Source organism: Mycobacterium saskatchewanense, from assembly GCF_010729105.1.
Lineage (GTDB): Bacteria > Actinomycetota > Actinomycetes > Mycobacteriales > Mycobacteriaceae > Mycobacterium > Mycobacterium saskatchewanense.
Genome location: NZ_AP022573.1, coordinates 964376 through 1020109, shown reverse-complemented (window position 1 = coordinate 1020109; position 55734 = coordinate 964376). Strand labels below are relative to the sequence as shown.

General features: G+C 65.3%; 60 protein-coding genes and 1 pseudogene (2 of these 61 only partly in view). 24 read left to right on the top strand and 37 right to left on the bottom strand.

The features are described 5' to 3' along the window. From G6N56_RS04730 to G6N56_RS04695, 8 genes are all read right to left on the bottom strand, one after another. Positions 1-215, bottom strand: partial view of a virulence factor Mce family protein gene (locus G6N56_RS04730; protein ID WP_085257332.1) — the start only. 1345 nt of this gene lie to the left of the window's left edge; the window shows 215 of its 1560 coding nt (coding positions 1-215); its start codon is at positions 213-215; its stop codon lies off the left edge, out of view. Further along, complete coding sequence (locus G6N56_RS04725) at positions 212-1252, bottom strand: virulence factor Mce family protein (RefSeq protein ID WP_085257331.1); 1041 nt, start codon at positions 1250-1252, stop codon at positions 212-214. Before G6N56_RS04725 ends, G6N56_RS04730 begins: the two co-directional genes overlap by 4 nt. Beyond that, positions 1249-2568: an MCE family protein gene (locus G6N56_RS04720; RefSeq protein WP_085257330.1), complete on the bottom strand. Its 1320-nt coding sequence runs from the start codon at positions 2566-2568 to the stop codon at positions 1249-1251. Before G6N56_RS04720 ends, G6N56_RS04725 begins: the two co-directional genes overlap by 4 nt. Before the next feature lie 6 nt (positions 2569-2574). Beyond that, a complete protein-coding gene (locus tag G6N56_RS04715) occupies positions 2575-3444 on the bottom strand; it encodes an ABC transporter permease (RefSeq protein ID WP_085257400.1) in 870 nt (289 codons plus the stop codon). A 10-nt stretch (positions 3445-3454) separates the two neighbouring features. Continuing rightward, on the bottom strand, positions 3455-4234 hold the full coding sequence (locus G6N56_RS04710) for an MlaE family ABC transporter permease (protein WP_408632689.1): 780 nt from the start codon (positions 4232-4234) through the stop codon (positions 3455-3457). A gap of 568 nt (positions 4235-4802) precedes the next feature. After that, positions 4803-5483 (bottom strand): TetR/AcrR family transcriptional regulator, encoded by a 681-nt coding sequence (locus G6N56_RS04705; RefSeq protein ID WP_085257328.1) that lies wholly within the window; start codon positions 5481-5483, stop codon positions 4803-4805. A gap of 341 nt (positions 5484-5824) precedes the next feature. After that, complete coding sequence (locus tag G6N56_RS04700; protein WP_085257327.1) at positions 5825-6139, bottom strand: hypothetical protein; 315 nt, start codon at positions 6137-6139, stop codon at positions 5825-5827. A 274-nt stretch (positions 6140-6413) separates the two neighbouring features. Continuing rightward, positions 6414-7742, bottom strand: a complete 1329-nt coding sequence (locus G6N56_RS04695) for an acyltransferase family protein (RefSeq protein WP_085257326.1) — start codon at positions 7740-7742, stop codon at positions 6414-6416. Between the two features lie 54 nt (positions 7743-7796). On the opposite strand from G6N56_RS04695, the gene G6N56_RS04690 reads away from it, so the two are divergent. Beyond that, the gene (locus G6N56_RS04690) at positions 7797-8768 is read left to right on the top strand and encodes an aldo/keto reductase (RefSeq protein ID WP_085257325.1); all 972 of its coding nucleotides are present in this window, start codon (positions 7797-7799) and stop codon (positions 8766-8768) included. After that, the gene (locus G6N56_RS04685; RefSeq protein WP_085257324.1) at positions 8753-9748 is read left to right on the top strand and encodes an NAD-dependent epimerase/dehydratase family protein; all 996 of its coding nucleotides are present in this window, start codon (positions 8753-8755) and stop codon (positions 9746-9748) included. The genes G6N56_RS04690 and G6N56_RS04685 overlap by 16 nt, the downstream gene beginning before the upstream one ends. Positions 9749-9924: 176 nt before the next feature. On the opposite strand, the gene G6N56_RS04680 is transcribed toward G6N56_RS04685, so the two are convergent. Further along, a complete protein-coding gene (locus G6N56_RS04680) occupies positions 9925-10725 on the bottom strand; it encodes an acyl-CoA thioesterase (protein WP_085257323.1) in 801 nt (266 codons plus the stop codon). A gap of 111 nt (positions 10726-10836) precedes the next feature. Here G6N56_RS04680 and G6N56_RS04675 point away from each other — a divergent pair, with 111 nt between their 5' ends. Beyond that, positions 10837-11226, top strand: coding sequence for a DUF1801 domain-containing protein (locus G6N56_RS04675; protein ID WP_085257322.1), 390 nt, complete (start codon positions 10837-10839; stop codon positions 11224-11226). A gap of 53 nt (positions 11227-11279) precedes the next feature. Here the strand turns inward: G6N56_RS04675 and mmaA4 are convergent, their stop codons facing one another. Further along, positions 11280-12185, bottom strand: coding sequence for a hydroxymycolate synthase MmaA4 (gene mmaA4 / locus G6N56_RS04670; protein ID WP_142280742.1), 906 nt, complete (start codon positions 12183-12185; stop codon positions 11280-11282). Positions 12186-12749: 564 nt separating this feature from the next. Between mmaA4 and G6N56_RS04665 the strand changes: the two genes are divergently transcribed. Further along, the gene (locus G6N56_RS04665) at positions 12750-13532 is read left to right on the top strand and encodes an SDR family oxidoreductase (RefSeq protein WP_085257397.1); all 783 of its coding nucleotides are present in this window, start codon (positions 12750-12752) and stop codon (positions 13530-13532) included. Between the two features lie 135 nt (positions 13533-13667). Here the strand turns inward: G6N56_RS04665 and G6N56_RS04660 are convergent, their stop codons facing one another. From G6N56_RS04660 to G6N56_RS04640, 5 genes are all read right to left on the bottom strand, one after another. Next, complete coding sequence (locus tag G6N56_RS04660; protein ID WP_085257321.1) at positions 13668-16574, bottom strand: MMPL/RND family transporter; 2907 nt, start codon at positions 16572-16574, stop codon at positions 13668-13670. Continuing rightward, a complete protein-coding gene (locus G6N56_RS04655; RefSeq protein ID WP_269473813.1) occupies positions 16571-17005 on the bottom strand; it encodes an MmpS family transport accessory protein in 435 nt (144 codons plus the stop codon). The genes G6N56_RS04660 and G6N56_RS04655 overlap by 4 nt, the downstream gene beginning before the upstream one ends. A gap of 201 nt (positions 17006-17206) precedes the next feature. Then, positions 17207-17815, bottom strand: a complete 609-nt coding sequence (locus tag G6N56_RS04650) for a TetR/AcrR family transcriptional regulator (protein ID WP_085257319.1) — start codon at positions 17813-17815, stop codon at positions 17207-17209. A gap of 56 nt (positions 17816-17871) precedes the next feature. After that, complete coding sequence (locus tag G6N56_RS04645; protein WP_085257318.1) at positions 17872-18795, bottom strand: alpha/beta hydrolase; 924 nt, start codon at positions 18793-18795, stop codon at positions 17872-17874. Between the two features lie 159 nt (positions 18796-18954). Then, positions 18955-20541: a GMC family oxidoreductase gene (locus tag G6N56_RS04640; protein ID WP_163645196.1), complete on the bottom strand. Its 1587-nt coding sequence runs from the start codon at positions 20539-20541 to the stop codon at positions 18955-18957. Positions 20542-20685: 144 nt separating this feature from the next. Here G6N56_RS04640 and G6N56_RS04635 point away from each other — a divergent pair, with 144 nt between their 5' ends. The 3 genes from G6N56_RS04635 to G6N56_RS04630 all read left to right on the top strand — a co-directional run bounded on the left by G6N56_RS04635 (position 20686) and on the right by G6N56_RS04630 (position 22502). Then, positions 20686-21393 (top strand): TetR/AcrR family transcriptional regulator, encoded by a 708-nt coding sequence (locus tag G6N56_RS04635; protein ID WP_085257316.1) that lies wholly within the window; start codon positions 20686-20688, stop codon positions 21391-21393. A 133-nt stretch (positions 21394-21526) separates the two neighbouring features. Further along, on the top strand, positions 21527-21706 hold the full coding sequence (locus tag G6N56_RS29710) for an aldehyde dehydrogenase family protein (RefSeq protein WP_232069213.1): 180 nt from the start codon (positions 21527-21529) through the stop codon (positions 21704-21706). Further along, on the top strand, positions 21687-22502 hold the full coding sequence (locus tag G6N56_RS04630) for an aldehyde dehydrogenase family protein (protein ID WP_408632688.1): 816 nt from the start codon (positions 21687-21689) through the stop codon (positions 22500-22502). Before G6N56_RS29710 ends, G6N56_RS04630 begins: the two co-directional genes overlap by 20 nt. Positions 22503-22516: 14 nt before the next feature. On the opposite strand, the gene G6N56_RS04625 is transcribed toward G6N56_RS04630, so the two are convergent. The 4 genes from G6N56_RS04625 to G6N56_RS04610 form a co-directional block, all read right to left on the bottom strand. Beyond that, positions 22517-23350, bottom strand: coding sequence for an alpha/beta fold hydrolase (locus tag G6N56_RS04625; protein WP_085257315.1), 834 nt, complete (start codon positions 23348-23350; stop codon positions 22517-22519). A 33-nt stretch (positions 23351-23383) separates the two neighbouring features. Beyond that, positions 23384-24646 carry a formyl-CoA transferase gene (gene frc / locus G6N56_RS04620; protein WP_085257314.1) on the bottom strand — a complete coding sequence of 421 codons (1263 nt, stop codon included), beginning with the start codon at positions 24644-24646 and terminating at the stop codon, positions 23384-23386. A gap of 25 nt (positions 24647-24671) precedes the next feature. After that, a complete protein-coding gene (gene oxc, locus G6N56_RS04615) occupies positions 24672-26414 on the bottom strand; it encodes an oxalyl-CoA decarboxylase (RefSeq protein WP_085257313.1) in 1743 nt (580 codons plus the stop codon). 86 nt (positions 26415-26500) lie between these two features. Beyond that, positions 26501-27067, bottom strand: a complete 567-nt coding sequence (locus G6N56_RS04610) for a hypothetical protein (RefSeq protein WP_085257312.1) — start codon at positions 27065-27067, stop codon at positions 26501-26503. 316 nt (positions 27068-27383) lie between these two features. Here G6N56_RS04610 and G6N56_RS04605 point away from each other — a divergent pair, with 316 nt between their 5' ends. Continuing rightward, on the top strand, positions 27384-27731 hold the full coding sequence (locus tag G6N56_RS04605; RefSeq protein ID WP_163645084.1) for an alcohol dehydrogenase catalytic domain-containing protein: 348 nt from the start codon (positions 27384-27386) through the stop codon (positions 27729-27731). Between the two features lie 23 nt (positions 27732-27754). On the opposite strand, the gene G6N56_RS28830 is transcribed toward G6N56_RS04605, so the two are convergent. Together G6N56_RS28830 and G6N56_RS28820 are read right to left on the bottom strand one after the other, a co-directional pair. Continuing rightward, the gene (locus tag G6N56_RS28830; protein WP_232069103.1) at positions 27755-28417 is read right to left on the bottom strand and encodes an IS3 family transposase; all 663 of its coding nucleotides are present in this window, start codon (positions 28415-28417) and stop codon (positions 27755-27757) included. 294 nt (positions 28418-28711) lie between these two features. Beyond that, positions 28712-29035: a transposase gene (locus G6N56_RS28820; RefSeq protein ID WP_042791966.1), complete on the bottom strand. Its 324-nt coding sequence runs from the start codon at positions 29033-29035 to the stop codon at positions 28712-28714. Between the two features lie 134 nt (positions 29036-29169). On the opposite strand from G6N56_RS28820, the gene G6N56_RS04595 reads away from it, so the two are divergent. Together G6N56_RS04595 and G6N56_RS04590 are read left to right on the top strand one after the other, a co-directional pair. Continuing rightward, positions 29170-29811 carry a zinc-binding dehydrogenase gene (locus G6N56_RS04595; protein ID WP_163645083.1) on the top strand — a complete coding sequence of 214 codons (642 nt, stop codon included), beginning with the start codon at positions 29170-29172 and terminating at the stop codon, positions 29809-29811. Positions 29812-29835: 24 nt separating this feature from the next. Further along, the gene (locus tag G6N56_RS04590) at positions 29836-30849 is read left to right on the top strand and encodes an LLM class flavin-dependent oxidoreductase (RefSeq protein WP_085257310.1); all 1014 of its coding nucleotides are present in this window, start codon (positions 29836-29838) and stop codon (positions 30847-30849) included. A gap of 155 nt (positions 30850-31004) precedes the next feature. On the opposite strand, the gene G6N56_RS04585 is transcribed toward G6N56_RS04590, so the two are convergent. Next, the gene (locus G6N56_RS04585; RefSeq protein WP_158090749.1) at positions 31005-33776 is read right to left on the bottom strand and encodes a helix-turn-helix transcriptional regulator; all 2772 of its coding nucleotides are present in this window, start codon (positions 33774-33776) and stop codon (positions 31005-31007) included. Between the two features lie 161 nt (positions 33777-33937). Here G6N56_RS04585 and G6N56_RS29405 point away from each other — a divergent pair, with 161 nt between their 5' ends. Next, positions 33938-34063 (top strand): hypothetical protein, encoded by a 126-nt coding sequence (locus tag G6N56_RS29405; protein WP_264019418.1) that lies wholly within the window; start codon positions 33938-33940, stop codon positions 34061-34063. Between the two features lie 64 nt (positions 34064-34127). On the opposite strand, the pseudogene G6N56_RS29400 reads toward G6N56_RS29405, so the two are convergent. Then, a pseudogene (locus G6N56_RS29400) lies at positions 34128-35781 on the bottom strand (PPE domain-containing protein). Between the two features lie 344 nt (positions 35782-36125). Between G6N56_RS29400 and G6N56_RS04575 the strand changes: the two are divergent. Then, positions 36126-37538, top strand: coding sequence for a phosphoribosyltransferase (locus G6N56_RS04575; protein WP_085257308.1), 1413 nt, complete (start codon positions 36126-36128; stop codon positions 37536-37538). 26 nt (positions 37539-37564) lie between these two features. Here G6N56_RS04575 and G6N56_RS04570 read toward each other — a convergent pair whose 3' ends face one another. Continuing rightward, complete coding sequence (locus tag G6N56_RS04570) at positions 37565-37861, bottom strand: hypothetical protein (RefSeq protein ID WP_085257307.1); 297 nt, start codon at positions 37859-37861, stop codon at positions 37565-37567. A 235-nt stretch (positions 37862-38096) separates the two neighbouring features. Here G6N56_RS04570 and G6N56_RS04565 point away from each other — a divergent pair, with 235 nt between their 5' ends. The 6 genes from G6N56_RS04565 (at position 38097) to G6N56_RS04540 (ending at position 42071) form a co-directional block, all read left to right on the top strand. After that, positions 38097-38555: a DUF5709 domain-containing protein gene (locus tag G6N56_RS04565; RefSeq protein ID WP_085257306.1), complete on the top strand. Its 459-nt coding sequence runs from the start codon at positions 38097-38099 to the stop codon at positions 38553-38555. An 89-nt stretch (positions 38556-38644) separates the two neighbouring features. Further along, a complete protein-coding gene (locus G6N56_RS04560) occupies positions 38645-38866 on the top strand; it encodes a hypothetical protein (protein ID WP_142280741.1) in 222 nt (73 codons plus the stop codon). 600 nt (positions 38867-39466) lie between these two features. Then, positions 39467-40741 carry a DEAD/DEAH box helicase gene (locus tag G6N56_RS04555; RefSeq protein WP_085257304.1) on the top strand — a complete coding sequence of 425 codons (1275 nt, stop codon included), beginning with the start codon at positions 39467-39469 and terminating at the stop codon, positions 40739-40741. Positions 40742-40845: 104 nt separating this feature from the next. After that, entirely contained in the window at positions 40846-41049 is a 204-nt protein-coding gene (gene cspE, locus G6N56_RS04550) for a transcription antiterminator/RNA stability regulator CspE (protein WP_085257303.1), read from the top strand. Positions 41050-41164: 115 nt separating this feature from the next. Continuing rightward, positions 41165-41770 carry a class I SAM-dependent methyltransferase gene (locus G6N56_RS04545; RefSeq protein WP_085257396.1) on the top strand — a complete coding sequence of 202 codons (606 nt, stop codon included), beginning with the start codon at positions 41165-41167 and terminating at the stop codon, positions 41768-41770. Between the two features lie 106 nt (positions 41771-41876). After that, positions 41877-42071, top strand: coding sequence for a hypothetical protein (locus G6N56_RS04540; protein WP_142280740.1), 195 nt, complete (start codon positions 41877-41879; stop codon positions 42069-42071). Between the two features lie 563 nt (positions 42072-42634). On the opposite strand, the gene G6N56_RS04535 is transcribed toward G6N56_RS04540, so the two are convergent. The 4 genes from G6N56_RS04535 to G6N56_RS04520 all read right to left on the bottom strand — a co-directional run bounded on the left by G6N56_RS04535 (position 42635) and on the right by G6N56_RS04520 (position 44637). Further along, positions 42635-42946 (bottom strand): type II toxin-antitoxin system PemK/MazF family toxin, encoded by a 312-nt coding sequence (locus G6N56_RS04535; protein ID WP_036446035.1) that lies wholly within the window; start codon positions 42944-42946, stop codon positions 42635-42637. Further along, a complete protein-coding gene (locus tag G6N56_RS04530) occupies positions 42936-43169 on the bottom strand; it encodes a hypothetical protein (RefSeq protein WP_019971094.1) in 234 nt (77 codons plus the stop codon). The genes G6N56_RS04535 and G6N56_RS04530 overlap by 11 nt, the downstream gene beginning before the upstream one ends. Positions 43170-43520: 351 nt before the next feature. Continuing rightward, a complete protein-coding gene (locus tag G6N56_RS04525; protein ID WP_085257302.1) occupies positions 43521-44213 on the bottom strand; it encodes a helix-turn-helix transcriptional regulator in 693 nt (230 codons plus the stop codon). Positions 44214-44232: 19 nt separating this feature from the next. Beyond that, the gene (locus tag G6N56_RS04520; RefSeq protein WP_085257301.1) at positions 44233-44637 is read right to left on the bottom strand and encodes a nuclear transport factor 2 family protein; all 405 of its coding nucleotides are present in this window, start codon (positions 44635-44637) and stop codon (positions 44233-44235) included. A 555-nt stretch (positions 44638-45192) separates the two neighbouring features. Between G6N56_RS04520 and G6N56_RS04515 the strand changes: the two genes are divergently transcribed. Beyond that, positions 45193-46020: a DUF1906 domain-containing protein gene (locus tag G6N56_RS04515; protein ID WP_085257299.1), complete on the top strand. Its 828-nt coding sequence runs from the start codon at positions 45193-45195 to the stop codon at positions 46018-46020. Between the two features lie 108 nt (positions 46021-46128). Here the strand turns inward: G6N56_RS04515 and G6N56_RS04510 are convergent, their stop codons facing one another. From G6N56_RS04510 to G6N56_RS28805, 3 genes are all read right to left on the bottom strand, one after another. Further along, entirely contained in the window at positions 46129-47061 is a 933-nt protein-coding gene (locus tag G6N56_RS04510) for a cytochrome P450 (RefSeq protein ID WP_158090748.1), read from the bottom strand. Between the two features lie 401 nt (positions 47062-47462). Further along, positions 47463-47693, bottom strand: a complete 231-nt coding sequence (locus G6N56_RS04505; RefSeq protein ID WP_085257297.1) for a DUF167 domain-containing protein — start codon at positions 47691-47693, stop codon at positions 47463-47465. A gap of 282 nt (positions 47694-47975) precedes the next feature. Continuing rightward, positions 47976-48506 carry a sensor domain-containing protein gene (locus tag G6N56_RS28805; protein WP_232069303.1) on the bottom strand — a complete coding sequence of 177 codons (531 nt, stop codon included), beginning with the start codon at positions 48504-48506 and terminating at the stop codon, positions 47976-47978. On the opposite strand from G6N56_RS28805, the gene G6N56_RS28800 reads away from it, so the two are divergent. Then, positions 48394-48816 carry a hypothetical protein gene (locus G6N56_RS28800; protein WP_232069430.1) on the top strand — a complete coding sequence of 141 codons (423 nt, stop codon included), beginning with the start codon at positions 48394-48396 and terminating at the stop codon, positions 48814-48816. The genes G6N56_RS28805 and G6N56_RS28800 overlap by 113 nt on opposite strands. Positions 48817-49224: 408 nt before the next feature. On the opposite strand, the gene G6N56_RS04495 is transcribed toward G6N56_RS28800, so the two are convergent. The 5 genes from G6N56_RS04495 to G6N56_RS04475 are packed head-to-tail and all read right to left on the bottom strand — an operon-like array spanning position 49225 to position 51084. Next, positions 49225-49404, bottom strand: a complete 180-nt coding sequence (locus G6N56_RS04495) for a hypothetical protein (RefSeq protein ID WP_142280737.1) — start codon at positions 49402-49404, stop codon at positions 49225-49227. Then, entirely contained in the window at positions 49401-49811 is a 411-nt protein-coding gene (locus G6N56_RS04490) for an FAD-binding protein (protein WP_158090747.1), read from the bottom strand. Before G6N56_RS04490 ends, G6N56_RS04495 begins: the two co-directional genes overlap by 4 nt. A 28-nt stretch (positions 49812-49839) precedes the next feature. Beyond that, on the bottom strand, positions 49840-50217 hold the full coding sequence (locus G6N56_RS04485; RefSeq protein WP_085257395.1) for a DUF4267 domain-containing protein: 378 nt from the start codon (positions 50215-50217) through the stop codon (positions 49840-49842). Between the two features lie 21 nt (positions 50218-50238). Next, a complete protein-coding gene (locus G6N56_RS04480) occupies positions 50239-50556 on the bottom strand; it encodes an NIPSNAP family protein (protein WP_085257294.1) in 318 nt (105 codons plus the stop codon). 51 nt (positions 50557-50607) lie between these two features. Continuing rightward, positions 50608-51084, bottom strand: a complete 477-nt coding sequence (locus tag G6N56_RS04475) for a DUF1772 domain-containing protein (RefSeq protein ID WP_085257293.1) — start codon at positions 51082-51084, stop codon at positions 50608-50610. A 97-nt stretch (positions 51085-51181) separates the two neighbouring features. Between G6N56_RS04475 and G6N56_RS04470 the strand changes: the two genes are divergently transcribed. The 4 genes from G6N56_RS04470 (at position 51182) to G6N56_RS04455 (ending at position 55220) form a co-directional block, all read left to right on the top strand. Continuing rightward, positions 51182-51784: a TetR-like C-terminal domain-containing protein gene (locus tag G6N56_RS04470; protein ID WP_085257292.1), complete on the top strand. Its 603-nt coding sequence runs from the start codon at positions 51182-51184 to the stop codon at positions 51782-51784. 233 nt (positions 51785-52017) lie between these two features. Continuing rightward, positions 52018-52374 (top strand): TetR-like C-terminal domain-containing protein, encoded by a 357-nt coding sequence (locus tag G6N56_RS04465; protein WP_085257291.1) that lies wholly within the window; start codon positions 52018-52020, stop codon positions 52372-52374. Positions 52375-52554: 180 nt separating this feature from the next. Next, positions 52555-54015, top strand: coding sequence for a biotin carboxylase (locus G6N56_RS04460; protein ID WP_085257290.1), 1461 nt, complete (start codon positions 52555-52557; stop codon positions 54013-54015). A 14-nt stretch (positions 54016-54029) separates the two neighbouring features. After that, entirely contained in the window at positions 54030-55220 is a 1191-nt protein-coding gene (locus tag G6N56_RS04455) for a serine hydrolase domain-containing protein (protein ID WP_232069302.1), read from the top strand. A gap of 30 nt (positions 55221-55250) precedes the next feature. Here the strand turns inward: G6N56_RS04455 and G6N56_RS04450 are convergent, their stop codons facing one another. Then, positions 55251-55734: the 3' portion of a hypothetical protein gene (locus tag G6N56_RS04450; RefSeq protein ID WP_085257289.1), read on the bottom strand. 65 nt of this gene lie beyond the right edge of the window; 484 of the gene's 549 nt are visible here — the last part of the coding sequence; its start codon lies off the right edge, out of view; the stop codon is at positions 55251-55253.

Sequence of the window (55734 nt, the reverse complement as noted above, 5' to 3'; positions counted from 1 at the left end):
TCGAAACCTTGCACCGTGCCCACATTCACGCCCGAGATGCGCACTTTGTCGCTTTTGTTGAGTTGACCGGTGTCGGTGAACTGCCCGTAGTAGCTCGGTGTCGCGAACATCATGGGGACGCTGGTGAAGCTTTGGCCGACGGCGACGACGAGCCCCAGCACCGTGACACCCATCAGCCCGCCGCGAAGGCGGTTGAATTCCGTCAGTGTTCTCATTGCGGCGTGCACCTGCCCGTGGGCTGCTGCCAGATCCGCACCGTACGCACCGGGCCGCCGGACTGCAGCCCGTTCCACCTGATCGAAAGGTCGCAGAGGTAGAAGTTCACCCAGTCTCCGTACAGACCGATGCTGCGACCGATCAGATTGAGCGCCGTCGGCGTCTTGTGGATGAGATCGCCGAGTTGGTCGCGCTGGTCGACGAGCGGTTGCTGGAGCGCCTGCAGGTAATTGATCTCCTTGTGCAGCAGGGCCCGATCCTCCGCCAGGAGGTCGGCGACCGTACCGGCGGCATTGCTGATGTTCGCGACGCCGGCGGCGAGCGGGTCGGCGTGGTTTTGCAGTCCGGTGATCAATCGCTCAAAGTTGTCGATCGTCTCGTCGAACTCCTTGCGATGCCGAACGGTGGTGTCCAGCACGATGTTGAGGTTCTTGACCACCTCGCCGATCGCCTGGTCGCGCTCGGCGATGTGTGCGGTCACCTGTGCGGTCTGGTCGAGAATGTCGTTGATCGTGCCGCCCTGCCCCTGAAACACGGTGATGATGGCCGACGCGATGGAATTCACTTTTTCCGGATCCAGCGCCCGGAACAGCGGTTTGAAGCCGCCGATCAGGGCGTCGAGATCGAGCGCCGGCGACGTTCGGGACAGCGGGATGAATCCGCCCGGCGGCAGGATCCTGTCGGCGCCCTCGCCCTCGCCGCGCTTGAGCTCCAGGTAACGGTCAGCGAACAGGTTGAGATACCGGATCTGGGCGGTCGTCGACTCATAGAGCGTTATCGAGCGGTCGACGACGAAGTCCACCAGCACCTTTCTGCCACCGTCGATCAGCCGCATCTTCTTGACCTTGCCGACCTCGACGCCGGAAGCGCGGACGAACTGGCCGTTTTTCAGCCCGCTGCCATTGCTGAACTCCGCGCTGTAGCTGTTGGTGCGGTTGAAGCGCATCTGGGCGAACACCACGACGATCGAGACGGTGATCAGCGTCAGCACCAACGAGACGATGCCGAGCTTGATGGCGGAGCCGGTGGTCTTCATGGGTTGATCGTGTTGTCCCCGACTTGGCGGCCCCACACGTACTCGATCGCGTACGGTGAGCCGGTATCCAGATGGTTGTACGGTGCGAGGCTCGCGCCGGTGTCGAGCACCAATTCGGGTGCGGGCCAAAGGTCGTGGGTGACGGCCTGCCAGCAGCCCGGGGCGCCTCCCGGCCCGCCACGGGCGTTCACCCGCGGCAGATTGTCCGGAAACACGTACGGATTCGGCGCCCCACCCACGAGACCGGCCAGCCCGAGGAGCCCCCCTGTGGCCACGGTGCCGGCCAGCCCCGGGAGGGTGAGTATCCCGCCCAGTCCCGACGTCAGCTCGGTCATGGTTCTCAGCGCATAGCCGTTGCCGCCGCCCGTCGTCGCATAGGCCGCGGGTTCCTCGTCGTAGTAATTGCGGATGGTGCAGAAGATTTCGGGGCTGTAGGTGTCGAGTAGCTGCGCGGTGGGCAGTAGATCGGCGGTTCCGCGCTGCAGGTATGGCCCGCCGCGCCGGAAGATGTCGGCCCCGGTGTTACCCAACCCGGTCGCGGCCAGTAGCGCGCCGTCCAGTTCGGCTTCCTGCCGGTGCAGCGTGCGCGCCGTGATGACCGCTTTGTCGAGCGCGTCCAGCAGGTCCGGCGCGGCCTTGGCGTAGGTGTCACCCAGGACCGCCAGCCGTGCGATGTCATGGCGGACCTGAGGCATCCGCGGATTGACGTCGTCGAGGATGGCGTTGCCATTGACGATCGACTGACCGAACTTGTCGCCCAAGCCGGTCAGCGCCTGCGCGGCCGCGGCCAGCGTCAGGTTCAGCTTGACCGGGTCCACCTTCTCCACGATCGAGTTGAGCGTGTCGAACAACGTGTTGAACTCCGTGGTCACCGAACTCGCGACAATCAGGTGCTGCGTGCTGATACGTTGCGGAGTAGGGTTTTTCGGCGAGGTCAGCGACACGTACTTGTTGCCGAAAACCGTAGTCGCCTTGATCTTGGCGTCCACGTTGGCCGGAATCAGCGCGATGTACTTCGGTTTCACGTCCATGACGAACTTGGCCGCCGGCGAGCCGTCGCGCTGAATCTCGGAGATGCTTGATACCCGGCCTATTTCCACGCCGTTGTAGGTGACTTTCGATCCGGGGTCCATGACCAGACCGGAGCGGGCAGCGACCATCGTCAGGGTCGTCTTCGGCGTCAACTCGCCGCGGAACTGCAACCATACGAAACCCAACACCACCGCGGCGATCACCAGGAACACCGCGGCCGTCGTCTTGTACGGCGGGATGCGAGGCGGGTTCTCCTTGGCGATGCTCGGGGCCGGTGTGGTCATGTGCGGCTACACCGTGAGATTGAAGTTCGGACTCTTGCCGTAGACCGCCATAGCGGTCAGCACGACCACCAGGACGATGGTGATCAGCGACAGCCGCATGGAGCGTCCGACCGCTTCACCGACGCCGACCGGGCCGCCGGTCGCGGTGTACCCGTAGTAGCAATGGGTGGTCATGACGACCACCGCAACCAGGATCACTTCCACGAATGACCAGCCCACGTCGTTGAGCCGCAGGAAGGTGTGGAAGTAGTGGTTGTAGGTGCCGGCGGACTGCCCGTAGAAGAAGACGGTGGTGACCTGCTGCGACACGAAAGCCAGGGTGACCGCCAGCCCGTAGAGCGGGATGATGACGACGAGACCCGCCACCACCCGGGTGGACGCCAGGAACGCGACCGACCGGATGCTCATCACCTCCAGCGCGTCGATCTCCTCGCTGATGCGCATGGCGCCCAGTTCGGCGGTGGCGCCGGCGCCGACCGTGGCGGCCAACGCCTGACCGGCGGCCACCGGCGCCACAAAACGAACATTCACCAGTGCGGCCAGAAACCCGGTGAATGCCTCGACACCGATGTTGCCCAGCGTCGCGTAGCCCTGGATGGCGACCAGCGAGCCCGCGGACAGGGTGATGAAACCGACGATGGCGGCGGTGCCCCCGACCACGGCCATCGCACCGGTACCCATGCCCATCTGGGCAACCATCCGCAGCAGCTCTTTCGGGTAGCGACGCACGGCGAAGGGGATCTGTCCGACCGCGGTCAGCGCGAACCAGACCATCTGCCCGATTTCGACCATTACCCGTGCCGGGGCGTCCCCGTAGCGATGCAGGGTGGCGGCCGTCGCGGGAAAGCGCACTCGAAGTGCTGCGGCCGTAGAGATCCCGGCCATGTCAGCGCCCCGTTCCGAACCGGACGCCGATGGTGGTCAGTGCCGCATTGACGGCGAAGAGCGCGATGAAGCAGAGCACCACCGTTTCGTTGACTGCGGTGCCCAACCCTTTGGACCCACCGCGGACGATCAGCCCGCGGTAACAGCCGACCAGGCCCGCGATCAGTCCGAACGTCGCGGCCTTGACGAACGCGATCACCACCTCGGGAAGCCCCGTCAGCGCCGTCAATGTGGAGAGGTAGGCACCGCTCGAGACGTTCTGCAGGTAGACGCTGAAGAGATAGCCGCCGCCTAAGCCGACTGCGACCACGAGGCCGTTGAGCAGCACCGCGACGATCGTCGAGGCGACCACACGCGGCACCACCAGCCGGTGGATCGGGTCGATGCCTAGCACCTCGAGCGCATCGATTTCCTCGCGGATCGTGCGCGCGCCGAGATCGGCACAGATGGCTGTGCCCCCGGCGCCGGCGACAACCAGCACCGTCACGATCGGCCCGAGCTGGGTCACCGCACCGATCGCGGCACCGGCGCCTGAGACGTCGGCGGCGCCGATCTCGGCCAGCAGCAGGTTGAGCGTGAAGATGAGCAGCACGGTTTCCGGGATCGACACGGCGATGGTGGGCAGCAGCGACACCCGCATCAGGAACCAGCCGTTCACGACGAACTCGCGCCATTCGAAAGGCAGCAGCAACGCTTTGCCGGTCAGGACGCACATGCGGAAGAAGCCACCAGCCACCTCCGCCCCGGGTCGAATCCGTTCGCCGAGTTTGCCGGCAAACATGGGTGAGGTCGTCATCGACGCGACCCCTGACCGTGCCCGCCACCGAATCCCGAGGTTCGGGCCGACAGCTCGAGGGATACGGGTGCGGCATGCCCACGGCGGGATCCGACACCGTATGCCTCCGCGGCCGGGAGGTGGTGTCCTATCGACAAGCATTGCGAGACAGCGCTATTAGCGCGCAGTGCGGTCAACCGACGCTTACGGCTGCCCTGACCCGCGTTCCGGTGAAGAGGCCCTCGTTGTGCCGCTGCGGGTAGCGGATCGCCGCGGAAGTGACTTTGATCCACGGATTCCTCCCCGCCGACGGCCCGCGCCCACGTCGTCGAGCGCCGGCCCGCCTCCGTTTGCACCACGCAGCAACTATGGCACTAGACCGTACGGTCAGTCAATCAATTGGTTACGGTCCGGTCATATTTAGGGCTTGCAGCCCGGCCAGCGCTACCGCGGCAGCCAATCTGGTGTTTCGGGCCGTCAGTCAATTGACCGGTCGTACAGTCCTGGGGTTGGTGTTTGGCGTCGGCCAACCGTACGAAGAGGCGAATCTGATTCCGGCAGAGGGCGTTAGCCGCTATGCGTTCTGTTCTGCCGCGCCGGTGACCGCGGCAAGGCATTCGCGCACGACCGAGACGACGTGCGCTTCAGGGTTGGCCCACTTGACGAGCCCGAGGCGGTCGAGCAGCAGGCCACCGAGGAACACGTCGACGAAGGCCGCCCCGACCTGTTCGGGTGTTCGGAGGTCGGCGGGATCGAACCAAACCCACATCCACTGCAGCGCCCCCCACAACTGCAGTGCCGCCAATTCGACGTCCACGCGTCGGAATACGCCGATTTCGACGCCGCTGCGGATCTCGTCAACGGCAAGCGCCTGCAATCGGTCGCGCAGCACACGCACATGCTGCATGGCGGGGTCGTCGAACAATTGGACGACCTCTCGCTGGCTTGCCACGGTCGCGTTGCGAGAGATCACCTGCAGTAGGGCGGAGGTGTAGATGATCGCGGCAATGCGCTCGTGCGGGGCGGCCAATCGGTCCCACACCATCCGCAGCACGTCGAGCTGGTGGGCCAGGTGGGTTTCTTCGAGCTCCCGCAGCATCTGCGCCTTGGTCCCGAAGTGATGCACGATGGTGCCCTTGGACATCCCGAGCTCATCTGCGATGTCGCCGATATTCGTTCTCTCGTAACCGCGTTCGGCGACGTAACGGACGAACGCATCGAGGATCTCGCCACGCCTACCCGGCGACCTGGGCATCTCAAAACCTTCGGAGAGGGAACTAACCGTACGAACGGTCTATCATAACGTCGACTCCCAGCGTTAGTCCCTATCGGTTGTGTCGCTGATTCGTTGGGCACTCGTTGCTTTCACCCCGGCGTTCATCGAGACTGCGGCTATCGCGTCGAGACTGCGGTCATTGCGAGGAAATCGCTGGGAGAGTACGCGCTGTGCGCGGGCGCGGCGCTCTGAACGCAGTCTCGCTGCGGCGGGCATCGCCCCGCGGGCGGCGTTCGTCGAGACTGCGGCTATCGCGTCGAGACTGCGCCGGGAAACCCCGGGGTGCCTCCCCGAACGGAGCTAGTGACCGAAGCAGTAGGTCAGCAGGGGCGGCATCGCCCGCCGCGGACGCGGTCCGGCGCGGTGACGACGAACATGTTGGTCCCGGGCGCCGACGTGATCTCACCCGCGGTGTAGACCGTCATGAGTTCTCGGCCATCGCTATCGGCAATGCACACGTAGGTGTCCGTCTCAGCGTCGTAGTCGAAGCTGTCCCAGGCCAATACGAACGCCAAGCAGTTGCCGTCGCGGTCTGCGACGACGAGCTTGTGCACGCCGGAGTCCTTCAGAAGCTCGGCATCCTGCGCACGCTGCGCAGGGATACCGTCGGGCTGGACTTTAACGCTGTTCAACATCGGTGTACTCCCTTGGCGACGTCAGCGAGGTGGTATCCGTCTGGCCCGGTCCCTCACAGGCGTCGGACCTGCAGAAATTGTCCCCCCGGAGACGCGCCAGGGCCAGGGCATTACGGCCTCTGTCAAGGAGGCGTAAGTCGCTCGCGGGTGAACAATCGGCGACCGGGTGATTATGTCGGCATCCAGACTGCCGCGGTGGTCGTCATCAAGCGGCTAAGCACGACCCTGACGGCAATTTCGGCGGTTCTCGGCGAAGGGCGACCAGCGACGGGGGTCAGCCTTCTCGGCCTGCCGACCCAATCGCCTGCCGGCTCATCTCCTTGGGCCGCAGGGCCACCAGGCCCACCCCGGCGGCGAAGACGAGCGCGGTCGGCCACGAGAAGCGGCCGTCCGATGCGAAGCCTGCCTGAGCCAGCCAGTGCAGGCCGGCCGCCGCCAGAAGGGCGCCGATCAGCATGACCGCCTCGGCCCAGCGCTCCCGGAGCGGGATGCCGAGCATGGGCAACGGCGCCGCAACTACGCATCGCAGCCACCACAGCACGACCATCTCGACCGCCGTGACCACGCCGAGAACGGTGATCCATTCCAGCCGGACCAGCCACCAGGCCACCGTTCCCTCGGGGGGCTGGGGTATCAGGCCGGCCGGGTACGCGGTGATCGCGACGATCACGACCGGGACCATGTGCCACAGGTAAAGAGCCATCACGTTCGCGTTGGCCGTCGACAACGCACGACGGACCAGGCGAGGCCGCAGCGCGCGGTTCAGCGCCGGGGCGATTGCCACCGCGAGGCCGGCCTGAGCGCACGCATAGGCCAGCATCGCCACCGTCGGCGGCGTGGTGTTCTCGATCGCCTCGCCGGGAACGCCGATCATGCTGACCGGGTAGGGCCCGATTCGGACGAGCAGCGCCAGCGCGACCGCCGATACGGCGGCGAGCAATATCGGCCTGCGCCCCGCCAACAGCCCGCCCTGCCAGGCGATCCCGAGTTGGTAGAGCAGCCCCCAGCACAGCAGGTAGTTCAGCCACCCGATGTAAGGCACGTGTCCGGCCAGCGAGGCGGCGTCGACCAGCACCACCCCGAAGGCGAGCGCCGCCGGCGCCTTGAGGCCCCAACGGGATTGTGCCGCAACGGCAATCGGCGTCAGGGACACCACCAGCACGTAGACGGCCAGGAACCACAGGTGCATGGCCACCGCCCACCCCGCGTACTCCAGCACGTCACCGGCGACGCCCCGGGCCTGCAGCACCACCACGACGATCGACAGCAGCCCGACGTAGACGGTGGTCGGTCCCAGCACCCGGGCGAGCCGGTGCCGAATCCAGGCCTGGCGTGAGAAGCCGTCGGTACCGCGCCGATGGGCCCACGAAACCGCCCCGGCGTAGCCGGCCACGAAGAAGAACACCGGGACGGCCTGGAAGATCCAGGTGAGCCACTGCGTCCACGGCATGTCGAGGAGCGGGTTCTCCCGACCGAACTGCCCGTTGTGGTAGGTCACGGAACCGGCCAACCAGTGGCCCAGCACGATCAGGACCACGCCCGACACGCGGTAGAAGTCCACCGCCAGGTTGCGGACCGGACGCGCGGTGTCTTGCTCGCCCACCCGCGCAACGGTACCCGCCCCGTGGCGTGAAGTCGCTCGGCGCACAATGGCCCCATGAAACCCGCTCACCTCGCCGACCTGGAGGTCGGCCGCCTCGGCCTGGGCGCCATGGGCATGTCCGTGGCCTACGCCGGCGCCGGCAGTGACGACGCCGAATCGATCCGCACCATCCACCGCGCCATCGACCTCGGTGTCACGCTGATCGATACCGCCGAGGTGTACGGCCCCTACGTCAACGAGGAGCTCGTCGGCCGGGCGCTGCGCGGCCGACGGGACGAGGTGGTGCTGGCCACCAAGTTCGGCATGATCTCTCACACCGGCCGTGACGGCCTCGACAGCAGCCCGGCCAGTATTCGCGCCGCCGTGGAAGGTTCTCTGCGACGGCTGGGCACCGATCGCATCGACCTCTACTACCAACACCGGCTCGACCGCGAGACGCCGATCGAGGACACCGTCGGAGCCCTAGCAGAACTGGTCGCCGCGGGAAAGGTCCGGCACATCGGACTTTCGGAAGTGGGCGTGAATACCATCCGGCGCGCCCAGGCCGTGCATCCGATCACCGCCGTCCAATCCGAGTACTCGCTGTGGACCCGCGATCCCGAGGATGGCGTGCTGGCCGCGCTGCGGGAACTCGGCATCGGTTTCGTCGCCTATTCTCCGTTGGGCCGCGGCTTCCTGACGGGAACCATCCGGTCCACCGATGGCCTGCCGGATACCGACCTCCGCAAGACCACTCCACGGTTTTCCGAGGAGAACTTCCAGCACAACCTCAGGTGCGCCGACGAGGTGCGCGACCTCAGCGCTGAGGTGGGCGCGACGCCGGCCCAGGTCGCGTTGGCGTGGCTGTTGGCGCAGGGTCCGGACATCGTGCCGATTCCGGGGACCAAGCGCGTCGAACGGCTCGAGGAGAACGTCGCGGCCGACGGCGTCGAGCTCACCGCGGACCAGCTGGCCCGGCTCGACCGGCTCACCCCGCCGGCCGGGGGCCACCACACAGAGGCGCAGATGGCATGGATCGACCGCTAGCGCGCTCCAAGAAGCTGGTGATCGGCGCCAGCGGGTTTCTCGGGTCGCACGTCACGCGGCAGCTCGTCGAACAGGGCGCCGATGTGCGAGTCATGTTGCGACGCAGCAGTTCCACCAGGGGCATCGACGATCTGTCCGTCGAGCGCTGTTACGGCGACGTGTTCGATGACGGAGCCCTGCGCGCGGCGATGGCCGGCTGCGACGTGGTCTACTACTGCGTCGTCGACGCCCGCATGTGGTTACGCGACCCCGCGCCGCTGTTCCGCACGAATGTCGAAGGGCTGCGGCACGTCCTGGATGCGGCCGTGCAGGCCGACCTGACGAAGTTCGTATACACCAGCAGCGCGGGGACTTTGGGCATCAGCGACCATAGGCCCGTCACCGAGGATGATCCGCACAACTGGGACCAGGGCGGCCCGTACATCGAAGCGCGGCTGGCCGGGGAGAACCTCCTGCTCGAATACGCTCGGGATAAGGGGGTGCCCGGCGTGGCGATGTGCATATCCACCACCTACGGCCCCGGTGACTGGGCCCCGACTCCGCACGGCTCACTGCTGGCGCTCGTCGCCAAGGGGCGATTCCCGTTCTACTTCGAATACTCGTCGGAGATCGTCGGCATCGAGGATGCCGCCCGGGCAATGCTTCTGGCGGCCGACCGTGGGCGTGTCGGGGAACGTTACATCGTCTCGGACCGGTATATGAGCGTCCGCGAGCTGCATGGGATCGCCGCTGCCGCGGTCGGGAGGCGGCCGCCACGCATCGGCATCCCGATGGCCGCCCTGCGCGGGGGAGCGCGGGCCAACGACGCGTTGGCGCGGCTGCTGCGGCGCGATCTGCCGTTCGCCTACGCGGGAATCCAGATGGCCGAACTGATGTCGCCGCTCGACCACGGTAAGGCCGAACGCGAACTCGGGTGGACACCGCGCCCCGTCGACGATTCGATCCGTAGGGCCGCGGTCTTCTTCGCTTCGCACCCCTAGCCCGAGTCTGCTTACATGGCAGCGAGATTGCCGCGGTGGTCGTGATCGGCCCGGCGAAGCGCGACCCTCGCGGCAATCTCGGCGGTTGACGCGCGGATGTGTCCGTGACGAGAACCGTTGCGTAGGTTAGGAGTTGGGCACCCGGCCGCCGACCTTGGCGATGAAGTGCAAACCCGTCAGCCTTTGAAGTAGACCACCTGATGCGTGCTGGCCAGCAGCACGCCGTCCCGCGTCCACACCTGCGCGCTCTGATCGAAGTAACCCCGGGTGAACCGGTTGGCGTGGGCAGTGCACAAGACGAAGTCGTCACCGACAGCGTCGAGTTGCTGCTGATCGGCGTGGATATACGCGGTCAACGAGATTGTGCCCGACGGGACGAAGCCGCCGCGTCGGAGGAACACCCGGGGGTAGAAGCCGTCGCACAGCGCTACCAGCGCCGGATGGTCGAGCCGGCGTTGCGCGGCGTCGCGAGCCCACAGGGTGGTCGTCGACGAGGCGGTCGGTTGCCCGTCCTTGCCCGGCATCGGGCCTTCGACGTAGCGCATGTCGTACAGGCTCGTCCACCGAACCATGCCCGGATCGGTGGATGGCAGGTGTTCCGGGGCAGCCGCGTCCGGCGGGCGGGCCTCGGTGTCGGCCCAGCCGTCACGGCGCAGGGCGAACAGCGCCGTCGCCGTCGTCTTGACCTCGCCGTCCTGTGCGAGTTCGACGATCCAGTGCTGATTGGTGCGGTTGGTGCGTGCCGCCCGCAGGGTGATGTCGAAGTCGCCGTCGGCGATGGGCGCGGCGTAGTTCACGGTCAGCGCCAGCGGCTCGCCGATGCCGTCGGGGTGGGACTGGACGGCGTGCAGTATCACGGCAGCGGTGATTCCACCGAATGGCCCCACCATATTGGCCCATTCGGGGTGGGTGCGGCCGCGCTTGGTGTCGGGGTCGACGGTCTCCAGTCGGATGGCGTCGTCAAAGGGATGCGTCATGAGTCGACCGCAGACTACCGGCGCCGGCTACGGCGTCTCGCAAGGGGGCCGGGCAGGAAGCTCCCGTGCGGTACGGTCCGGCGAGCGACAACACTAGGAAAGCGAGGCGCGATGGGCGACTCCAGGAACGAAGCCGAAACGAAATCCCCCGCCGAGCTGATCGACGCCAGGATCGCGCAGTTGGGGGATTGGCGCGGTGAGTTGCTCGCCCGCATCAGGGAACTCATCAAGGATGCCGATCCCGACGTGGTCGAGGACTGGAAGTGGCGAGGTGTGCCGGTCTGGTATCACGACGGGATGATCTGCACCGGCGAGATCTACAAGAACGTGGTGAAGATGACCTTCGCCAAGGGCGCGTCGCTGAAAGATCCCGCCGGCCTGTTCAACTCGAGTCTCGACGGCAACGCCCGACGAGCGATCGATTTTCACGAGTGCGACAGGGTCGACGAACCGGCCTTGAAGGCGTTGATCCGCTCCGCAGTGGAATCGAATCGATCGTAAGGCGCCGCCATAAGTCAACCGCGCGCCGGCATCCCGGCCAACCCCGCGGCAGACTACCTGACAGCGCCGGGCTTGAGGTGGCTCACCACGAGGCAGTCCAGCATCTCTTCGGAGAAGTAATGTTCGCAGCCGCGCAGGTACCTGACGTACCGGTCGTAGACCTGTTCCGAGGTGAACTCGATGGCCTTGTCCTTGTGGGACTCCAGCGCATCACCCCAGAGGTGCAGCGTCCTGATGTAATGCTGGCGCAGAGAAACGGGTTCTGGTACATGGAAACCCGCCTTCTCGGCATGCTCGACCATCATCGCGGTAGTCGGCAGCCGCGCGCCAGGAAAGATCTCGGTGATCATGAACTTGATGAAGCGCATCGTTTCGAAAGTCAGCTTCTTGCCGCGGGCGGCCAAGTCGTAAGGGTGGTAGCTGACGTTGCTCTGGATGGTCATCCGGCCGTCGTCGGGCATGATGTCGAAGCACCGCTTGAAGAAGTCGTCGTAGTTCTCGTGCCCGAAGTGCTCGAAGGCCTCGATCGACACGATCCGATCGACGGGCTCGAAGAAGTCTTCCCAGTGCTGCAACCGAACCTCGCGCGAACGGCTGCTGTCGATGGCGGCAAGGACCTGCTGGCAGTAGGCATGCTGGTTGTGGGACAAGGTTAATCCGATGACGTTGACATCGAACCTTTCGACGGCCCGCTTCATGGTGGTGCCCCAACCGCAACCGATGTCCAGCAGCGTCATCCCGGACCTGAGGTCCAGCTTGTCCAGGTTGAGGTCGACCTTGGCGAACTGAGCTTCTTCGAGGGTCAGTTCCGGGGGCTCGAAGTACGCGCAGCTATATGTGCGGCTGGGGTCCTGGAACAACGCGAAGAAGTCGTCGGAGACGTCGTAGTGTGCCCGGATGTCTTCCGAGCGCGTCCGTGTCTTCGTCGGGCCACTCGGTAGCCCAGCCATGTTCGTCATGTCCCCCCGGGAAGATACACCGTCTGTGCCAGATGCGCGCGTCGCGGCATGCGCGAAGTGAAGTCTACGGGGGTGTGATGGAGGCGGCATTCGTTTGACGGTTAGGTGACCTTTGTTACAGCCGGTGCGAGTCGGCTCGTTTCGAGACGAAGACATCACGCCCGCCGTGAAGCTGTCCCACAGCGACACGCGCGCCGGCGCCGTGATCGCGGCGAGCATCCCCGCTTGCGGGATTCCCTCGACGTCATTCGTTCGACCTCGGTATCAGCATCGCCGCCGATCGCGAAAGTGGCGGCCCCACCCCCGGAGTTGCTCGACCAGTTCACGGCGCTCATTGCCCCCAGCTTGGAGGCGATCGGCGAGACGCCGGTGGACGTCCACGCCCGTCTTCTGGTCGCGGTGGCCTCGGGGGTGGCGCCCATCGAGCGCGAGTGTGCCGGCAGGGTGGACGAAGCACGCGCCGGCGTCCGGGCGATGCTGCGCGGCGGCTGGCCCTGGTCATACATCTGCATGCGTCTGTATGGTGCAAAGACCTTGCTTCGACCTACAGAAGAGGAGAGGGCAGTGGCAGGACGGTTGGCGGGAAAGGTCGCGCTGATCAGCGGCGGTGCCCGGGGGATGGGCGCCTCGCACGTGCGGGCGCTGGTGGCCGAGGGGGCCAACGTGGTCTTCGGCGACATCCTTGACGACGAGGGCAAGCGCGTCGCGGCCGAAGTCGGTGACGCCGCCCGCTATCTGCACCTCGACGTGACGAAGCCTCAGGACTGGGACTCCGCCGTGGCCACCGCCCTCAATGAGTTCGGCGGCATCGACGTATTGGTCAACAACGCCGGGATCATCAACATCGGCACCATCGAGGACTACGCGCTCTCGGAGTGGCAGCGGATCCTGGACATCAACCTGACCGGCGTGTTTCTCGGCATCCGCGCCGTGGCCAAACCCATGAAGGAGGCGGGCCGCGGGTCGATCATCAACATCTCGTCCATCGAGGGGATGGCCGGAACGATCGCCTGCCACGGTTACACCGCCAGCAAATTCGCCGTGCGCGGGCTGACAAAATCGGTGGCATTGGAATTGGGCCCCAGCGGAATTCGGGTGAACTCGATCCATCCCGGGCTGATCAAGACGCCGATGACCGAGTGGGTGCCCGACGACATCTTCCAGACGGCGTTGGGCCGCGCCGCTGAGCCCCGGGAGGTGTCCAGCCTGGTGGTCTACCTGGCCAGCGACGAGTCCAGCTACTCGACGGGTTCGGAATTCGTCGTCGATGGCGGCACCACCGCCGGTCTGGGGCACAAGGACTTCTCAGCGGTCGACGTTAATCAGCAGCCGGAATGGGTCACTTAATCCGGTTCACCTGTCAGCAAGGCTGCGGCTGTTGCGGCGAGACTGCAGCTATTGCTAGGGCTTCGGCGTTGAGCATGCGCAGGCTCGGCGCCACTGGGCGCAGGCTCGCCGCCCAAGAAGCGCAGGCTCCCGCCGTCAGTGCACGCCCGCCGCGACGGGTTCGCCCGCCTTGTCACTCGGCGTGGGCCAAGGCGACGGAACAGGCCGCTGGCGGACGCGTTGCGGCCACCAGAACCACTTGCCCAGCAACGCGGCGATGGCGGGCGTCATGAGCGACCGCACGACCAGCGTGTCGAAGAGCAGACCCAAGCCGATTGTCGTGCCGACCTGCCCGATGACCGTCAGCTCGCTGACCGCCATCGTCATCATCGTGAAGGCGAACACCAGCCCCGCCGACGTGACAACGGATCCGGTCCCGCCCATGGCTCGGATGATGCCGGTGTTCAGCCCGGCGTGGATCTCTTCCTTGAACCGGGACACCAGCAGCAGGTTGTAGTCGGCGCCGACGGCAAGCAGGATGATGACCGACATCGCCAGCACCATCCAGTGCAGTTCGATGCCGATCAGGTGTTGCCAGATCAGCACCGAGAGGCCGAACGACGCCCCGAGGGACAGCAGCACGGTGCCCACGATCACCGCTGAAGCCACCACGCTCCGTGTGATGATCAACATGATGATGAAAATCAGGCACAGCGAGGCGATTCCGGCGATCAGCAGGTCGTAGTTGCTGCCGTCCTGCATGTCCTTGAAGGTCGCCGCGGTGCCGCCGAGGTAGATCCTGGAGCCCTCCAGGGGCGTGCCCTTGAGCGATTCGTAAGTGGCCTTCTTGATCGCGTCGATGTGTGAAATGCCCTCCGGCGTCATCGGGTCGCCGTCATGGCTGATGATGAAGCGCACCGCGTGGCCGTCCGGGGGCAGGAAGTTCTTCATGCCCTTCTTGAACTCGGCGTTGTTGAAGGTCTCCGGGGGCAGGTAGAACGAGTCGTCGTTCTTGGAGGCGTCGAATGCCTTGCCCATGGCGCTGGAGTTCTTCTGGGCCTCGTTCTGCTGATCCTGCAGACCTTTTTGGGTCGAATACATCGTCAGCATCGTGGTTTTCATGGCCTTCATGTTTTCGATCATCGACGGCATCAGGGCCACCATCTGCGGCATCAGGGTGTCGAGACGATCCATGACGGGCAGCAGGCTCTGGATGTCATCGGTCATCGTATCGACGCCGTCGAGGGCGTCGAACACGGACCGAAGCGAAAAGCACACCGGAATGTCGTAGCAGTGTCGTTCCCAGTAGAGGTAGCTGCGGATGGGCCGGAAGAAGTCCTCGAAATCCGCCATGTGCTGGCGTAATTCCTCGATGTCCATGGTCATGTCGTGCATCTTCTTGACCATGATGTGCATGGCGTCGGCCATCTGTTCGGTGATGCTCTGCATCTTGACCATGCTGTCGATGGTCGTCTGCATCATGTCGGCCTGGTGCAGCATGTCGGCCATCTGATCCGTTTGGTACTTCTGGTTCATCTGCTGGCTGACGCCCTGCATGCTGATCTGGAATGGGATCGAGGTGTGCTCGATCGGCGTGCCCTGCGGCCGGGTGATCGCCTGCACGCGGGAAATCCCGGGCACCCGGAAGATCGCCTTGGCGATCTTGTCGATGACCAGGAAGTCCGCGGAGTTCCGCAGATCGTGGTCGCTCTCGATCATCAGGAGCTCGGGGTTCATCCGCGCGTTCGAGAAGTGCCGGTCGGCCGCCGCGTAGCCGGCGTTCGCGGGTAGGTCGGCGGGCAGGTATTTGCGGTCGTTGTAGTTGGTGCGGTATCCGGGCAGGGTCAGCAGACCGATGAGTGCGATCGCGATCGTCATGATCAGCACGGGGCCGGGCCACCGGACGACGACGGCGCCGACTTTGCGCCAGCCCCGAATGCGTTGCGCCCGCCTCGGTTCGAGTGTCTTGCGGAAACGTGACGCCACCGAGATGACCGCGGGGCCCAACGTCAAGGCCGCCGCGACGACGACCACCATGCCGATGGCCAACGGGATGCCCAGCGTCTGAAAGTAGGGCAGGTTGGTGAAGTGCAGGCAGAATGTCGCGCCCGCGATGGTCAGTCCGGAGCCGAGCACCACGTGAGCGGTGCCGTGAAACATCGTGTAGTAGGCATCTTCTCGCGACTCGCCGACCGACCGGGCTTCCTGATATCGCCCGATCAGGAAGATCGCATAGTCGGTTGCCGCCGCGATCGCCAATGTGACCAACAGGTTCGTGGCGAAGGTCGAGAGCCCGATGATGTTGTAGTAGCCGAGGAAGGCCACCATTCCGCGGGCGGCGGAAAGCTCGAACACGACCATCACCAACGTGAGCAGCACGGTGACGATCGAACGGTAGACCATCAGCAGCATCGCGATGATCACGATGAACGTGACGGTGGTGATCACCTGCAGGCTGCGGTCACCGGCGATGTGCTGATCCGCCTGTACCGCGGCGGGTCCCGTGACGTAGGCCTTGACCCCATTGGGTGGGGGCATGCTCTTGACGATGTCTTGCACCGCCTCGACCGACTCGTTGGCCAGAGCTTCACCCTGGTTGCCGGCGAGGTAAACCTGGACGTAGGCGGCCTTGCCGTCGTTGCTTTGGACGCCCGCCCCGCTTAGCGGATCACTCCACATGTCCTGGACATGCTCGACGTGTTTGGTGTCGGCGTCGAGCTTCTTGACCATCTGGTCGTAGTAGGCGTGGGCGTCGGCGCCCAACGGGTTCTGGCCCTCGAGAACGATCATGACCGAGCTGTTCGACTTGTACTCGCCGAACACCTCGCCCATGTGTTTTGTCGCCATGACCGATTGCGCGTCGTCCGGGCTCATCGAGACCGAACGCATCTTCCCGACTTCGTCCAGCTGCGGGACGATCGTGTTGAGCACCGCGATGATCGCGATCCAGCCCAGGATGATGGGCACGGCGAAAGTTCGGATGAATCGGGGGATGGCCGGGCGCACGGCGTGTCCGGCGACCGGCAGGGCGTCGGTGCGGGCGTCGTCGACGTGTGTGCTCATGCGGATTTCACCAAACAAAAGGTCAGGGCGTGCACGCCGTCGGTTATCTTCTCGTCCTTGACTTCGTCGTCGATCGTGATGCGACAGCCGAGGCGGTCACCATCGCTTTGTGCCGAGAGGTTGGGGAACACCGACGGCGCGGTCGTACTGAGGACCAGCGTCCAAGGCAACGGCGCATCGTCGATCCGCTTCGGGTCGGCGGACAGATCCAGGTAGTTCACGTTGGCGTGGCTGGCCGAGCCGAACACCTCGTATTTGACGACCTTGGGTTTGAACGGCTTGGAGTCCTCCTGCCGCGGGCTCGTCAGGACACCGGTGTCGTTGGCTATGAAGAAAGACTTGACCCGCGCCACGGTGACGCTGCCGACCACCACAACCGCGGCGATCAACAGCGGCAACCACGCGTTGCGCACAAGCTTAGAGATCCGCACGTGCGTGGATCCTCCCCTCGTGGTTCAGCGGTACCGTCGTCGCCCTCGGGCTGAGCCCTGCCGTCGTCTCTCGCATGCGGTCACCGCATTACCGAGCGCCACAATCGCGTTCGGTGGGTGAGGACCGCCACTCGAGCATCCTACATCGGCTGCATTTTTTGCAGTCAATGCAAAAAAGTGATCTACCTAACTATCGCACCGTCATTTCGCGAAGATGCTGTTGACCAGCGCCGCTGCACTTTCGACATAGGGCATCGGCGTGTCGTCGGCGTCCCGCGGTTCACCGCTGGCCCAGTGCTCAATCCCCGAGCGCACGGCCGTCAGCGCCAGTGCGGCGATCAAGGCGGGCACCTCGTCGTCGGACCGCATGCCTTGGCGGCGGGCGACGATGTCGGTCAACTGGATTTGGAACCGCTCCAGCTCGGCCAGGAACGCCGCCAGCACCGCTGGGGAGGTCTTGGCGAGCTCTAGCATGCCGGCGGCCTGTTCGCGCCGGGGGGGCAGGTCGCGGAGGTGGTGTGCGGCCAGCGTGATCAGTTCGGCCAGCACGACCCGGTAGGGGGCGGCTCCGGCCGCGATGAAGTCCTCGGCCAGCTCCGGGGGGAGGTCCGACGGGCCGTACGCGAGCGCCGACTCCTTGGTGGGGAAGTAGTTGAAGAACGTGCGCGTGGAGATCCCCGCCTCGGCGCATATCTCCTCGATGGTGACCTTGTCGAAACCGCGGTCAGTCGCCAGGCGCACGGCGGCGTTGCGGATGTCCGCGCTGGTCTGGCGGCGGCGCCGCTCGCGCAGACCCACCTGGTTCGACATGCAACCCATAGTTGCACGATACGCAAATTTTGCAGTCGACTTGCCGGCACCCGCCGCTACCGGTTGGTAAGCGCGTCCCGCAGGTGATCGCATTGACTGGAGAAGAAGGCCACCGATACGGGCGCCTTGTCAACGATCTGGTCGAACGCGTGGAAGGCGCCCGGGACGATCTCCTCATGCACGGCGACCCCCGCCGCACGCAGGCGCCGGGCGTACTCGCGCGCCTCCTCGCAGAACAGGTCCAGCGTTCCGGCCCCGATCCAGGCCGGCGGCAGCCCGGATAGGTCCTCGCGGCGCGCGGGCGCCGCCTCGCGGGGGTCCGCGCCGTTCAGATACCACCGCCACGCCAGCTGGTTGTCTCGTCCAGTCCACATGAGACGTTTGTGGCGGTCACCGCCGGCGCCGGTGCGGTCGTCGAGCATCGGGTACACCAGCAGCTGGAAGGCGAGGTCGATATCCCCGCGATCGACTGTCCGCTGGGCGAGCGCCGCGGCGAAATGTCCACCGGCACTGGCGCCGCCAACGGCGACGCGGGCGGGGTCCACCCATGGTTGGTGCGCCAGCCACGACAGCGCCGCATAGCAGTCCTCGAGCGGTGTCGGATAAGGGTGTTCTGGGGCCAGTCGGTGTTCGACCGCGGCGACGGCGACACCGGTGCGCTGCGACAGCTTGCGCAGGAACTTGTCGTCCTGGGCGGCGGTGCCCATCAGCGTGCCTCCGCCGTGGACCCAGAGCAGCGCCGGCGCAAGGACGGGGAGGCCCGCGGGGCGGTGCAGGCGAACGGTGACGTGCTCGTTGACCCGGGCAACCGGGACGTCGCGCAGCCGGCCCGCGCTCCCCATGAGCCGCATGAGCGTCCGCTGGACTTTGTAGCCGCGATGCAGGGCGTAGCCGCGTGGTGCGACGCGGGCGGCCTTGCGCAGGCTCGGATCGACCGTCTGCGGTGAAGTGAATGCGTTGTGGGGCAGGGCTTTTGCCATCGCATGCTCTCTGTTCTGGTCCGCCGGCAGGCATACCGACCATACAGCAAGCGTAAGGTGTCCGAGACGGCGCGCGGGGGAGCGCGCGCCCCCGCGCCCGCGGATGGCATGCGCATCGAAGGGGAGGGGGGAGGCCGGTTATCGACAGATGGTCAGCCGTCAGAGCCCATGCTCGGCCTTGATGGATTCCGCAGCGCGCTCGCCGATCACGACGCATGGCGCCATCGTGTTCGCACTGGTGATTCGGGGCATGATCGAGCCGTCGGCGATTCGCAGACCCTCCACGCCGTAGACCTTGAGGCTGCCGTCGACCACAGACATCGGATCGCGACCCATTTTCGCGGTGCCGACCTGATGCCAGTACGTTGTTGCGGCATTACGGATGAACTCTTCCAGCGGCGCGCCTTTCAGGTTGCCCGGCATAACTTCCCGCTTGACGAACGGCCGGACGGGCGCGGCATTGCCGATTTCGCGGACGAATTCCATGCAGGCCGTTGCCGCCCGGAGGTCGTCCGGGTGCGAGAGTGCGTTCACGTTGATCTCGACTGGATCGTCCGGAGCGGCGCCGGTTAGCCGGACTTGCCCGCGGCTCTGCGGATGTGACAGGGCGGCAAACAAGATCCAACTGGCGTCGGGAAGGCCGTACCGCGCGGCGTTCTCCGGGGTGGTCTTGGGAAAGGCTCCCTCGCAAGCGAATAGGTCCGGGTCGGTGAGTTCGGGCCTGCTTGTCCAGAACACCGTTGCCTCGGACCTCAAGTTCTGGGGTAACGGTTCATTGAACTCCCACATGCAGTCGAAACCGATGTGGTCGTGGAAATTCTGACCGACGCCGGGCAGGTGCTGCCGGACAGGTAACCCGACTCGGCGTAACTCTGACTGGTCACCCACACCGGACTGCATCAGAACCTTGGGGGTATGGATGGCGCCGAGTGAGAGCACCACTTCGGTGCCGGCGGTGAACTGACAGGCCTGGCCGCGGTGCGCGACTGTCACACCGGTGACCCGATTGCCCTCCCAAACCAGCCTTTTCACCACCGCGTGGGTCAGGACGGTCAGGTTGGGGCGATCCATGTACGGGTAGGTATAGGAGCGGAACACCGATTCACGTGATCCGTCGTTGCGCACCCGCAGGTCGGTGATGGACGCGCCGGCCGCGGTTTCCATCATCCGGCCGTTCGGACTCTCGAAGGTGGGAATGCCCAGCGAGGACGCGGCGTCGACCACAGCCCCGGCGAGGGGGTGGCGATTGGGTGCGGGTTGGACGAACACCGGCCCCCCGGTGCCCCGATAGTGCGGGTCCGGATCGCCATGCCAGTCTTCGATACCGCGATAGATGTTCAACACCGATTCGTAGCTCCAGGCAGGCTCGCCGCTTTCGGCGGCGAAGAAGTCCCAGTCGCTGCGGTGCCCGCGCGCCCAGACCATCACGTTGATGCTGGATCCCCCGCCCAGCACCTTGCCCATTGACAGCGGCAGTGTCCGGCCGTGCAGATTTGGATCCGGCGCGCTCTGGAACCCCCAGTCTCGCGCGCTGCCCAAATTGGTGTGCCACAGGTCGGCCGTCCACACGCTGGGGAGGTCGTCGCTGCCGCCGGCCTCCAGCAGGAGAACGCTGACGGCGGGGTTTTCGGCAAGTCGGCGGGCGATGACCGAACCCGACGAGCCTGCTCCGCAGACGACGAAGTCGTACCGGGATTGCAGGGCGGCGGTTAATCGTTGCTGGTTGGCGCGAACCCGTTCGGCCAACTCGAAGTCTTCCTTTGAATCGTTGTATGCGGGTGTCTTCACGCTAGACCCTTCGTAACGATGCTACGCGATACTCGTATCGGAGATACGACGCCAGCGTAGCACTGATTCGCATGGGGTGATATCGCTGCTAACATTAGGGCCATGGACGTCCGGGCACGCATGCTGGAAGCAGCAGAGACTCAGCTCGCCGCATCACCGCAAAACGACATCTCGACCCGTGAAGTCTGCGAGGCGGTGGGCGTCGGGTCTCCGGTCCTCTACCGGCTGTTCGGGGACAAGAACGGCCTGCTGACCGCCGTCATCGACCGGGCATTCTCGCGGTATCTCAGCGAAAAGCGCGCCCAGCCGCCGTCGGACGATCCGGTTGACGACCTTTACGCGGCCTGGGACAACCACATTGCGTTCGCGCTGGAAAACCCCACCGTCTACAGGTTGGTGTACGCGCCGCAGTTGGCAGAGGTGCCCGGCGCCGCCGAAGAGACGCGGCAGCTGCTCTACGACCGGCTGATCCGCTGCGCGGAAGCCGGCAAGCTGAAGACCAGCCCAGCCGAGGCCGCGCAGGCCATCATGGCCGCCTGCATCGGCGTCGCGCTGAACATCTTGTCCCAACCCGAGATCTACACTGACCCCGGCTTATCGGCGCGGGTTCGAGACGCGATCCTTCGCGAAGTGACGATCGATGCCGAGTCAAAGCCCACCAATGAGCGAACCCCCCCGGTGAAGCCCGTTGCGCTGCAGTTGGCGGCGTTGATTCGGCGCGCTCACACACCGTTGACCAAGGCCGAGGCCGCCCTGATGCTCCAATGGCTCGACGCCATCGCCGCCGCGGACCATCTGGACAACGAGTAGTCCGTTCGAGCGGGCTGCCGGCATCCGGCCACATCTGAATTCCCTTGCCAGACATTCCGAGCCGCTGCTGACGCGAATTTCGAGCCGGGAGCTGCGCGCTCGCCTCGCGCGCGCATTATCGCGCGCCAGGCCGGTGCTGACGCCGTGGAACGATCCCGTCGCCGTGGCCGCCGGGTTGCTCGGCGCCGCGCTCGTCACGGGGAACACCGTCGTGCACAAGCCCAGCGAGCGTTGTCCGCAGACCGGACGCCGGTTCGCCGAGTTGCTCGCCGCCCGGCTGCCCCGCGGGTGCGCTGGAGGTCGTCGACGGTGACGGTACGGTTGGCGCCCACCTGGCGGAGGCCGAGCGTGTCGACGTCGTCGCGCACGTCGGCAGTAGCGCTACCGGCCGGGAGATCGCGCGCGCATGCGCCAAGGCACTGCTGGAAAACGGCGGGAACGACGCCATGGTCGTCGACGACAACGTGGACCCCGGCTGGGCGGCCGGCCAGGCCGCGCTCGGCGCATTCGCCAACGCGGGGCAGATCTGCGTGTCGGTGGAGCGGATCTACGTCGTGCAGGCAATCGCCGAGGCGTTCCTCGACGCCCTGGTGTGCGAGGCGTCCACGTGGGCGGACCGTATCGGGCCATTGGTCGACGAGCGGCACCGGGAGCACGTCCACGCGCAGGTGGAAGACGCGACGCGGCGGGGCGCCGGTGTCTTGATCGGCGGCGAGCCGCGACCGGGGCCGGGCACGTACTACCCGCCGACCGTGCCGGCGGACTGCTCGCCGGACATGCAGGTCATGTGCGAGGAGACGTTTGGGCCCGTCGCGCCCGTGCGGCTGGTGCCGGACTTCGCGACCGCGCTGGCCGAGGCGGCCGATGACCGCTACGGTTTGGCCGCCACCGTCCTGACCGGAGACATGGCGCACGGCCAGGAGGCGTGGCGCAGCCTTCCGGTCGGCACGGTCAAGATCAACGGTGTGTTCGGTGGCGCGCCCGGCGGGGCCTCGGAGCCCCGCCGAGCCAGCGGCACCGGCTTCGGCTTCGGACCCGAACTGCTCGACGAGATGACGGCCGTCAAGGTCGTGCACTGGTCGGCGCCGGTTATCGACCCCACGCCGTAGTGCGCTCGCACCCGTCAACTTCGAAGAAACTCGAGCAGGTGGCTGTTGACCTCGTCGGCGTGTGTCCACATCATCCCGTGTGGCGCGCCCTGGATTTCGACATAGCGGGCTTCGGGCAGCGCCTCGGCGAATGGCCGTCCGGTGGCTGCGATGGGCAGGACGCGATCGCCGGTGCCTTGCATGATGAGTGTGGGCTCGCGGATCGTGACTATGTCCGAGCGGAAATCCTCGTACCAGGTCGCCACACACGCCGACGAAGCGAACCATGACGCGCCGGCTGCAACGTTGCAGCTGTGCTGGACTGCTTCCTCGCTGACCCGGGTGCCCAAATTCTCGTCGAGGTTGTAGAAGTCGCGGAAGAACTGCGTGAAATACGCGTAGCGGTCGGCGATGGCGGCACGGGCGAGTCCTTCGAACACGCTGTGCGGTAGACCGCTCGGATTGTCCTTCGCGACAAGGAGGTACGGCTCCAGGGGCGCCAGGAAGGCCAGCTTGGCGACCCTCGATGAACCGTACGTGCTGACATAGCGCAATGCTTCCCCGGTTCCCATCGAGAATCCGACGAGCATCACCTCGGTCAGTTCCAGCGCATCGATCAGGATCCGTAGGTCGGCGGCGAAGGTATCCCAGTCGTAGCCGACGGTGGGCTGGCTGGAGCGGCCGAAGCCCCTTCGGTCGTAGGCGATAACGCGATATCCCGCTTCGATCAAAGCCCGTTGTTGCTTCTCCCACGACCGGCCGTCCAGCGGATAGCCGTGAATGAGGACTACGGGCCGACCTCGGCCATGGTCTTCGTAGTAGAGCTCGATCGGAGCGGTGTTCTCATGGCCCACGGCGATGAAAGCCATTGCTCAGTCTCCTTTCCAGGCGTTTGCCGGCCATCACTCGGTGCGGATGATCTGCGCGGCGTCCATCTCCCTGATCTGGTCCGCGGTGTATCCCAGGTCGGTCAAGACCGCGGCGGTGTGTTCGCCCAGCAGTGGGGCGCCGGTGATGGCGGGAACGAATTCCGAGAATTTGATGGGGCTTCCCACGGTGAGGAACTTGCCGCGCTTCTCTTCCTCGACCTCGACGACGGTGCCGCTGGCCCGCAGGGCCGCGTCGGCGGCGATTTCCTTCATGCTCAGCACGGGCGCGCAGGGCACGTCGTACCTGCGCAGGATGTCGACAGCCTCGTATTTGTCTTTGTCGGCCAACCACTTTTCAATGTCGGCAAAGATGTCGAAGATGTGGGGCTGGCGGGCCTTGGGTGTGGTGTAGGCCGGATCGTCGATCCATTCCGGCTTACCGATTGCCTCGCAAGTGTTGGCCCAGTTCTGTTCCTGGATGGTGAAGTAGATGTAGGCGTTGGGGTCGTCCTGCCAACCCTTGCACTTGAGCACCCACCCTGGCTGTCCACCGCCGCCGGCGTTGCCGCTACGCGGCACCGTGTCCCCGAACTTGCCGTTCGGGTACTGGGGGTACTCCTCGAGATAACCCACGTGCTCTAGACGTTCTTGGTCGCGCAGTTTGACCCGGCACAGGTTGAGCACAGCGTCTTGCATCGCAACCGAGACCTTTTGTCCCACACCAGATTTCTCGCGGGCCTGCAGCGCGGTCAACAGTCCGATCAACAGGTGCATGCCGGTGTTGGAGTCCCCGAGCGCGGCGGCGCTGACGGTCGGTGGGCCGTCCCAGAATCCGGTCGTCGAGGCCGCGCCGCCGGCGCACTGGGCGACGTTCTCATAGACCTTGAGGTCCTTCCACGGGGATTGCTCGTTGAAGCCCTTGATCGAGCCGAAGATCAACCGTGGATTCAGTTTGTGAATGTGTTCCCAGGACAGACCCATTCGATCCATCGCGCCGGGCGCGAAGTTCTCCACCAGGATGTCGGCATCCTTGATCAACTTCTCCATGATCTCGAGTCCCTGCGGTGTCTTGGTGTTGACGGCCAGGGATCGTTTGTTGCTGTTGAGCATGGTGAAGTACAGGGCGTCGATGCCGGGGATGTCGCGCAGCTGATTACGGGTGACGTCACCGCCGGTGACCCGTTCCACCTTGAGCACGTCGGCGCCGAACCAGGCCAGCATCTGTGTGCAGGCGGGGCCGGCCTGGACGCCGGTGAAATCGATGACCTTGATACCGGCCAGGGGTGCGGACTCCATGTCAATTCCTCTCACGCGTTGTTCTTCATGGCTTTTCCACGCCGACGGGGTTGAGTGCGGTCAGATGGCCGCTTTCGGTGCCGTCGGCGGGGTCGATGACGCAGTCGATCAATGCCGGTCGGCGCAAGGTGAGCGCGGTGGACAGCGCTGCACCCAATTGGACCGGTGTTGTCGCGAAATATCCAGTGCCACCGAATGCTTCGATGACACGGTCGTACCGGGCGGTGCGCATCAACGTGGTGGGGGACGGGTCTGCCGACGCGGGATTTACGCCGTCGCCCTTGTAGATGCCCCCATTGTTGAAGACCACGACGGTGATGGGCAGACCGTAGCGGCAGATCGTTTCCATCTCCATGCCGGAAAATCCGAAGGCGCTGTCACCCGCGATCGCCACCACTGGCTGACCGGTTTCGACCGCCGCGGCGATCGCGTATCCCAGGCCAATGCCCATCACACCCCATGTGCCGCTGTCCAGACGGTGGCGCGGCAGCGGCATGCCGATGACGTTGCGGGTGTAGTCCAAGGTATTTGCGCCCTCGTTGATCAGATAGATGCCGGGGTGATTGGCCAGCACGTCCCGGACGACTCGCAGGGCGGGGTAGAAGCCCATCGGTTTACCCGGAGCCGATTCCGCGGTCAGGTGGGCATCCATCCTGGCTGTGTTCTCCGACGACCGGGCGGCGAGCGTCTGTAGCCAGGGTTGTGGTGCCGTGACGTCGCCGATGCCGGCGTGTTCGTTCAGAGCATCCATCACCGAGGAGATGTCACCCACCAACGGTGCACTGATGGCCTGGTTGCTGTCCAGTTCGGTTGGGTCGATGTCGACCTGGATGAACCGAGCGTCCGGGTTCCAGTGCGGGGCTTCACCGTGATTGAGCAACCAGTTCAGTCGCGCTCCGATGAGCATCACGACGTCGGCATCTCTCAGGGCCAGCGATCGCGCTGCGGCCGCGGACTGGGGGTGGCCGTCGGGCAGTAACCCCTTGGCCATGGACATGGGCAGAAACGGAATGCCCGTCGACTCGACGAATCGTTGGATCGCGGCGTCGGCCCGGGCATAGGCCGCACCCTTGCCGAGAACTATCAGTGGTCGTTGCGCCCCGGCAAGCAGGGCAATCGCGCGGTCCACCGAGCGTGGCGTAGGCGGCTGGAGCGGCGCCGGGTCGACAACCTGCCGAAGGGAGCGTGTTCCGGTGTCGGCGTCGAGCACCTCGCCCAGCACCGCCGCTGGGATGTCGAGGTACACGCCTCCCGGCCGTCCGGACATCGCGGTGCGGATTGCCCGGGCGACCCCCAGCCCGATGTCTTTCGCGCGGTCTACGCGGTAGGCCGCCTTGGCGAGCGTCTGGGCGATGGCGAACTGGTCCAGCTCCTCGTAGTCGCCACGCTTGAGGTCGATGATGCTGCGGTCGCTCGATCCTGCCACCTGGATCATGGGAAAGCAGTTTGTAGTCGCGTTCGCCAGGGAGACAAGGCCATTGAGGAAACCGGGACCGGAGACCGTGAGGCACATACCCGGTTTGCCGGTGAGAAACCCGGCCGCCGCGGCCGCGTGGCCGGCCGCGCTTTCGTGACGGAATCCAAGAAATCGGACGCCGGAGGCTTGAGCGACTCGAGCCAGGTCGGTCACCGGGATACCGACCAGACCATAGATGGTCGAGACTCCATTGAGCTTGAGTGCGTCCACGACCAGGTGGTAACCGTCGGTCTTTGTGGTGTCCACGGGGGTGGGGGATTGGGCGCATGCGTCGGCGTGCGGTGCGGCCATAGTCGGCTCCTTCGATAACGAGCAGGGCTGATTACAGATGCGCCAGGCGGTGTGGGCCAGTGGCCGCGCTCCTTGCGCGGGCCGGCTCACCGGTTGCGAAGCGCGCGTCTCTCGATCGAGGCCGCGAAAAACGGCGTCTCCTCGGCGTTATGGAGCTCCACGGCACGCTGGTAGTCGTGGCGTGCATCTTCGTACGGCATGCGGTGCGCGTCGAGGTAACGGTCGTAACTCGGCGTCGTCCACACCCAGACGTTGTTGGTGAACTCGTGGTAGTCGTCACCCTTGGGCTCGGCGATCAGTTCCCAGACCACTTCAGTGGCCGTGTACTCGCGACCGACCAAGTTGTCGGAGATGGAGTGAACGCGGCAATGCAGCTTCTCGCTGATGTCTTCGACGTAGTGCTCGACGATGAGGACACCACCGATGTCTTCGACGTTGATCGACATGCGCCGCCCGTCCGGGGTGGTGGTGGTGCCGGCCGCAAGGTGGGCTTTCGAACGGGGCGTGCAGTTGATGTACTCCTGGTCGCCCAGGGTGTACAGCCAGTCGGTGATGTCGATCAGTGACGAGGGTGCGTTGATAGTGAATTTTGCGCTCGACTCGCACAGGATGCGTCGCTCGAAGGGGGGCCGCGATTCGTCCAAGGTTGTCATCGTCCTCCTTTGCCGGTCATGATGGACGTCTCACGAGGCGTCCCCTAGTGACGTTGTTGCGCACAGGGTTTCGTGGACCGACCTGGCTTACGCCTTCGCAATCTGTCCCTGAACGCCGTCGTAGCCAGGACACCATGACGACCACGGCCGTGTCCTGAGTCGTTTGACTCGCTTGTCCATTCGAGCTCCGCGACTGACCGGGTCACCCGGTGCAAACAGGTCAAATGACTCAGGACTGGGGGGCCGACCCCGTGATGGTCTTGCTGGGACTGCGACCCGTGGGGGCGCGGCCCCTAGCGGTAGTCGGGAGGCGGCGATGAGAGCGGCAGTTTTCCTGGGTGAACGCACCGTGGAATGTGAATATCGACCGGATCCGCACATCGTCGATCCCGCGGATGCCATCGTGCGAGTCGGGCTGGCCTCCGTGTGCGGCTCGGACCTGTGGCACTACCGCGGGCTCACCGACTACGTGCCGGGCAGCCCGATCGGACACGAATTCATTGGCATCGTCGAGCAGGTCGGCAGTGATGTGGCCACGGTTGCGCCCGGGGATTTCGTGATTTCACCCTGGTCTTACAGCGACGGCACGTGCCCGAACTGCCGGGCGGGCATGACCACTGCTTGTGTGAACGGTGGGTTCATCCCCCGTGAGCCGTCCCGGTGAGTCCGGAGACTGCATTCGTTGAATCACCCTGCCTTTGGTGGGGTGCGTTTGTGATCGTAGTAGAGCGTCTCGACGGCCTCGGGAGTGAAGTCGTCGAGGTACTCGTGGGGGCGTTCGGTGTTGAACCAGACCACCCATTCAGCGGTCGCCAGCTCGACCTGGTTGACGTCGCGCCACGGGCCTTGCCGGCGGATAAGTTCGTTCTTGAACGAGCCGACGGTGGTCTCGGCCAGCGCATTGTCCAGCGCATCGCCAACCGAGCCGACGGAGGGATCCACGCCCTCATCGATGAGCCGCTGGGTGAAGGCCACCGAGGTGTATTGACTGCCCGCGTCGCTGTGCGCAATCAGCCCGTGCAGACTGGTGGTGCCGTCCTGGGCGCGAGTGAAGAACGCATGCTCGATAGCGTCGAGGACCAGATCGGTGGTCATGGATCTGGCGGCCCGCCAGCCTAGGATCCGGCGGCTGTAGGCGTCGATGACGAATGCGACGTAGACGAATCCCATCCAGGTCGACACATACGTAAAGTCGGCCACCCACAACCGATTTGGCGCCGCGGCATAAAGCGGCGGTCCACCAGATCCGGGTATCGCCGATGAGTGTCGTCGGCGATGGTGGTCTTGTGCTTGGATCCGTACCGCGCGCCCTCCCAACCGTTCTCGCGCATGATCCGCTCCACCGTGCACCGGGCGACATCGTGACCCTGGCTGCGTAGCCAGATCCACAACTTGCGTGACCCCAGCGTCTGGACGAACTTGCCTTTTTCTTGTCTTCCCGCGCCGCGGTGATGATCTCGACCAGCTCGGCGTCATGGATCTGCCGTCGTGTCGGGGTCTTGTTGATCCACTCGTAGTAGGTCGACGGGCTGATCGGCACGCCATGCTCAGACAGCACCGCACATGGGCTCGACACCCCAGCGCAGCCCGGCCCGCCGTTGGGGCCGGCCACCTGGTGGTCCTTGTGTTCGGCGATGAACCGGATCACCGTCTCCCGGGCCGGTCGAGCTCGGCCCCGAAGAAAATCGCCGCTGCTTTCAAGATCTCGTTGGCCCGGCGCAGCTCGGCAATCTCCTTGCGCAGCGCCTTGTTCTCCTCGGCCATCGCGGAGGTCACACCCGGCCGCTGGCCGGTATCGACCTCCGAGCGGCGGATCCAGGTCCGCAACGTCTCCGGTGTGCCGATCCCCAACATGCCCGTGACCGCCGTGATCGCCGCCCACTGCGACGGGTACTGCGGGCGCACCTCAGCGACCATGCGCACCGCACGTTCACGAAGCTCGTCGGGGTACTTGCTGACACGTCCCATAACCCAGATCCTCCCAAGATCGGGAGTCTCCGGAAACGCCGGGACGGCTCACCCGCGACAATCACAGTGGTGGTCAAGGAGAGCTGGTCCGTCTGCCGCTGGCCGACGGCACACTCGTCAAAGTGCCCGGTTCGATGGCTGATTATTCGACGGATATTCTCGCGTCCCTCCTGACGCTGTCTGACGTTATGGGGACCGGCAATCATGCCGCGGTATCGGCCGAGGTCCAGAAAGGTGACACCGTCGCGGTGGTGGGCGACGGAGCTGTGGGGCTGTGCGGGGTGATCGCGGCGAAAAGACTTGGTGCCGAGCGGATCGTCGCGTTGAGCCGCAACCCATCACGCCAGCGGCTCGCCGAACGGTTCGGGGCCACCGACGTCGTCGCGGAAAGGGGCGAAGATGCGGTCGCGGCGGTGAAGGAGCTCACCGGCGGCATCGGCGTGGACGCGGCTCTGGAGTGCGTCGGAACGAATCAGTCGATGCAGACGGCAATCGGAATCTGCCGTGCGGGGGCGATGGTGGGCAATGTGGGGCTGCCACACGGCGTGGAGATATCCGCGCCGGAGATCTTTGCCCGGAACGTGGGCGTGCACGGGGGGACGGCGCCGGTGCGCGTGTACCTGCCGGAGCTCATGGGTGACGTGTTGACCCAACGTATCGATCCAGGAAAGGTTTTCGACTTCAGAACCGACCTCGACAGCATCGGAGTTGCTTACGCCGCAATGGATGAGCGGCGTGCCATCAAGTCGCTGGTTACCGTCGCCGACCTGTTCTGAGCCGCTTCGACAGTACGGGGACATGTGAGGATCCAGCTCGGCGTCTTCGGTTACGGCGAGTTGGGCAGTTATGTCGACAAGTCAGTCGACGTGTCGACTCCCGTCCAGAAGCTCGGCGAACTCAAGGAATTAGCCGCAGTCACCGAGTCGGTCGGCCTCGACCTGTTCGGCCTGGGCGAGCACCATCGGCGGGAATTCGCCATCTCTGCGCCCGCGGTAGTTTTGGCTTCACTGGCCGAACACACCAGATACGTCCGGCTCGCCAGCGTACTGACCGTGCTCGCCTCGGACGACCCCCTTCGGGTCCTTGAGCAGTTTTCTACCTTGGACGCCTTGTCAAACGGTCGCGCCGAGTTGTTTGTGGGACGCGACGAGTTTCCCGAGGCTTTTACACTGTTCGGCCACCGACTCACTGATGACGACGACCTACTGGAGGAGAAGCTTGAGCTCTTGCTGCTCCTGCGGGGCAAGGCGAACGTTACGTGGTCCGGCAGGTGGAGAGCGGCGCTTCGAAACGCATCCGTGGCGCCAATACCCCGGCCCGCCTTGCCGATCGGTATCACAACGAGCAAGAACAGGCGGCGCATCGGGTTGGCGGCATCGTCGGCGGTGCCGCTGACCATCCTCATCGGAAGGGGCCGGTGGGATTCTTACGTCCCTTACGCAGACCTCTACCGAAACAGCTTCGACAGCAGGGTTGCCGCGCGTCCCCACATCACCATCCTCGTGCCGGCTCATCTGGCCGAAACTCCCGAACGCGCATTGCGCCAGGCCGGCCCGTTCTACGGACCCCATCTGCTGCGTGGACACGCGGACGCAAACAAGGTCATGCTCTCGGGGCCGATGATCCTCGGACATGCGCCGGCGGTGACCGAGCAGCTGCTGCAGCTTCACGCCGTCCTCAGACCGCAGCGCGTCCTATTCGAAATCGGCCGCAATAACATGCCGATCGGTAAGACCATCCGGGCAGTAGAAATTCTCGGCGAGCAGGTGGCCCGATCTGTCTACCACGAGCTGCCGAACGCCGACCCGACGTGAGATCAACGCTTCAGGGGTGAGCTTCGACAGCCCGCGTCATCGTCGATTGTCTTGTCGGTGTCCTTACCCGAGGCCGCCCAAGCGCCGGTGCGGCACCTGGCCGCGACGCGCGGATGCTCGACGCGCCCCTTACTCGCGACATCCGAGGCAGTGAGCTATTCGTTGTCGATTCCGGACCGCAGCGCCGAGATCGCGTCCCGCAGGGCCGCACGACTACTGATACCCAGTTTCGGGTAGATCCGGTAGAGGTGCCCTCCCACGGTGCGAGGCGAGAGAAACAGCTGGGCACCAATCTCTTTGTTGGACAGACCGCCGGCCGCGAGCTCCGCGATAGTCAATTCCTGTGGAGTCAGCTCAGTCGCACCCTCTGGCGCGCCGGCCTTGTCTCGCGCTGCCCGCAACTCGCCTCGTGTGCGTTCCGCCCAAGGAGCCGCTCCGAGGGCCTCGAACGTGGCGAGCGCCTCGTGTAGGAGCAGTCGCGCGTCTTGCAGACGCAGCTCTCGACGCAGGCGACTTCCGTAGGCGAGCTGTACCCGGGCGTAATCGAACGGCCACGACGACGGGTCCGTGGCGTGCAAGGCGGTCTCGAAGTTCGCTATACCTTCGGGGCTTTCGTCTGCAAGACCGGCGGCACCGGCCGTCAAGAGCGCCAGGCGCGGCGAAAGGTCGCGTATCTTCAGGTCGATCATCGCCTGGACGTGAGCCATAGCATCTTCGCGGCGCCCGGTGCGCAGCGCGGCCTCGACCAGGTCGTAAGCGACCCAAAGCGCGTGTGGTTGGTAGCGGTCGAAGGTTCCCGGTCGGCTCAGGGCCCTCGCGTGACGATAGGCGCTTTCCCAGTCGCCCTGCGCTTGGGCCGCCAGGGTGCGTGCGTGATGGTTGAGGCGTTGTATTCCAAACGCTTCCCGGGCCAATGCGCTCACGTCAAGCTGGGCGGCCCACCGGGCAGCTTCGGTGACATCACCGCGCACCGCGGCAAGAAGGGCCTCCGCGTAGAGAAAATACCAACTAGAAGTCATACCAGTGTTTTTCGACGCCTCAACCCCTTCGTCGGCCAACTCCTGGGCTCGCTGCCAGTGTCCGGCGGCGTAGTCGTCGAGGAACTGCACCATCAGCGCACGGAAGTATGGCCGCAACGCGTCCCCGTGCCGTCCGTCTTCGATGAGACGCCAGGTCGCTCTCCGCCCAGGCGCAAGGAGATCGACATAGGTGCCCGCAGTGTTCAATCGGACGATCGTCATCGAGTCGGCATCGTCCGCCTTCGCGTCGATCACACGTTTCAGTTCGTCGCGAACACCGGACCCGAGTCGAACGGGATCACCAAAAGCCCGGGCCAGCAGCGAAAGTTCTTGCGGACAAAGAGGTCGGAGCCTTTCGAGCGCTTGAAAATACGAGTCGAAATAGCTGGGCACCCCCGCCTGCCAGCAGATGATGAACCACGCGTAGAAGAGCTCGACGAGTTCATCGTTGTCGGCATGCCAGCCGTGCCATCCCGCGGCGACCACATTTTCGATCATGTGGTGTGCAGACCCGCAGTCACCGCCGGTATCCGCGTAGAGTACTGCCGTGGCGATGACGGCGTGCAAATTACCCGCATCACATTCGGGTAGATGCCGGAAGTCGTTAAGGTGCCGCGACGCGTCGGCCGGCTCGCCGATCACCTCCGCCTCGAGATACGCCGCCTGGGCAAGCCAGCGGCGGCGAGCCTCGATGTCGGGGCTCAGCCGGGCCGCACGCACGAGGCCATGGGCGCAGCCGTAAACATCACCGCGCCGCAACGCCTCGTTGGCCGCCTCCTGAAGCAGGTGCGCTGTGTCCCCATCGAGGTCGACCGCGGCGTCGGCGAGATGCCAGGCCCGCCTTGATGGCTGGTCGCACAGTGCCTCGGCGAGGAACAAATGAGCCATGCGAACCTGCTCGGCATCGGCGTCCTCGACCACCGCGGACCTGATGAGCGGATGCACGAACCTGAGCGACAACTGCGAATGATCAACGACCACCAGACCGGCCCGCTCGGCGGGTGCCAGGTCGCGGAAGTCTATGCCCACGCGTGCCAGCACGGAGAGATCTTCCCGCCCATCCAGCGCGAGCAACAACAGCGATCGTCTGGTTGCATCCTCGAGATCGGAGATTCGAAAAGCAAACGATTCTTTCAGGCGATCGGTCAAAGGGACGTGATGGCCACTTTCGCCGCGATCTCGGTGACGATGCTGAAAGACGGTGCCGAGCTCCAGGATCGCCAGCGGATTGCCTTGGGCGTGTTCCAGGACCCGGCGCCGCGATGCTGTCGGCAAATGCGGGTGCCGTTGCCTTAGCAACAGTTCGGATTCTTCACCGTTGAGCGGCCGGACGTCGAGTTCTGTCAGTACGCGTCGGTCAAACGGCAACTGCTCGGTGTCCCGCGCGGTCCCGATGAAGCCGGTCCGCGTGCCGGCAACTCGCTGGATGACAAACCCGAGGACTTTCGCGCTCGCCGCATCCAGCCACGGAAGATCATCGACCACGATGAGGATCGGCCGCTGACGGGAGGCCCGCTCGAGAAGTGTCGAAGCCGCGTCATAAATCAACAGCGGGGTCGAGGGCGGACCGGCCGCATACCCCAGTGCGACGTCAAGGGCCTGTCGATGTGCGCGCTGGATAAGGTCGAAGTGAACCCGCAGTGGAGCGATCAAACGGTTGAGGCCCGCATAGCTGAGCGTGGCTTCGAACTCAACGCCCTCCGTTGCCAGCACGCAGAGGCCGAGGGCGCCCGCGATCGCTTTCGCCTCGTCGAGCAGCCTGGTCTTGCCGACACCAGCCGGCCCGACCAGGAGTTGCGCGCCGCCGCTACTGGCGGTTTGGTCGACAAACCGCCTGACCGCTTCGAGCTCGCGATCCCGGCCGACCAGCACCCGTTTCGACTGCACCGGCGCTACCAGGGGGTTCACGGGTCCATTGTCAGCCATTCCGAGGCTCACGGCCACAGCAGCGGCGTGACCGCCATGGGACAGCCCAGTCGGAGCGTTTTTTCCTTTGACCTCGGCACGGAACCCCCGGGACTGCCTGCCCGGCGGCTGCCGCGCATCGGTGACGGGCCTAAATTCTTGCGATGGCATCGCAGTGGCAGCAGCGCGTCGACGGTCCTGCCGAATGCACGGATATCCGCGCGCTCTACGCCGACGAGACCAACTTCCGCGCCACCGGGTGTCGGTCGTTCGTCCCGGGCGAGCGCTAGACGCTCGGCCCGATCTTTCACGACGCCGCGTAGCCGCTTGCAGCCGGCCCTGTGGCGCCACCGCTTATCCGCTGCCCGGTCCCTCGGAGCCGGACTGCCAGTTTCCGGGCAACATCGGGGCGGTCGATTGGTTACCGAAGTTGTCGCCCGCCAACGTGGTCAGGCCGCTCGCCGGTTGTCCGGGTCTCCCACTCGCGGTGCCAGCGAAGCCGAGGGGGCCCGCGCCGCCCTGACCGGTGGGCTCCGCCGCGGACGTTTCGTCAGGATCGACCGTTGCGGCGCGGGCCACGGAGTCCGCGTCGAGGAATTCGTAGCGGTAGCCCCTGTCGATGTGCCCAGGCGCCGCTCGTCGGCGCTGCCGCGTTTGGTCGGGCTTCGGATCTGATGCCGCTGCCGCCGACGGAGCGGCGGCGGCGGCCGATGTCGGCCTCCGCACCGGGCATGGTGTCCGCGATTCGGCGTCGGTCGGCAATCCGCCGACCAGGTACGGGAGGGCCAAAGTGTCTGTAGCCGGGCCTCCCTCGGTTCCCGTGAACGGTGGCGGTGCGGTTGGCGCGCCCCAAGGGGGCGGGGCGGGGCCCGGCCCGGGAGCGAACGTGGGGGTGACCGCCGACGCGACGGCGGGAGCTGGGGGAGTGACCGGCGGATTGGACAGCGTTGCAACGGGTGCCGGGACCACTGCCGCCGGACTGGCCGCCGGTGCGGCCATGCCCGCCAAGCCAGCGAGACCGGTGAATCCGCTCGCCGGCGCCGGGGCGGCCGCAGCCGATGCGATCAGCCCTAGCGAATACACCGGATTGCCGGCGACGAACGTGGGCAGGGCCGTCAGCAGCGTCGGATAGTTGTAGAAGATGTTGATCAGCACCAGCGTTCGGTGAACGACGAACTGCGTACCCAACAACGCGATGGCCTCGACAAGTTGCTCGGGGTTGTTCGCATACATCGGGAGCATTGTCTCGGCGCGCGAGAGAAACATCGACAGCGTCGGGTTCAGTGTCGTGGGAGGCCCAAGCGGGTTGATGGGGAAGATCGCTTGCAGCCACTGCTCGGGAGTTGTGGGCAATGACGTCCCCATGCCGGGCATGTTGCCCATTCCGGAGCCCATGCCCATCCCGGAGCCAACACCCATTCCGCTGGTGTTCCCCCCACTCCCCGAGTCCGCCTTCGTGATCTGCGGCGCCGGTGCGGTGCTCGGCGCGGCGGCCATCGCGGCGGTCGATGTCGCTTCGTAGGTGGCCATGGCGGTGGCGGCCTGGATCCACATACGCGCGTAGTCCGCCTCGTTGAGGGCGATCGGGACGGTGTTGATGCCGAAGAAGTTCGTCGCCACCAGCACGCCGTGGACGGTGTGATTCGCTGTGAGCTCGGCCGGCGTCGGCATGGAGGCCACGGCAGCCGTGTAGGCCGTCGCCGCGGTTTCGTGCTGGGCGGCCAGCGCGGCGCAGTCGGCGCTGGCCTGCAGCAGCCAGGCCACGTAAGGGGCGTGCGCGACCACGTATTGCGCGGCGCTCGGGCCCTGCCACGCCCCGGCCTGTGCGCCTGCAAGCAATGTGGACGCCTGCAAGCAATGTGGAGAGGTCGCCTGCCGCCGCCGCGTACTCGCGGCCCAGGGCGGTCCATGCTGCCGCAGCAGTCAGCAGCGAGCCGGGGCCCGGCCCGCTCGAAAGCAGCAGCGAGTGCAGCTCGGGCGGTAAAGCCATCCAGATTGGCGTTGTCACGTCAGGCAGGTGGTATCGACAAACGTTGCGTAACGGGACGATCGACGGTGCCGTACCCCGGTCCACCCGCGCCCACGCAGCCCCCTTTCGGGCGAAGTTGACGAGGCGACTTGTTCCGCCGACAACAGTGTACGTAGTCAATATCCGTAGATGCGGATTAATTGCTGCTAGTTTTCTGCATATGAGGGTTATTCGGGTGATTCTCCCTGCGTCCCAGCGGGCCGCGTGAGGCGAGCGCTGACCGCGGCCCTCAGACGGGCCCACGCGCCGCAAGGCCATTGTCCCGGCAAGGTGTGGTCCTTCGACCCTTCGCCGCGGCGGCCCGTCGCGGCCACACTCGTTGGATGACGCAGTTTGACGGTGGCGGCGCCGCTGAGCGTCTACTGGCCGATCGGTTGGTTTCGCTGCGGGGCCATCAAAGGCTGTTCGACGACCGGGAGGATGCTGGGAGGCAGTTGGGCGAGCGCCTCAAATCCTTGCGCGGCCAAGACGTAGTGGTATTGGGACTGCCCCGCGGCGGCGTTCCGGTCGCCTTCGAAGTCGCCAAGGCGCTGAACGCCCCGTTGGACGTTCTCGTGGTTCGCAAACTGGGGGTGCCGTTCCAGCCGGAACTGGCCTTCGGGGCGATTGGTGAGGGCGGCGTCCGTGTGATCAACCAGGACGTCGCGCGGGAGGTCCGGTTGTCCGAAGCGGATATCGCCGCAGTCGAAGCGAAGGAGCGCGCCGAGGTGGCGCGCCGCTCGGAGCGATTCCGTCAAAGGCGCGAGCGGATCTCTTTGGCGGGGCGGACAGCACTCATCATCGATGACGGTGTCGCCACCGGCGCGACCGCCAAGGCCGCCTGCGAGGTGGCGCGCGCGCAGGGTGCCAGCCGAGTGATCCTCGCGGTGCCCATTGGTGGGGGCGATATCTTCGCGCGCTTTTCCAGCTACGCCGACGAGGTGATCTGCATGCATACACCAGCATTCTTTTTCGCCGTTGGGCAGGGATACCGCAATTTCACCGAAACCTCCGACGCCGAGGTGGCCGCGCTGCTTGACCGCGCGCGGGAAGGGTTTTCCGAGCCGCCTGCCGGCGTCGCAGCCGACGACCCGCCGCTGCGTGATGAGGAAGTTCGGGTCAGCGCCGGACCAGTCATGGTCGCGGGGCATCTGACGGTTCCGGAGCGGCCGCTCGGAATCGTCGTCTTCGCGCACGGGAGCGGAAGCAGCCGCCACAGTGCCCGAAACCGCTACGTGGCAGAAGTTTTGAACGATGCGGGCATCGCCACCCTGCTGTTCGACCTGCTGACTCCCGAAGAAGAACTCAATCGCGCCAACGTCTTTGACATCGAATTGTTAGCCCGACGGCTGGTGGACGTCACGGCTTGGCTGGCGACTCAGCGCGAGACGGTCGGGCTGCGGATCGGCTACTTCGGTGCCAGCACAGGAGCCGGCGCGGCGCTGGCGGCGGCCGCCGATCCGCGGGTGAACGTCAGCGCCGTCGTCTCCAGAGGCGGCCGCCCTGATCTGGCCGGTTGGGCGTTGACCAAGGTTCAGGCGCCGACGCTGCTGATCGTGGGCGGGCGCGATGACGTGGTCCTCGGGCTGAATCGGCAGGCAAAGTCGATGATGCCGGGCGTCTGCAAGCTCACCGTCGTTCCCGGCGCAACGCACCTCTTCGAAGAGCCCGGCACCCTCGAGCAGGTAGCGGTGCTCGCTCGCCGCTGGTTCATCGAGCACCTCAGCCAAGTGGCCGCGACGGCTCAAAGCCAGTGACCCTGCACCGCGGCGATGCAAGCGGCTCAGCCGATTTCGGCGCGAAGCCCTTCGTGTCGCTGCTCGAGTTCGCTGCTCACACCGATGAAGAGATTGTGCGCGTCGACGTCGAGGCCCCTGAGCCTGACGCGGAGCTCGCCCGGCCGCGTGTCGATGACGATGCTGCCGGACGGGCGCAGTGGGTACTCGTTGGAGCCCGGCGCGCCGGCAGTCAGCTCGAGTCCGTGGTCGTCCCTGAGCCGGTCCGCCAGGGCCGTCACAACCTCTTCTTCAAGTTCCGTGGCATCGACTGTCTCGGGCACGGTCACCGTCAGGTTGGTCACGACGGCGACGCTACCAGCTTGGAAGGCCAACACGATGGCCCCTCAGGGGGCCTACCAGGGGAGTGGCGGCCGATCCCGGCGTCCCCTCCGGTCGAACGGCTTCGCCGGAAGGGACGAATGACCCTAGGCGGGCTAACCATGCCGCCCTTAATTTCGAACTGTCCGGCCCAAAATGCAGGGACCCAACAACGATTCAGGAGTGCGCGATGACCGTTGATGACTTGGTTGCCATCCGATGAGTACCCCCTATGGTGGAACGGGTCCGGCCGCAGGCGAATACAGCACGGATGACGACAACCAGCTTCAGCCGGAGGACACCCTCATCGACCGTGGCCTCGACGACGTGCTCGACGAGGGGTATTCACCGCCGGAGCGACCGTACGGACGGGGCGCCTTCGGTCCGTCGGAAAGCATGGACCAGATACTGGCCGAGGAAGAGCCGGATCCTGCGTCCCGGATCAATGTCGTGCTCGACGAAGCCGAGCGGCAGCGCTCCGACGCATTCGAGCGCGAATTCGAATTCCCCGCGGAGCGACGCGAGGTAGGTGGTGTGCGAGCGGGCCGTCTGGTCGCGCCCGACCACGGATTCGGCGAAGACGTTGACGAAGAGTTGGTCGCCGAGGACGTCGGGATCAGCGGAGGCGCAGCATCCGCCGAAGAAGCGGCAGTTCACATCATCGACGACGAGGACTGACGAACGGCGCGGAAACCGCTTCCAGTCAACAGGTTCGGATTGCGCTGGCAAGTTCCATGATGTCCGACATACGGCAGGGACACTTGATCATGAAGATGTGGATACAAATCCAGGGTCACGACGACGACGATGAATACCCGGATGGCGCGACCTATGAAATCGTCACCGGTGGTGTATTGAAGGTGACCAGCGGCAAGGATATTCACCTTTTCAGCCCCGGGCACTGGCAAGAGGTCATGATCGACACTCGCCCAACTGGGCAGCGCACCGAGGGTGGCGAAGAGTTGAACGACGAGCTCAACTGGCAGTAATGGCGGCTCCCTTGAAGCCTTGAATTGAACCGACCTGGCCGCTCAGGGGCGCTGCGGTGCTGGCACGGCCTTGTCGGGGCGATCCGAAAACGCGGGGTATTCGACCGGCTTACTGGATGCCTCCGACGGAGCGACATGCTCAGGTGCTTCGGGGTGGGAGAAAAGGTTTGAGTTGTCCATGTGGGTCCTTAAAGATGAATCCTCGGCTGGTGCGCGGTGTTGACGGATGAACGACAATCGCGCACTGATCTCTCTGGTGATGCGCTTACGATTCGCGATGACCGCGAGAAGACGGTTCGCCCTCAACTGTACAGGCAGCTGGCGCGGGGCAGGTAGGGGCACCGGCCGTGCGCGGCGGGTGGGCACGTTCGGAGTGCTGTATGCTGGACTCAACGTTGGCCGTCAATGCGACGGCCGGCACGTCGTGAAACGTTTCTCTATCCTTCCGGTGTCACCCCTGAATCAGTGGCTGACGCACTCAATCCGGCAGTTCGTATCGCGGCGATCGATTTTGCCCACCGGCAATCTCGCCACCTTGTGCTGACCGACCGCGTGCATTGCCGCCGCCAACTCGGCACAACCGATGCTGAAAGACATCAAGTGACTACTGGCAAAACGTTTGCCGATCTTGGCGTGCGCGAATCACTCATCGGAGTGCTCGCCGACCGCGGGATCACCCATCCCTTTCCCATCCAGGTCGAGACACTTCCCGACACACTCGCCGGCCGCGACGTCCTAGGCCGCGGCAAGACCGGCAGCGGCAAGACGCTCGCCTTCTCGATCCCTATGGTCAGTCGGCTGGCCGGCCGCCCGCGCCGCCCGTCGCGCCCTTCGGGTCTGGTGCTGGCCCCGACCCGGGAGCTCGCGAGCCAGATCACCGCGACGCTGGAGCCGTTGGCCGCCGTCAACAATCTCCGGGTGACCACGATCTTCGGCGGCGTGTCGCAAGGTAGGCAGGTGGCGGCGCTGAAGTCAGGTGTCGACATCGTGGTGGCCTGCCCGGGCCGCCTCGAAGATCTGATGAAGCAACGCTTGGTCAGCCTCGACTCGATCGAGGTCACGGTGATCGACGAGGCCGACCACATGGCCGATCTCGGCTTCCTGCCCGGGGTCACCCGCATTCTGGCGGCCACCCCGAGCGGTGGCCAGCGGCTGCTGTTCTCTGCGACCCTCGACAACGGCGTCGACAAGCTCGTCAATCGATTCCTGCACGACGCGGTGCTGCACTCCGTCGACAGCTCCAACTCGCCGGTCCCCGAAATGACCCATCACGTCTTCCATGTCGCGGGCGCGGAAGCCAAGAACGCATTAGTCCACCGGCTTGCCTCCGGTACCGGCCGCCGAATTCTGTTCATGCGCACCAAACATCAGGCACGCAAGTTGGCAAGGCAGCTGACCGAATCCGGGGTGCCCGCAGTTGACTTGCACGGCAACCTATCCCAGCCCGCGAGGGACAGAAATCTCGCGGCCTTCGCCGCCGGGGAGGCGCGCGTGTTGGTGGCTACTGACATCGCCGCGCGCGGAGTACATGTCGACGGAATCGAATTGGTGGTGCACATCGATCCGCCCGCCGAACACAAGGCGTACCTGCACCGATCCGGACGCACGGCGCGGGCCGGAAACGCAGGCGAGGTCGTGACCGTCGTGCTGCCCGAGCAGCGCAAGGACGCTCAGGCGCTGATGCGACGCGCGGGCATCCGTGTCACCCCGCGGGAGGTCACCGCCGACTCAGCGGCCGTGCATGCGGTGGCCGGTGAGGTGGCTCCCTACCAGGCTCCCGCGCCGAAAAAGACGGTACCGCCGCCTGCGTCGCCGCCGCGCCGTTCCAGCTCGGCCAGTCGGGGGCGGGGCCGTCGCTCCGGCCGCAGAGCCTGAACAACTTTGCGCCACAATTCTTTTAAATATTTTGGGTGGCACATGCTAGGCTTGTGGGTCGGGTGTTGAAGGTACATCCGCATTGAAATGAGAGAAGTAAGTAAATGGCACAGGGAACTGTGAAATGGTTCAACGGTGACAAGGGCTTCGGCTTTATCACCCCTGACGACGGTGCGAAGGACCTCTTCGTCCACTACTCCGAGATCCAGGGGAATGGCTACCGCTCACTCGAAGAGAACCAGCGCGTTCAATTCGAGGTTCAGCAAGGAGCCAAAGGACCCCAGGCAGTAGGAGTTACTGCCGTCTAAGAAACCCCATACCTGACTAGTGGGCTGGTGCGACTCTCGCACCAGCCCACTGGCGTTTCAAGAGTGGTACGCCCAGGCCGGGGCCACCCGCGCCTATATTGCGACAATGGTTCGCATGGCTGAACAAAGCATCTGGATGCAGAAGGTTGCGGCCAACCCCGGTCACTCGCGCTGGTACATCGAGCGCTTTCGTTCCATGGCTCGCGCCGGCGAAGACTTGGCGGGCGAGGCCCGCATGGTGGACGCAATGGTGCCGCGTGGTGCCCGCATCCTCGATGCCGGGTGCGGTCCCGGCAGGGTGGGCGGCTACCTGGCCGAGGTCGGTCACCGGGTGGTCGGTGTCGACGTCGACCCGGCTCTGATCGAGGCGGCCGAGCAGGACCACCCTGGGCCGCGCTGGCTCGTCGGCGACCTGGCCGAGCTCGACCTGCCGGCGCGCGGCATCGCCGAGCCATTCGACGTCATAGTGATGGCAGGAAATGTCATGACATTTCTTGCCCCCGGCAGCCACGTCCGGGTGCTGGGCCGGGTGCGGGCCCACCTCGGTGTCAGCGGTCGGGCGGTGATCGGCTTCGGCGCCGGTCGCGGGTACGAGTTCAAGCAATTTCTCGCGGACGCGGCGGAGGCGGGGTTGGTGCCGGACCTGCTGCTGTCTACCTGGGACCTGCGACCGTTCAGCGATGACGCGGACTTTCTGGTCGCGGTCCTTCGGGTGGTCTAGCGAGCCCACGCGGTCCCGCAGCGCCGACTGTGCCGCGTTTAGACCGCCGGGAATCGGGGAATGGAAGGACCAGCGATTCAACACACGTCGAGCTAGGAGGCCGCTGATGGCGACGGTTCTTATTTGCTGCGCCTGCGGTTATCCCACGGTTGGTCTGGAGCTGTGCTTCTATTGCCGGCCCATCGCCGGACAAGCGCTGAATGGTGGCCAACAGTTCGATGGGGTCTATCCGCCGACCAGTTCGCGGCAGAAATCCGAGGTATGGGGCTCCGCGCCCAATCCGATCGCGCGGGCCAGCTAGGTCCCGACGACCCCGGGGGTCACCGCGCGAATCGCGCGCGAGGTACGGACTGGCTCGCCTCGGTCTTTGGACGGACGGCGCCGCTGGGCGCGCCTAAAACGTAACAGTGACGAAATGGGCGATTCCGGGCTTCTTCGAATAAGGGGTCTGAGGCGGTGCCGGCCGATATGTCGGGCGCCATTGAGGCAATCTCCGCCAAGGCCGCGCCGAGGCGCGATCGACCAGCATCCGGGGCGAACATCGCAGTGATCGCTCGCCCTGCCCGAAGACGGGCATTCCGTCACTGTGACGATTCGGCCAGGTTCCGCAGGGAATGAAGCGCGGAGCGATCGCGGGCGACTGGGCAGTTGCACGGTTGGATCGCCATCGTTACGCGGCGGCCCAGGCCCTCATCGGACCGCTCATGGTCTTGCGGATTAATCTCAACCAGTTCCGGATCGGAGACTGGTCGGATGGAGCATCTCCGCAGGTCCGGCCGTCGGCGCGCGACCCCGTTGTGCCGATAAGCGACATTATGTCAAGTACGCCGTATTACCCCGTGGTCTATCGAGGCTGTCCAACGCTCATAGATCGAGGACGATGCGCAGTGCCGCATCAACGCGGCGCATCTCATCGAAGCTTAGGAACCCGACGCTCGTGCCGAGTCGGCCCGGGTCGACTGCGGCGGCCTGTTCGGCAAGCACGCGGGTGTTCACGCCGCCGATTTCAACTTCGGGACGAAAGCTGGCGGCACGGGCCGACGTGGATGTTGGTGCAACCAGCCACGTCGACAGGGGCAGTTGATCTGACTGGACTACTACGGCGTAGCGGGAACCGGACTGCTCGTGACCGCGACTCCCGCGCGGGGCACGCAACTGAAAGACCTCACCACGCACGCAACGTCTCCATGTCGCGCAGCACCTGCATGGCCTCAGCGCGGTCAGACTCGTCTTCAGCAAGCCTTTCCGCCTCGGCACGAATCGCCGCGCCGGCCTTCCGTCGTGCAGCATCGATAAGAGCAGATCGGACGGCTACGGACACGGCGGTTCCATCTTTGGTCAAGACCTCCAGCGCCTTCGATGTGTCTTCGTCGGGCCTGAATGTGATTGTGTCAGCCATTGCAACAGTGTACGACGTTTTGTAAGACGACCGCTGGATCCACCTGAGCGTTTTTTCACCCAGCATCGGCAACTCCAGCAGCGCCTATCCACCGACAACCGGTGTGGCCCGGAGCAAACAAAATATGCGCGTCTGGATCGTCTCGGCCATTGCTCTCAGTGGCACCCGTGCCACTATAAAGATCAGAAGCTCCAGTCCTGCCCAGCGCTCGCGTCGGCGCTCGATTCAGGTTGAATACGACGGAATCGAATATCGCGGGTTACCAGTAAGCTGGGTCGCATCGGGCTTGGCGGCTTTCTCATCGAACCTGGGCGCACCGCGCGACATGCCTGTGGTCGTCGGCTCGGGGCGTCACCCGAGCCGACGAGTGCGCCACCGCGACAGATCCGCGTCGAGCACCGCAGGATCCCTTTCGGGAAAGATTTCTTCGGTGATCGCCAGGTGCCGGATGCGGTCGAGGTGAAATCCGCGGATGCCTTCGCGCAGCCGACACCATCCCACGAACACCCACGCATCACCTCCGCGCAGCAGACCCATCGCCTCGACGTCACGGGTGGTGCGGGTCTTGCCGTCCTCAGAGGTGTAGTCCAACCGTACGATTCTGCGCGCGGCGATCGCCTCGGGAATCAGCGAGATCGCCGCTTCCGACGGCGACTGAGAGTCGATGACGAACATCGACGCCAAAGCCTCATCGACTGGGGCGAGCTGTTCCTCGCGGCTGATTGCAAGGACCTTCGCCCGCGCCCGACGCGCCGCTGCACCATACGGCGAGGTCTCCAGCAAACCAAGCCCCGCGAGCACCGCCAGCGACTCGGGCACCGTGAGATTCAGTGGCGGCAGGGAGTGTTCCCGCAGGATCGAATACCCGCCCGACGCTCCGTGGTCGGCATATATCGGGACCCCTGCAAGCTGAAGCGACTGGATGTCACGCTCAATCGTGCGCTTCGACACCTCGAATTCCTCCGAGAGCCGAGCGGCCGACAAAGGCCGACGTGATCCGCGCAGCAGATCCACCAGCGCGTATAACCGCTCGGCTCTCCTCATGAACGTGAGTCTCCCGGTCTCAGGTGAGATGCGTGCGCGTCCCGGTCACCGACCACACCTCGCGGATCAGCCCATCCTCCGTGAAGTCGAAGACGTCGATCCCGCCTGCAGCAAATTCCCCCATCTGCACGTTCCACAGCATCCGCCCGTGCACACCGTCTACGGATCGCGCCACTTCGGTGAACACCACATCCGGATGCTGTTCGCGATACCGATCCAGGAACCGAACGAAACTCTCGGCGCCCAGCACGTCGTCCCCCGGGTTCGACCCATCGGTCTCTGAGATCAAGAAATGAATCCGGAAATTCTCACTGCAGATCCGACGGGCGATCTCACTGTCCGTGTTCCACATCTCCAGCCACACCGCGAGCGCCGCATCGGCAGCAGCCCAGTTTTTATACATCATGTTCGCGTTCTCGTTCATGCCACCAGCATCAGACACTGCTGCGACAACGGTATGTCGGTGTTTGAGTGCCAAGCCGAGAGGCGCGACGCAACGCTGAGGGTTCGCCGCGCCGGGCACCAAACCACGCGACCGCCAAATCGAATGAAAACGGACATCGATAAGTTGGCCATTTTCCAGCTGAAGGGTGACAACAATACTGAGACTGGACAGCGGTGACGGCGCAGTGCTTAGAGGTCAAGGACGATGCGCAGTGCCGCATCAGACGCATCTCATCGAAACTGAGGAACCCGACGCTCTTGCCGAGCCGGCGACGTCAACCGCCGCGGCCTGCTCGGCAAGCACCCGGTTCCCCGTGGATGAGTCCATCAGGGTTTTGGAGTCCTGCGGCCTGATGTCGGGCTGGAAGATGATGGCCCACACCGCGTTCGGCGCATCCGCGAGGATCGACGGGATCGTCGACTCGAGGCCATAACCGTTGCAACGGTCACCGCTCGGTATCCATTTGCAAACGCAACGGAGTTTCAGCCAGCAGAGGTCTACCGTTGACACTAGTCACATCGTTAACATCCTGCGATGCACAATTTGCCCCCGGCGGCCAGCCATGGGCGACTGCGTACGGTTTCTCGGCGCGACGCGCTGCGCTACGCCACTGCGTTGGCCGGTCTGGGTGCCGCATCAATGGGTTGCGGCATGCCCATGGCGGCCGGTGCGCCCCCTCAACTGATCGACTTCGCCGCGCGCCAAATTCCGGCGCAGCAGATCCGGGCCGCCGGTTATAGCGGGGTGGTCAACTACGTCTCGCTGTCACGTCCTGGCGCGTCGTTTGGCGCCAAGCCGATCACTCGGCCCTACGCCGAGTCACTCACGGCCGCGGGCTTGGTGATCGTCAGTAACTACCAATACGGGAAGCCAGGTGGGACGGCACCGTCGGACTTCACGCGGGGTTACGCCGGCGGCATTGCGGACGCGCGTACCGCCTGGCAGCTGCACACCGCGGCAGGCGGCGGTCAGGGTGCGCCGATCTTCTTCACCATCGACGAGGACATCAACCGAGACACCTGGAATCGCGTTGCGCTGCAGTGGTTTCGCGGAATCAATGCGGTTCTCGGAGTTCAACGTACCGGGGTCTACGGAGGCATCAATGTCTGCCAGTGGGCCGTGGCCGATGGCGTTATCGGGGCTTCGAGCACAACTGGCCGCCGGTGGGCCTGGCAAACTCGCGCATGGTCCGGCAGTCAAGTCCACCCCGCCGCTGTTCTCTACCAGCGCGTCGTGAGCACCGCGTCCAATCCCGGTCCGCTGGTCGGCGGACTCGCAGTCGACGTCAACGACGTCCTAGCCCCCGATTGCGGCCAGTGGAACCTCCATCCGTCGAGTCATCCGAATGGCGATGTGAGGTAGGGCTGCTGATAGGCGCTGCGCTCGGCATCATCGCGCCCTTCTCAGGTGCCTATTTTCATTAATCTTCAACGGTCGATCTTCCTGCCGATCGCGCTGTGTCGGCCAGTACTACGTCCTCGTCACTAGCGGCAGTTCCGGCAGAAACAAAGCGCTCTCAGTATTCGGGAACCCAGCAGCCGGCAGGAAACCAGAAACCAGCTCAAGATGCCCGGCGCGGTCGACCCACTCCTCAACCAGCACGTGCAACACCTGCCGGACAATGTGCCCGCCGCGGCAACGCATCGACCCCGCACCCAGACTCCAATGCCGGTGCGCCCTAACGCCAATCACGAGATCGTCGGTGGACATCGCGTCGCTGCCGTCTCGCTGCACCGCGGCGATACACAACATCACCACCCGGCCGGGCGGCACCTCGACCCCGCCGACCGTCGTTGGTTGTGTCGTAAAACGTTGGCAGCCCTGCACCATCGGCTCCAACCGTAAGACCTCTTCAACGAACTCGCGTATCAGCTCAGGCTGATGTCGAAGCATCTCGCACAATTCGGGGCGGCGGGCCAACTCGAACAAGTGCCAGCCGGCGTGTTTGGACAGGTTGCGGAACGCCTCGGACAAGACGTGGCCGGACCGCCCAGCCAGGTGCTCAGCAGGCAGTAACCGCAGGCGCGCCACGATGTCGAAAAGGGCGCCAGAAATCGGCGTGGTCACCTCGGCCACCGCGTCACCCCCACCGGCGGTTGAAGTACGATCGATCAGCCCGGCGACGGTCGGACGGAGCGCCGCCGCAATCTCATGAGCTGATTTCGGTGCGAACAGCTGCTGGTGAACGTCGAGGTCGCTCTCGGGAAGAGCGCGGGCGCGATCCAACCTCGCATCGTCCAGGTGCGCTAACACCTCGTCCCGCCCGACGACGAACACCCAGTTAGCCCCTGGATCTCGCAAAACCGGACCGGCCTGTCGCGCCAGGCGCCAACCCAAGCCGCGGTCTGTGCTTAGGGCGGTTCCCGCCTCGGCGGGAAAGACCGGACAATCGGCGAGCTTCACGTGCCCCCTGCTTATTCTCAGCGGTGTGGCGCCTTCATTCCCGCAAAGTCGCCGCCCGTGCGCCATGGGCGTATCCCTACGCCGAGACCATGATCTGCTGACCGCTGCGGCGCACCCAAAAGCGACCGTACCCGTCCGCGCGCGGCGACTTGTGGGGCACCCCGATCGTCGCGACCAATTCGGCGTCAATGGGTGGCCGAGGGGAGCCGATCGATTCATCTGGCTCTCGGTGGGACGGCCCCCGGCAGCTCCCCTCAAGTCTCGCCCGCGATAGCGAGATTCAACCGACCCCGGCCCCGCCGTATCCGTCGCTATTTCTGTTGCTTCCACGTCGGGGCCGCGGCCGCACAGTCGTCAGAACCGCAGCCTGCTGAAATTTGCCGGCGGTTGTCAGGTTGTAATCAGTCGCTCACGCTGAAACGCTTGAGTCGCGACGTCGCCCCCGACACCAATTCGACTCTGCTTCTTGGCAATCCGAGGTGTGCTGCCAACAGCCGGATGACTGCCTCATTGGCCTTTCCGTCAATCGCTCGCTCCCGGACGAAGATCGTCAGCTCGCCATCCGGACCGACCTCGACAAGGGGCCCCCTGCGGCTGCCGGGCTTGACCTTGACGACGACGGAGTCGTTCATGCCACGTAAGGCTACCGTCGGGACGACGCACCGATGAATACTCCGCCCCCTTTGGGGCCCGGCATGCGCTGGCCGCGGTTTACCGCGCAGCCGGATTCGTCAGTGCGGTGAGTCTGTGGAAGGCGCGGCGCCGCGCCTGCGTCCGGCGATTGCCGCGTCGAGCAGCCCGAGCGCGACCGGTCGCTTGGCGGAACCGGCGCAGCCACGTGGTGAGCCGCTCTTCGGGGCGCAATACGTCTCTCCCCCGCCGTTTCGTAAGTCGTGTGCCTCGCGTCGATGTGGCTACGGGTGGCTGATGATGTTGTCGTTGATCCCTCGGACGAGCATGAAGGCGGCGGTCATGGTGTTTTGCCCGCACGCTCGCACATCCACGACGACGTTGCGGCGCGCGCTCATCGAGCGCTCACACTCGCCGCCCTTGTGCTGGGTCGGGTCGGCCGGCAGCAGCACCGTCGTGGCGATGCCCGCGCTGTCGGTGACCACCGTGATCTTGGCGTGATCATCCGGTTTGCCGTTGCTGTAGAAGACGGTCACCTCTTTGAGCCGGCAGCCCTGCCACGCTGACAGCTGCCGCTCGTAAAAGCGTTGTGCCCCAGACGCGTCGGGAAAGGCGACGACCGCTTGGATCATCTTATGCCGCCCGGGCTTGGCTTCCTCCAGACCCTGGGCCGCCAGGCCGGTATACCCCGATCCCGCATAGGTGCTGTCCAATACGGGCGCCACCGCGCTGCTGCATGTGGCCGGGTTCATCGACACCCCTGAGGCGGGTGACGTCTCCACGTCGTGGGCGGTCATGGGCACGTTATTGAGCACCTTCCCGACCTGCTCGGCAGTCGCGAGCAGGCTCGGCAACGTTCCGACGTCCAACGCCGGTGCCGCCGCGGCGGCGCTTGGTGACGGTGAGGCTGGCCCCGGGCTGGCCGAGGCGGACGGTTGGGTGGACGACGACCGTGCCGTGCTGGACGTGGGCCCGGAATCGCTCCTGCCCAGCACAACGAGTGTGATCACCAGAACCGCGGCGATTACCACCGCGGCGCCCGCGACCCACCATGGCCACACGGGGCGGTGCGGCGGCGACGGCGGGTACCCGCCGGCTGGCATGCCCGTGCCGCCCGGCGCATAGGGAAATGGCGGCGGAACCGGGAGGCCCTGCCAGGGTGGCGAGGGCATGCCCGGCCACGGCGGGGCGGCCGGCCCGGGCGGCGGCATCGGTACAGACGGATACGGGGGCCATCCCGGCTGCTCGTTCATGCCCTCGTTGCCCCGCCCGCTCCCCCAACCAGCGCTCATCGCTTAATCCTGCCTCACCACGGCGTGGCCGTCGGCGTCTTTGGTCGTAACCGTGTTCGGCTCGCCCCTTCCCGAGCAGGGCGGCGCCTCCGGCAGAGGTGGTTGGGCTGCAACACAACTGGCTTCAGCGGGGCGTCGCGCCCGAAACGGTAGCGCTTGGCACATCGAGGCATGTCGCCGATGGGTTGTTGACGGCCGAGGGCTGTCCCCAATTGCTATCTGGCCCACAGTTCTTGTGGAGCTACAAGTTCCACGTCGGAGAGGTGGCCACGCCGACTCCTCCCCCGCCGCGAAATGCCCCCAGTGCCTCCCGATCGATCGCGTCAGGGGTGTCCTCTGCCGCCCGGTGTAGCAGGCCGTTGCCGTCGACATAGTCGACGGCCAGCAGCGTCGAACTGGCCATCCCATGCGGGCGGGTCAAGAACGCGACTCCACCCCGAACGTGTAGCCGGCGACGGCGACCGTGGGCGAGGTGCCCGCGAGTCCGGGCAGCCCGTCGCGTTCGGCCACCGCATTGACCGCCGAACAGGTCGCGCCCGCACCGATGCGGGCCACGCATGCCCGCGCGTCGACGTCTGCGGTGTTCAATCCGGACGTGTCCACCAACAGCCGGTCGGATTCGGTCGGGGCGCCCGCGCCGTGTCCGCTGGCCTGTACCTGCAGGCTGCCCTGCGCGGTCCACCGCACGGCTTGGCCGACCTCTTCCGCGTTGCCCGGGTGAGCCATCATGGCCGGGTGCTGCGCTACTGTGGCGTCGTGCGGGTTGGTCCCGGTCAGGTATGCGGGGCTCCCCGGCGGTGACAGCAGATCGTTTCTCATCTCGGTCATCCCGTCCTTCGTCGATATGTTGACATTCTCAGGACACCAGCAGCAGTGCGGTCGTGACGAGCATGACGGCGGCGGTGGCGCCATGCACACCCCAGGCGACCGACTTCGAGCCGCCGTTGCGGAGCACGATGGCCGCATCGGCGAGCGGAATGATCGTGGCAGCCAACATGACCGAGCCGAGCAGGTGCGTCGCTTCGGCGACCATGAGAATGATGACGAACAGTCCCGCCGCGATGTCGCGCACGCCCTTGACGCTCAGGTAGGCGCCCGCGCCCGGTTGGTCCAGGTCCGGCAGCACGCCGTAGCCGGCCGCGGCGACGCGCGGCGCGACGAGGAAGCGTGCACCGATGAAGATGATGCCCGCGGCGAGCAGTCCGGCGAGTAGGTAGCCGATGATGGTGGTCATGTCGAGCACTCCTTGGGTTTGTTAGCGAATCGGTGAAAACGATGTAGGGTCAAGCAGTATCGACTGGACTTCGACGATCTGGCCGACGTCGAAGCCGGCCATGTCGGCGGCGAATTCGGGGCTTTCCATGACGCGCCGGGTGACGTCTTCGGGGTCCGCGCCCGGTGGGTAACGGATCAGCGCGACGAGGCGGTTCAACCCACCGCTCGGATCGGTCCACACCCCGATGGTGGTGACCCCGAATGTCTCGAAGGTCGGCAGATGACGGGCCCAGTGAACCGTCGCGTATCGGCGCAACGCTTCTGGTGATCGCAGGGTGTAGATCCTGAACTGAAACATGGCCGGTGTTCTCCCTCAATTGGTTTGCTACGGCGTCAATGAGACGTCGTGTCAGACCATCAGCGCGACACACAGGGCGGCCACCGCCAAACCTTGCAGCATCGCACGCGCGTTGATGACCGAGTCCCACTTTGCCTGCAGCGCACGCCCATTCGGCAGCGCACACCCGGCGTTGGCGGCGGCTGTCAACTGTCGATTGATCGGCGCGCTCACGCGTGCATAGAGGCCGATCCAGGCCAACAGCAGGATCAACGCGGCGCCCGAGGCGATGGCCTGCGCCCAATGTGCGGCCACCGTGGCCAGCGCCGCGCTTGCTGCGGTGGCGACGACTCCCAGTACCCCAGGCAGTGGCATGCGCCGGTCTCCGTAGCGATGCATGCCTCCCGCGACCGCGACCAGGGCACGGTCGTCGACCAGCGCCAAAGCCGGCCTCAGCACCATCGCGCAGAACACATCGGTGCCATAGACCACCGCGGTTCCCAGCACCGCGATCAGTGCGGCGGCGCGGGTGATGACGTTTACGTCCATGTCGTAGCTCCTCTCAGCTCATTGCTAGCAACGCTAACCCCAGCCCGCCGTCGCGTCAATAGCAGTGCTAGCGTTTCTGTCCGTGCTAGCATCAAGCATGGCAATTGAGGATCGTCGCGAGCGCGAGCGAGCCGCCAGGCGGCGGCTGATCGTCACCACGGCGCGCAAATTAGCCGAGGACGAGGGTTGGGATGCCGTCACCACCCGCCGGTTGTCCACGCAGATCGAATACAGCCAGCCTGTGCTGTACAAGCACTTCACCGGCATGGAGCAGATCGCTGACGCTGTCGCCCTTGATGGCTTCGGCGAGCTCGCGGAGGCGATTCGTGCCGCTCGTTCCGACGGTGACGCCTCCGACGACTCCCTGAGCCGGATCGCGCGCGCCTATCTCGACTTCGCCCGCGATAACCCGGCGGTTTATGACGCGATGTTCACCCGCGCGACCGGGTTGCGGTTTGCCGCCCAAGACACACCGCCCGAGCTGACGGCGGCCTTCGGCGAGCTACACCAGGCGGTCCGCCTTGTCGCGGACGGGCGGGATGCGGACACGCTCACCGAAGTGTTCTGGGCCGCGCTACACGGCCTGGTGACCCTCAGCCGGACCGGTCGACTGCGGCCTGGATATGACTCGGAGCGTCTCGAACTGCTCGTCAAACAGATCACGGGCGGACGGAGAGCGACACGCGCGGCCAAGCGCTAGGCGGCACTTTTCCGTCGATCGCTGGGAGCGATTCAGAACAGAGCAGTGGCCAAAAGCGTTGTGCTGCTACTCACGCCGTGCTGGCAGACGAACGCGCGGCGAGTCAAAGACGAGATCCGTTCTGTCATCGGCTATCCCGGCAACGTCTACCATGCGACTCTCCTAACCGGTCGCGTATTACACCGGCAGCTCTATTAAGCCGGGCAAACGCTTACCCCTTGACGAGGTCATCGATGTGGACACCTGGTGAACGCCCCGGCCGATTCGTCGCGGTGACATCAGGTCTTCCAGGCGCGGAACTTCGGGGCGCCCAATGGGCTTCGGTCCTGCCGTTGATCATCGATGCCGCCGAACGCGACCCGGAAGTGGCCCGTGTGGAAGCCGCGCTCCACACGGAGTTGATGTCCCCCTTCGTCGCCGTGGTCGAACGCGCGCAACGACGCGGTGAACTGCCCCCCGGCCGGCCCCCCGCCGAGATCGTCGCCAGCCTCGTTGGCCCGCTCTTCTATCGGCGCTGGTTTTCCAAGGAACCGGTGGACGACGAGTTCGTGACGCGCCTCCTGGAGACGGTCACCGGCGGCGAGAACTGATCGACTCGGCGAAGGCAACGCGCGTAGCCGTCCGCCGATATCTCATTTGCGTCGACACGACCATCGGCAGGGCGGCAGAATCGGGGACATGACGGTATGTCCCTGCACCCGCGTCGCGCCGGCCGCGCCTCCCCTGTCCTCGCGCCGGAGTCACGCGCCGACCTCCCTGCGGCAGGCGTGATGGCGTCCGACCCGCATCGCCCGCTGAACGGCCTATCGGACATCCGCGCGTTCTTCCACACCAACAAGGTGCCGCTGTACTTCATCTCGCCGACGCCGTTCAACCTGCTAGGCGTTGACCGCTGGATACAAAATTTTTTCTACCTGACCTATTTCGACGCTTTTGAGGGCACACATTCGCGCGTGTTCGTGCCGCGGCGGCGCGACCGCCGTGATTTCGACTCCATGGACGAGGTGTGCAGCCACCTCCTGTCCGATCCCGAGACGCTCGACTTCATCGGGGGTAAAGGCCCCGGGGGCAAGTGCTGCTTTGTGATGATGAATGAGGAAATCCAGGCCCTGGCGCGGTCGGCGGGCCTCGAGGTCATGCATCCGCCGATCGAGCTGCGCCAGCGCCTGGGCTCCAAGATCGTCATGACGCGCCTGGCCAACGACGCGGGTATCCCGAGCGTGCCCAACACGATCGGACGGGCCGGCTCCTACGACGAATTGCTGACGCTCGCGCAAGACGCCGGCTTGGGCGATGATCTCGTCATCTCGATCGCTTACGGCAACGCCGGCAGCGGGACGTTCTTTGTGCATGGTCAGCGCGACTGGGACCAGCACGCCGGTGACCTGGTCGGGCAGGATCTCAAAGTCATGAAACGCATCCGCAATGTCGAGGTGTGCCTCGAGGGTGCCGTCACCCGCCACGGCACTGTGGTCGGTCCCGCGATGACGAGTCTCGTCGGGTATTCAGAGCTGACGCCGAGCCGGGGCAGCTGGTGTGGCAACGACATCTGGCACGAGGTGCTGCCGCCCGCCCAGACCCACGCCGCGCGCGAAATGGTGACAAAGCTGGGCGACGTCATGCGCCGTGAGGGATACCTCGGCTACTTCGAGGTGGACCTTCTGCATGACCTCGACTCGGACGAGCTCTACCTGGGCGAGGTGAATCCGCGCCTGAGTGGAGCCAGCCCGATGACGAACTTGACCACCGAGGCGTACGCCGACATGCCGCTGTTCCTCTTTCACCTGCTCGAGTACATGGACGTGGAATACGAGCTCGACATCGACGAGATCAACGCGCGCTGGGAGCGAGGGTATGGCGAGGACGAGGTCTGGGGCCAGGTGATCATCACGGAGACGTCGCCGGATATCGAGATCTTCACCTCGACGCCGCGCACCGGTGTGTGGCGCATCGACGACGACGGGCGGGTCTCCTTTTCGCGGACCGCCAATGACTGGGCAACCCTGCTCGACGGTTCCGAGGCGTTCTACATGAGGGTCGCGGCGCCCGGCGACTTGCGCTCCGAGGGCGCTCAACTCGGCGTGCTCGTCACCCGTGGACACCTGCAGACCGACGACTATCGGCTGAGCGACCGCTGCCAGCGCTGGGTCAAGGGTATGAGGGCGAAGTTCACCTCAACGCCCCTGACGCCCGCCTCGCCGATCGTCTCTCGGCTCGTCGCACGCGCGTGAGCGGCGGCAGCGCGATCGACGGCGAGCCCGGTCGCGCGCCGGCCGGCATCACACTGGGCAACTGGCTGTCGCCGCCCTATTCGCACTGGTCTTTTCAGCACGTCGAGGACTTCGTGCGCACGGCGCGGATCTCCCGCGGGACCGCCCCGGTCGCGGAGATGCCCGCGGCACCCGCTCCCCTGGCCGAGGTACCGGTGACCAACACCAACGGCACGTCCACCACCGTCGGCGAGGTGATGGCCGCCACCGTCACCGACGGCTGGGCCGTCGCCCATCGCGGGTCGATGGTCGCCGAGGAATACCTCGGCGGCATGGGCCCCCACACCCGGCACCTGCTGTTCTCAGTGAGCAAGTCGCTGGTGGCATGCGTCGTCGGCGCGTTGCACGAGGCCGGTGCGATCGAGGTCGACGCGCCGGTCACGGCATACGTTCCCGCCCTGGCTGATTGCGGCTATGCCGGCGCAACGGTGCGCCATCTGCTGGACATGAGGTCGGGTATCGCCTTCTCCGAGGACTACGAGGATCCCGACGCGCAGATACACCTCCTCGACCAGGCGATGGGGTGGGCACCGAGGAGCCGTCCGGATGCCCCCGCCACACTGCGGGAGTTCCTGTTGACCTTGCGGCAGAAGTCGGCGCACGGCGGGCCCTTCGAATACCGTTCGTGCGAAACCGACGTCCTCGGCTGGGTCTGCGAGGTCGCCGGGGCGCAGCGGATGCCCGACCTGATGTCCGAGTTGCTGTGGAGCCGCATCGGCGCCCAAGACGACGCAACCATCGGCGTCGACACGGAAGGCACCGGGATGTTCAACGGCGGAATCAGCGCCTGCCTCACCGATATGGTTCGGTTCGGGTCGCTGTTCTTGCAGGACGGCGTCTCGCTGACGGGGCACCAAGTGATTCCGGAAGCGTGGCTTGCGGATACCCTTGACGGCGGCCCCGATTCGCGTGAGGCGTTCGCCGCCTGCCCCGAGGACACCGAACTGCCCGGCGGGATGTACCGCAACCAAATGTGGTTCCCCTACCCCGGCAGCGACATCGTGTTATGCCTGGGTATGTGCGGTCAGATGATCTACATCAACCGCGCCGCCGAAATGGTGGCCGCCAAGGTGTCCGCCCAGCCGCACTCTCAGGAGCCGCACATGTTGGACACGCTGCGCGCATTCGATTCGGTGGCAAGCGAGTTGGTTGGAATCACCAGGTAGTTCCGGAGGTCGCCTTGCGCGCGTTGTCGCTCAGAACAGCCAACTGCCTTGCGGTGAAAGAACGAAGCCGTGTCGCCGGTCTTGGTCCGTTATCGCGCAGGCGGTCATCGACGCGTCCACGGCACACGTCTGCAGCGGTCCATCCCCGGCATAGCCGACCTTGCTGTGCGTGGGCAGCGGCTTGTAGTCCGCCGGGTTGACTGTTCCACCGGGCAGGTCACCGACAGGTTGGATCTCCTCCATTCTGGAGAGGTCGATGGTGGAGAAGCCCGAAGAGACCAGGGACCCGCCCACCATGTAGTCCAATCCGACGTAGTTGTGCGGTGTGCCCGGAAGCGTTCCCCAGCAGGCCACGTGTGCGCCGTTCTGCTTGTGCGTGAAGCTCATGCGGCATCGGTAACCGGCCGGGGCGGAGAACTGCACGCCGGTGGTCATATACGCGTGGTACGTCGTGTAGTCGGCTGCGTTGACAGCGGCGTAGCTGCTCAGGTCCGGGAACTGATTGGGGTCGGCG

Bases quoted from the DNA above. Each gene is read 5' to 3' on its own strand.
- G6N56_RS04680 (WP_085257323.1), bottom strand. From the start codon at position 10,725: ATGACGCATCCCTTTGACGACGCCATCCGACTGGAGACCGTCGACCCC.
- G6N56_RS04690 (WP_085257325.1), top strand. From the start codon at position 7,797: ATGAAACCCGCTCACCTCGCCGACCTGGAGGTCGGCCGCCTCGGCCTG.
- G6N56_RS04490 (WP_158090747.1), bottom strand. From the start codon at position 49,811: ATGACCGAGATGAGAAACGATCTGCTGTCACCGCCGGGGAGCCCCGCA.
- G6N56_RS04465 (WP_085257291.1), top strand. From the start codon at position 52,018: ATGTGGACACCTGGTGAACGCCCCGGCCGATTCGTCGCGGTGACATCA.
- oxc (WP_085257313.1), bottom strand. From the start codon at position 26,414: ATGGCCGCACCGCACGCCGACGCATGCGCCCAATCCCCCACCCCCGTG.
- mmaA4 (WP_142280742.1), bottom strand. From the start codon at position 12,185: ATGACGAACATGGCTGGGCTACCGAGTGGCCCGACGAAGACACGGACG.
- frc (WP_085257314.1), bottom strand. From the start codon at position 24,646: ATGGAGTCCGCACCCCTGGCCGGTATCAAGGTCATCGATTTCACCGGC.
- G6N56_RS04530 (WP_019971094.1), bottom strand. From the start codon at position 43,169: ATGGCTGACACAATCACATTCAGGCCCGACGAAGACACATCGAAGGCG.
- G6N56_RS04610 (WP_085257312.1), bottom strand. From the start codon at position 27,067: ATGACAACCTTGGACGAATCGCGGCCCCCCTTCGAGCGACGCATCCTG.
- G6N56_RS04725 (WP_085257331.1), bottom strand. From the start codon at position 1,252: ATGAAGACCACCGGCTCCGCCATCAAGCTCGGCATCGTCTCGTTGGTG.
- G6N56_RS04480 (WP_085257294.1), bottom strand. From the start codon at position 50,556: ATGTTTCAGTTCAGGATCTACACCCTGCGATCACCAGAAGCGTTGCGC.
- G6N56_RS04565 (WP_085257306.1), top strand. From the start codon at position 38,097: ATGAGTACCCCCTATGGTGGAACGGGTCCGGCCGCAGGCGAATACAGC.
- G6N56_RS04660 (WP_085257321.1), bottom strand. From the start codon at position 16,574: ATGAGCACACACGTCGACGACGCCCGCACCGACGCCCTGCCGGTCGCC.
- G6N56_RS04675 (WP_085257322.1), top strand. From the start codon at position 10,837: ATGGGCGACTCCAGGAACGAAGCCGAAACGAAATCCCCCGCCGAGCTG.
- G6N56_RS04700 (WP_085257327.1), bottom strand. From the start codon at position 6,139: ATGTTGAACAGCGTTAAAGTCCAGCCCGACGGTATCCCTGCGCAGCGT.
- cspE (WP_085257303.1), top strand. From the start codon at position 40,846: ATGGCACAGGGAACTGTGAAATGGTTCAACGGTGACAAGGGCTTCGGC.
- G6N56_RS04545 (WP_085257396.1), top strand. From the start codon at position 41,165: ATGGCTGAACAAAGCATCTGGATGCAGAAGGTTGCGGCCAACCCCGGT.
- G6N56_RS04705 (WP_085257328.1), bottom strand. From the start codon at position 5,483: ATGCCCAGGTCGCCGGGTAGGCGTGGCGAGATCCTCGATGCGTTCGTC.
- G6N56_RS04505 (WP_085257297.1), bottom strand. From the start codon at position 47,693: ATGAACGACTCCGTCGTCGTCAAGGTCAAGCCCGGCAGCCGCAGGGGG.
- G6N56_RS04710 (WP_408632689.1), bottom strand. From the start codon at position 4,234: ATGTTTGCCGGCAAACTCGGCGAACGGATTCGACCCGGGGCGGAGGTG.
- G6N56_RS29405 (WP_264019418.1), top strand. From the start codon at position 33,938: ATGGCATCGCAGTGGCAGCAGCGCGTCGACGGTCCTGCCGAATGCACG.
- G6N56_RS04525 (WP_085257302.1), bottom strand. From the start codon at position 44,213: ATGAGGAGAGCCGAGCGGTTATACGCGCTGGTGGATCTGCTGCGCGGA.
- G6N56_RS04515 (WP_085257299.1), top strand. From the start codon at position 45,193: ATGCACAATTTGCCCCCGGCGGCCAGCCATGGGCGACTGCGTACGGTT.
- G6N56_RS04560 (WP_142280741.1), top strand. From the start codon at position 38,645: ATGAAGATGTGGATACAAATCCAGGGTCACGACGACGACGATGAATAC.
- G6N56_RS04645 (WP_085257318.1), bottom strand. From the start codon at position 18,795: ATGGCAAAAGCCCTGCCCCACAACGCATTCACTTCACCGCAGACGGTC.
- G6N56_RS04650 (WP_085257319.1), bottom strand. From the start codon at position 17,815: ATGTCGAACCAGGTGGGTCTGCGCGAGCGGCGCCGCCGCCAGACCAGC.
- G6N56_RS28820 (WP_042791966.1), bottom strand. From the start codon at position 29,035: ATGGGACGTGTCAGCAAGTACCCCGACGAGCTTCGTGAACGTGCGGTG.
- G6N56_RS04475 (WP_085257293.1), bottom strand. From the start codon at position 51,084: ATGGACGTAAACGTCATCACCCGCGCCGCCGCACTGATCGCGGTGCTG.
- G6N56_RS04470 (WP_085257292.1), top strand. From the start codon at position 51,182: ATGGCAATTGAGGATCGTCGCGAGCGCGAGCGAGCCGCCAGGCGGCGG.
- G6N56_RS04635 (WP_085257316.1), top strand. From the start codon at position 20,686: ATGGACGTCCGGGCACGCATGCTGGAAGCAGCAGAGACTCAGCTCGCC.
- G6N56_RS04575 (WP_085257308.1), top strand. From the start codon at position 36,126: ATGACGCAGTTTGACGGTGGCGGCGCCGCTGAGCGTCTACTGGCCGAT.
- G6N56_RS04540 (WP_142280740.1), top strand. From the start codon at position 41,877: ATGGCGACGGTTCTTATTTGCTGCGCCTGCGGTTATCCCACGGTTGGT.
- G6N56_RS04595 (WP_163645083.1), top strand. From the start codon at position 29,170: ATGGCTGATTATTCGACGGATATTCTCGCGTCCCTCCTGACGCTGTCT.
- G6N56_RS04605 (WP_163645084.1), top strand. From the start codon at position 27,384: ATGAGAGCGGCAGTTTTCCTGGGTGAACGCACCGTGGAATGTGAATAT.
- G6N56_RS04485 (WP_085257395.1), bottom strand. From the start codon at position 50,217: ATGACCACCATCATCGGCTACCTACTCGCCGGACTGCTCGCCGCGGGC.
- G6N56_RS04625 (WP_085257315.1), bottom strand. From the start codon at position 23,350: ATGGCTTTCATCGCCGTGGGCCATGAGAACACCGCTCCGATCGAGCTC.
- G6N56_RS04685 (WP_085257324.1), top strand. From the start codon at position 8,753: ATGGATCGACCGCTAGCGCGCTCCAAGAAGCTGGTGATCGGCGCCAGC.
- G6N56_RS04720 (WP_085257330.1), bottom strand. From the start codon at position 2,568: ATGACCACACCGGCCCCGAGCATCGCCAAGGAGAACCCGCCTCGCATC.
- G6N56_RS04460 (WP_085257290.1), top strand. From the start codon at position 52,555: ATGGCGTCCGACCCGCATCGCCCGCTGAACGGCCTATCGGACATCCGC.
- G6N56_RS04520 (WP_085257301.1), bottom strand. From the start codon at position 44,637: ATGAACGAGAACGCGAACATGATGTATAAAAACTGGGCTGCTGCCGAT.